Origin of the sequence: Enterobacter sp. PGRG2 (assembly GCF_030291195.1) — a bacterium.
GTDB lineage: Bacteria > Pseudomonadota > Gammaproteobacteria > Enterobacterales > Enterobacteriaceae > Enterobacter_D.
Genome location: NZ_CP127837.1, coordinates 1861065 through 1907116 on the forward strand (window position 1 = coordinate 1861065; position 46052 = coordinate 1907116).

The following is a 46052-nucleotide window of genomic DNA, read 5'->3' on the forward strand; positions in this document are numbered from 1 at the left end:
GGGCTGGTTACTCTGAAAACGTTTTTTCAGCATTTCATTAACAAAAGAGTACAACTATGCAAGAGGCAAACATCCGCGTGGCCATCGCGGGAGCCGGTGGCCGTATGGGTCGCCAGCTGATCCAGGCGGCACTGGCAATGGAAGGCGTGGCGCTCGGCGCGGCCCTTGAGCGTGAGGGATCGTCGCTGCTTGGCAGCGATGCGGGTGAACTGGCGGGCGCGGGCACAACCGGCGTTACCGTGCAGAGCGATCTTGAGGCTGTGAAAGACGATTTTGATGTCTTTATCGATTTTACCCGCCCGGAAGGCACGCTGGCGCATCTGGCCTTCTGCCGTGAGCACGGCAAGGGCATGGTAATTGGCACCACCGGCTTTGACGACGCGGGCAAAGCGGCCATCAGCGAGGCCGCGCAGGACATCGGCATAGTCTTTGCGGCGAACTTCAGCGTTGGCGTGAATGTGATGCTCAAGCTGCTGGAGAAAGCAGCCAAAGTGATGGGTGATTATACCGACATCGAAATTATCGAAGCGCATCACCGTCATAAAGTGGATGCGCCGTCAGGCACGGCGCTGGCGATGGGTGAAGCTATTGCGCAGGCGATGGATAAAGATTTGAAGGAGTGCGCGGTGTACAGCCGTGAAGGTTACACCGGCGAACGCGTGCCGGGCAGCATCGGTTTTGCCACCGTGCGCGCAGGCGACATCGTGGGTGAACACACGGCGATGTTTGCCGATATCGGCGAGCGCATTGAAATCACGCACAAAGCCTCCAGCCGTATGACCTTTGCCAATGGTGCGGTTCGCTCGGCATTGTGGCTGAAAGCGAAGCGAAGCGGTCTTTTTGATATGCGTGATGTGCTGGATCTTAACAATTTATAGCCTTTATTACCTCTCGTGATGTGGTTGTGGTAATCATAATTACTTGATTACATGGGGCAATATTTTATTGTCCCTTTATTTTTGCTTTTCATTAATATTTTTCTATTAAACCTCCGAAATTTTCAATCTTCTTCGGTTTATTTGTTTCTGTAATGTAAATTTTGACCATCTGGTCCGGTTTTGCAGGGTGCCAGACAAATATTCCAGTTTTCTAACCGCGCAAGCGTTTTCCTGCCTGATATAGCTGATCTTTTCACTGCCTTTGCCTTCTGTGGTTTGTCAGAGGCGCAAAAACATAAATAAAAATGGTCGATCGGGTAGACTTTTGTCTCACCTGTCTCTAGAATGCCGCCGTTTGCCGAAAATTCGCGGGTAAGCAAATTTGCATTGATTCACGGGCTCATTATGAATTAATATGCAAATAAAGTGAGTGAATATTCTCTGGAGGGTGTTTTGATTAAGTCAGCGCTATTGGTTCTGGAAGACGGAACCCAGTTTTACGGTCGGGCCATAGGGGCAACAGGTTCGGCGGTTGGGGAAGTCGTTTTCAATACTTCAATGACCGGTTATCAAGAAATCCTCACTGATCCTTCCTACTCCCGCCAAATCGTTACTCTTACTTATCCTCATATCGGTAATGTCGGCACCAATTCTGCTGACGAAGAATCCTCTCAGGTACATGCGCAAGGCCTCGTCATCCGCGATCTGCCGCTGATTGCCAGCAACTACCGCAATCAGGAAGATCTCTCCTCTTACCTGAAACGCCATAACATCGTGGCGATTGCCGATATCGATACCCGTAAGCTGACGCGCCTGCTGCGTGAGAAAGGGGCGCAAAACGGCTGCATCATCGCCGGTGATAACCCGGACGCGGCGCTGGCGCTGGAAAAAGCGAAAGCTTTCCCTGGCCTTAACGGTATGGACCTGGCGAAAGTCGTGTCCACTCAGGAGAGCTATAGCTGGACGCAGGGGAGCTGGACGCTTGAAGGCGAACTGCCCGAAGCCCGCGCCGAAAGCGAACTGCCGTTCCACGTGGTGGCCTACGACTACGGCGCGAAGCGCAACATTCTGCGCATGCTGGTGGATCGCGGCTGCCGTCTGACGGTTGTTCCGGCGCAAACCCCGGCAGAAGAGGTGCTGAAAATGAACCCGGACGGCATCTTCCTCTCCAACGGTCCCGGCGACCCGGCACCATGCGATTACGCCATCGAGGCGATTAAAACCTTCCTCGATACCGATATTCCGGTGTTCGGCATCTGTCTCGGCCATCAGCTGCTGGCGCTGGCCAGCGGTGCCAAAACCGTGAAGATGAAATTTGGTCACCACGGCGGCAACCACCCGGTGAAAGACGTGGAAAACAACGTGGTGATGATCACCGCCCAGAACCACGGTTTTGCGGTGGACGAGTCCACCATGCCGTCAACCCTGCGCGTGACCCACAAGTCGCTGTTCGACGGCACGCTACAGGGCATCCATCGTAACGATAAACCGGCGTTCAGCTTCCAGGGCCACCCGGAAGCCAGCCCCGGCCCGCACGATGCCGCGCCGCTGTTCGACCACTTTATTGAACTGATCAAGACTTACCGTTCTGTCGCCAAATAATCAGGAGCCATAAAAGCCATGCCAAAACGTACAGACATAAAAAGCATCCTGATCCTTGGCGCTGGCCCGATTGTTATCGGCCAGGCCTGTGAGTTCGACTATTCCGGCGCGCAGGCGTGTAAAGCGCTGCGTGAAGAGGGTTACCGCGTTATTCTGGTGAACTCTAACCCGGCCACCATCATGACCGACCCGGAAATGGCCGATGCCACCTATATTGAGCCTATCCACTGGGAAGTGGTGCGCAAAATCATCGAAAAAGAGCGTCCGGACGCGGTGCTGCCAACCATGGGCGGCCAGACGGCGCTGAACTGCGCGCTGGAGCTGGAACGTCAGGGCGTGCTGGAAGAATTCGGTGTGACCATGATTGGCGCGACCGCAGACGCCATTGATAAAGCCGAAGACCGTCGCCGTTTCGACATCGCCATGAAGAAAATCGGCCTCGACACCGCCCGCTCCGGCATTGCGCACAATATGGAAGAAGCGCTGGCGGTTGCCGCTGACGTGGGTTATCCGTGCATTATCCGTCCGTCCTTTACCATGGGCGGCACCGGCGGCGGTATCGCTTATAACCGCGAAGAGTTTGAAGAGATCTGCTCCCGCGGCCTCGACCTCTCGCCGACCAAAGAGCTGCTGATCGATGAGTCGCTGATTGGCTGGAAAGAGTACGAAATGGAAGTGGTGCGCGATAAAAACGACAACTGCATCATCGTCTGCTCTATCGAAAACTTCGACGCCATGGGCATCCACACCGGCGACTCCATCACCGTTGCACCAGCGCAGACCCTGACCGACAAAGAGTATCAGATCATGCGTAACGCCTCGATGGCGGTGCTGCGTGAAATCGGCGTCGAAACCGGCGGCTCTAACGTCCAGTTCTCGGTGAACCCGAAAAACGGTCGCCTGATCGTGATCGAAATGAACCCGCGCGTTTCCCGCTCTTCGGCGCTGGCCTCGAAAGCGACCGGTTTCCCGATTGCCAAAGTGGCGGCGAAACTGGCGGTAGGTTACACGCTGGACGAACTGATGAACGACATCACCGGTGGCCGTACTCCGGCCTCGTTTGAGCCGTCCATCGACTACGTGGTCACCAAGATCCCACGCTTTAACTTCGAAAAATTTGTCGGCGCAAACGACCGCCTGACCACGCAGATGAAATCCGTCGGCGAAGTGATGGCGATTGGCCGCACCCAGCAGGAATCGCTGCAAAAAGCGCTGCGCGGTCTGGAAGTGGGCGCGACCGGCTTTGACCCGAAAGTGAGCCTTGACGACCCGGAAGCGCTGACCAAAATCCGCCGCGAACTGAAAGACGCGGGCGCCGAGCGTATCTGGTATATCGCCGATGCCTTCCGCGCCGGGCTGTCCGTCGACGGCGTGTTCAACCTGACCAACATCGACCGCTGGTTCCTGGTGCAGATTGAAGAGCTGGTGCGTCTGGAAGAGAAAGTCGCGGAAGTGGGCATTAACGGCCTCGACGCGGATTTCCTGCGTACCCTGAAGCGTAAAGGCTTTGCCGATGCGCGTCTGGCAACCCTGGCGGGCGTGCGCGAATCCGAAGTGCGCAAACTGCGTGAGCAGTACAACCTGCACCCGGTTTACAAGCGCGTGGATACCTGTGCGGCGGAGTTCTCCACCGACACCGCGTACATGTACTCCACCTATGAAGAAGAGTGCGAATCGAACCCGAATCCGGATCGCGAAAAAATCATGGTGCTGGGCGGCGGGCCGAACCGTATCGGTCAGGGCATTGAGTTTGACTACTGCTGCGTACATGCCTCGCTGGCGCTGCGCGAAGATGGTTATGAAACCATTATGGTTAACTGTAACCCGGAAACCGTCTCCACCGATTACGACACCTCCGACCGTCTGTACTTTGAGCCGGTAACGCTGGAAGACGTGCTGGAAATCGTGCGTATCGAGAAGCCGAAAGGCGTGATCGTCCAGTACGGCGGCCAGACGCCGCTGAAACTGGCGCGTGCGCTTGAAGCCGCAGGCGTACCGGTTATCGGCACCAGCCCGGATGCCATCGACCGCGCCGAAGACCGCGAACGTTTCCAGCAGGCGGTGGATCGTCTGAAGCTGAAACAGCCAGCCAACGCCACGGTGACGGCCATCGAAATGGCGGTCGAGAAAGCGAAAGAGATTGGCTACCCGCTGGTGGTGCGCCCGTCCTATGTGCTTGGCGGCCGCGCGATGGAAATCGTTTATGACGAAGTGGATCTGCGTCGCTACTTTATGACTGCCGTCAGCGTCTCCAACGATGCGCCGGTACTGCTGGATCGCTTCCTGGATGATGCGGTGGAAGTGGACGTTGACGCCATCTGCGACGGCGAAATGGTGCTGATTGGCGGCATCATGGAGCACATCGAACAGGCTGGCGTGCACTCCGGCGACTCCGCCTGCTCCCTGCCGGCCTACACGCTGAGCCAGGAGATTCAGGACGTGATGCGCCAGCAGGTGCAGAAGCTGGCCTTCGAGTTGCAGGTGCGCGGCCTGATGAACGTGCAGTTTGCGGTGAAGGACAACGAAGTCTACCTGATTGAAGTGAACCCGCGTGCGGCGCGTACCGTGCCGTTCGTCTCCAAAGCCACCGGCGTGCCGCTGGCGAAAGTGGCAGCGCGCGTGATGGCAGGGAAATCGCTGGCCGAGCAGGGTGTGACCAAAGAGATCATCCCGCCGTACTACTCGGTGAAAGAAGTGGTGTTGCCGTTCAACAAGTTCCCGGGCGTTGACCCGCTGTTAGGGCCGGAAATGCGCTCTACCGGTGAAGTGATGGGCGTGGGTCGTACCTTTGCGGAAGCCTTTGCCAAAGCGCAGCTGGGCAGCAACTCGACCATGAAGAAAACCGGTCGCGCACTGCTGTCGGTGCGTGAAGGCGATAAAGAGCGCGTGGTGGATCTGGCGGCCAAACTGCTCAAGCAGGGCTTCGAGCTGGATGCCACCCACGGCACCGCGATTGTGCTGGGTGAAGCCGGAATCAACCCGCGTCTGGTGAACAAGGTGCATGAAGGCCGTCCGCACATTCAGGATCGTATCAAGAATGGCGAATACACCTACATCATCAACACCACCGCAGGCCGTCAGGCGATTGAAGATTCCAAACTCATTCGCCGCAGCGCGCTGCAATATAAAGTGCATTACGACACCACCCTGAACGGCGGCTTCGCCACCGCGATGGCGCTGAATGCCGATGCCACCGAGAAAGTGATTTCAGTACAGGAAATGCACGCGCAGATCGATAAGTAAATTGTCACCCCGTCACCCGGTAAACGCATGTTGCCGGGTGACGCTTCGCTTGTTTCTGCCTGTCTGTTTCACTGTTGTTATTTCGTAACCCATTCAGAGTGTTCTGTGTTTTCTCCCGCCCGCAGTTGTTTCATCTACAGTTAAATTATCCGGAACAAAAATTCACTGAAAACGCGGGGAGAACACCATGCGACATAAACTTTTACTGGCTTCACTTTTTGCAGCGACGACCATGATGACCGTTGCCGGTTGCTCATCAAATCAGGAAGTAAAAACCACCGACGGCAGCACCATCGTCACCGACGGTAAACCGGAAGTCGATAATGACACCGGCATGGTCTCCTATAAAAACGCCAAAACCGGTCAGACCGAGCAGATTAACCGTGACCAGCTGAAAGGCATGAGCGAGCTGGATAACTAATCTGCACCAGCCTGATAAAGACGCCCTGTTACCTGCCGGTAACGGGGCGTTGTTTTGTAAACGGCTTGTAAGTTTTCGCTGTAAGCGCAACCATTAACTGTCTACACTCAGGGCAAATATAAGCACGGTGCAGACAGGTTACTCATGATCCTTATTATTTATGCCCATCCCTATCCGCGGCATTCCCATGCGAATAAACGGATGATTGAGCAGGCAGAGACGCTCGACGGCGTGGAAATCCGCTCTTTATACGAACTTTACCCCGACTTTAATATCGATATCTCTGCCGAACAGGCGGCGGTGGAACGCGCCGATCTCATCGTCTGGCAGCATCCGATGCAGTGGTACAGCGTGCCGCCGCTGCTGAAACTGTGGATGGACAAAGTGCTCTCCCACGGCTGGGCTTACGGCGAGGGCGGTCAGGCGTTGCACGGTAAACAGCTGCTGTGGGCAGTGACCACCGGCGGCGGAAAACACCATTTCGAACTCGGTGCCCATCCGGGCTTTGATGTGCTCTCGCAGCCGCTCCAGTCGACGGCGATCTATTGTGGCCTGCAATGGCTGCCGCCTTTTGCCATGCACAATACCTTCGTTGATGACGACGAAACCCTTCAGGCGCAGGCGCGCCACTATAAACAACGTCTGACTGACTGGCAGGAGACACATCATGGATAGCCATACGCTCATTCAGGCGCTGATCTATCTGGGATCCGCCGCACTTATCGTGCCGGTTGCCGTGCGCCTCGGCCTCGGATCCGTTCTGGGTTATCTGATTGCAGGCTGCATCATCGGCCCGTGGGGTTTGAGGCTGGTGACGGATGCGCAGTCGATTTTACATTTCGCCGAAATCGGCGTGGTGCTGATGCTGTTCGTCATCGGCCTTGAGCTGGATCCGCAGCGGCTGTGGAAGCTGCGCGCCTCGGTATTTGGCGGCGGCGCGCTGCAAATGCTGGCCTGCGGTCTGCTGCTTGGCGCGTTTTGTATGGCGCTGGGCCTGCGCTGGCAGGTGGCGGTGCTGATCGGCCTGACGCTGGGGCTGTCTTCCACCGCCATTGCCATGCAGGCAATGAACGAGCGCAACCTGATGGTCTCGCAAATGGGCCGCAGCGCCTTTGCCGTGCTGCTGTTCCAGGATATTGCCGCCATTCCGCTGGTGGCGATGATCCCGCTGATGGCCGCCAGCGGTGAAGCCATGACGCTCAGCACCTTTTCACTTTCGGCGTTAAAAGTGGTGGGCGCGCTGGTGCTGGTGGTATTGATTGGCCGTTATGTGGCGCGACCGGCGCTGCGTTTTGTGGCGCGATCCGGCCTGCGGGAAGTGTTCAGCGCCGTGGCGCTGTTCCTGGTGTTTGGCTTCGGTCTGCTGCTGGAAGAAGCCGGTTTGTCGATGGCAATGGGCGCGTTTTTAGCCGGGGTATTGCTGGCAAGCTCCGAGTATCGTCATGCGCTGGAAAGCGACATCGAACCTTTCAAGGGACTGCTGTTAGGGCTGTTTTTCATCGGCGTCGGCATGTCCATCGATTTTGGTACGCTGGTGACGCATCCGCTGCGCATCGCCGTTCTGCTGCTGGGTTTCCTGGTGATCAAAACCCTGGTTCTGTGGCTGATTGCCCGTCCGCTGAAGGTGCCGGGAAAACAGCGCCGCTGGTTCGCCGTGCTGCTGGGGCAGGGGAGTGAGTTTGCCTTTGTGATCTTTGGCGCGGCGCAGACGGCGAACGTGCTGGATCCCGAGTGGGCGAAGGCGCTGACCCTGGCGGTGGCGCTGTCGATGGCCGCCACGCCGATCCTGCTGGTGCTGCTGACGCGTCTGGAAAATGCCGCTGTCGGCCAGCCGCGCGAGGCGGATGAAATTGATGAAGAACAGCCGCGGGTGATCGTCGCCGGGTTTGGACGCTTCGGGCAGATCGCCGGACGTTTGCTGCTCTCCAGCGGCGTGAAAATGGTGGTACTGGATCACGATCCTGACCATATCGAAACGCTGCGCAAGTTTGGCATGAAGGTATTTTACGGCGACGCCACGCGGGTGGATCTGCTGGAGTCCGCTGGCGCGGCGAAGGCGGAAGTCTTTATCAACGCCATTGACGATCCGAAAACCAACCTGCAACTGACGGAACTGGTGAAAGCGCATTTCCCGCACCTGACAATTATCGCCCGCGCCCGCGACGTTGATCACTTTATTCGTCTTCGCCAGGCCGGGGTCGAAAGGCCAGAGCGTGAAACCTTCGAAGGGGCGCTCAGACTCGGACGTATGGCGCTGGAAGGGCTGGGGCTGGGTCAGTATGAGGCGCGCGAGCGTGCCGATCTGTTCCGTCGTTATAATGCGCAGATGGTGGAAGAAATGGCGCAGGTCGACAATGACACCCAGTCGCGCGCGGCGGTGTATAAACGCACCAGCGCGATGCTGAGCGAGATCATCACTGAAGATCGCGCGCACCTGTCGCTTATTCAGCGCCACGGCTGGCAGGGCACGGAAGAGGGCAAACACACCGGCGATCCGCGGGATGAACCGGCAGTGAAGCCGTCAGCAGAATGAAAAATTTTATCATTCTTTACCCTGTCGCCAGTCGACGTGAGAATGCGCTTTACGTATAGTGGCGACAATTTTTTGCACCGGGATACATTCAATGATCAGTCTGATTGCGGCGTTAGCGGTAGATCGCGTTATCGGCATGGAAAACGCCATGCCGTGGAACTTGCCTGCCGATCTCGCCTGGTTTAAACGCAATACCTTAAATAAACCTGTGGTGATGGGCCGCCTGACCTGGGAGTCCATCGGACGCCCGCTGCCGGGACGTAAAAATATCGTCATCAGCAGCAATCCGGGGACTGACGATCGCGTGCAGTGGGTCTCTTCTGTGGATGAGGCGATTGCCGCCTGCGGCGACGCGGAAGAAATCATGGTGATCGGCGGCGGTCGGGTTTACGAGCAGTTCCTGCCGAAAGCGCAGCGCCTGTATCTGACCCATATTGATGCAGAAGTGGAAGGGGATACTCATTTCCCTGACTACGAGCCGGATGACTGGGAGTCGGTGTTCAGCGAGTTTCACGACGCCGATGCGCAGAATTCGCACAGCTACTGTTTTGAGATTTTAGACCGCCGGTAATGCTCTGTTCCGCCCACGCCTGACCGGTGTGGGCGGACATCCCTCAGAATGACGCCGCTTCGTTTTCGCCCAGATCCAGCTGGCGATTCGAATGCTGCGCAAACCAGGTTTTATCTTCCCAGCGCAGACAGGTCAGCACGCCGCCCCAGCAGCAGCCGGTATCCAGCGCATAAATGCCTTCCGGCGTACCTTTTCCTTCCAGCGACGCCCAGTGACCAAAGGCGATGCTGTACTCTTCCGCCACCGGCCCCGGAATCGCAAACCACGGCTTCAGCGGGGCAGGGGCATTCTCCGGCACGTCTTTACAGTACATATCCAGCTGCCCGTTCGGGAAGCAGAAGCGCATGCGGGTAAAGGCGTTGCTGATAAAGCGTAAACGCGCCAGCCCGGCCAGCTCCGGCGACCAGTTGTTCGGCATATCGCCATACATGGCGTCGAGGAATAACGGGTAAGTGTCGCTGGCCAGCACGGACTCGACGTCTCTGGCGCAGGCGATGGCGGTTTCCAGATCCCACTGCGGCGTAATACCTGCGTGGGCCATCACCAGCTTTTTCTCTTCATCCACCTGCAACAGCGGCTGACGGCGCAGCCAGTTGATCAGCTCGTCGGCGTCCGACGCTTCCAGCAGCGGCGTAATACGATCTTTCGGCTTGTTACGGCTGATACCCGCATACACGCCCAGCAGATGCAGATCGTGATTGCCGAGCACCATGCGCACGCTGTCGCCAAGCGATTTCACAAAGCGCAGCACCTCCAGCGACGCCGGACCCCGCGCCACCAGGTCGCCCGTTAGCCACAGCGTGTCCATCTGCGGATCAAACTGCACCTGCTTTAATAATGCGATCAATTCATCGTAGCAACCATGAACGTCGCCAATCAGATATGTAGACATGTGATTAATGGATAAGTGTAGGGACGGCGAGTCGGAAAACCGGAATGGCAATGCGGAAAGCATTCCCCTGGGCATCGATCATTTCATAATGACCCTGCATGGTGCCCAGCGGCGTTTCAAGCACTGCGCCGCTGGTATACTGATATTCGTCGCCGGCGTCGATATGCGGCTGCACGCCGACGATACCTTCGCCCTGGACTTCGGTTTCACGGCCGTTGCCGTTGGTGATAAGCCAGTAGCGCCCGAGCACCTGCACAGGCGTCCGCCCCAGATTTCGTATGGTTACGGTGTACGCAAAGACATAACGTTCAAGCTCCGGTGCTGACTGAGACTCAATATAAACGCTCTGTACCTGAACACATACGCGGGGCGAATTGCTCATGACTTAACTCTCCTTCGGCGGCGTATTATCAATAAGGTAATTCGCCAGCTGGCAGTATTGCGCCACAGAGATGTTCTCTGCGCGGGCGCCAGGATCAATACCCAGCGAGGCGAGAACCTCGACGCTGAACAAATTACCGAGGCTGTTACGAATCGTTTTACGACGCTGGTTGAATGCTTCGGTCGTGATACGACTCAGTACGCGAACCTCTTTTACCGGATACGGCGGCGTGGCGTGCGGTACCAGTCTGACGACCGCGGAATCCACTTTTGGCGCTGGCGTAAAGGCCGTCGGCGGCACTTCAAGTACCGGGATCACCTGGCAATAATATTGCGCCATCACGCTTAAACGACCATACGCTTTACTGTTTGGTCCTGCAACCAGGCGATTCACCACCTCTTTTTGCAGCATAAAATGCATGTCGGCAATGGCACCAGTATAGCTAAACAGGTGGAACATTAACGGCGTGGAGATGTTATACGGCAGGTTGCCAAACACGCGCAAAGGCTGGCCGAGGGTCGTGGACAGCTCTTCGAAATTCATTGTCATGGCATCCTGCTGATAAATCGTCAGCTTAGGGGCCAAAAACGGATGCGTTTGCAGGCGGGCCGCCAGATCGCGATCCAGCTCGATCACGGTCATTTTATCCATGCGCTCGCCAACCGGCTCGGTCAGCGCGCCAAGGCCCGGGCCGATTTCGACCATCGCCTGACCGGGTTTAGGGTTGATCGCCGAAACGATACTGTCGATCACAAACTGATCGTTGAGGAAGTTTTGCCCGAAGCGTTTGCGGGCAAGATGGCCCTGATGGACTCTCGTATTCATTGAGTATTAATAATCATTTTGATGGCGAGATTAAGCGCCGTAATAAAACTGCCGACATCGGCTTTCCCGTGGCCCGCCAGTTCAAGGGCAGTACCGTGGTCAACCGAGGTGCGAATAAAGGGCAGGCCGAGCGTAATATTTACCCCGCGGCCAAAGCCCTGGTATTTTAGCACAGGCAGGCCCTGATCGTGGTACATCGCCAGCACCGCATCGGCGTGATCGAGATATTTAGGCTGGAACAGCGTGTCGGCGGGTAACGGACCGCTGAGATTCATCCCCTGCGCGCGCAGTTCATTAAGCACCGGAATAATGGTGTCGATCTCTTCCGTTCCCATATGTCCGCCTTCACCGGCGTGCGGGTTCAGGCCGCAGACCAGCACGTGCGGTTCACCGATGCCAAATTTAGTGCGCAGATCGTGATGCAGGATGGTGATCACATCGCGCAGCAGGGCCGGGGTAATCGCGTCTGCTACGGCTTTAATGGGCAGATGCGTCGTCGCCAGCGCCACGCGTAGTTCTTCCGTCGCCAGCATCATCACCACTTTGCTGGCCTGCGCGCGTTCTTCAAAGAACTCGGTATGTCCGGTGAAGGGCACGCCGGCGTCGTTAATCACGCCTTTATGTACCGGCCCGGTCACCAGCGCGGCAAACTCACCGTTCAGGCAGCCGTCGCAGGCGCGCGCCAGGGTTTCCACCACATAGGCACCATTCGCCACTGACAGCTGTCCTGCCACCACGGACTCGCGCAGCGCCACGGGTAACAGCGTTAAGGTACCGGCGCGTTGCGGCTGCGGGGGATTTTCAGGTTGCCAGGGAAGCAGCGAAAGCGACAGACCGAGCTGGGCGGCCCGGTCTGTGAGAAGCGCTGCGTCGGCGCAGACCACCAGTTCCATCGGCCAGTCGCGCTGGGCGAGCTGGACGACGAGGTCGGGGCCAATCCCGGCGGGTTCGCCGGGAGTGATAACGACACGCTGAACGTTCATTAGTTGCTCAGGATTTTCACGTAAGCGCTGGCGCGTTGTTCCTGCATCCAGGCTGCGCCTTCTTCTGACATTTTACGGTTCATCAGCATGCGGTACGCGCGATCTTTCTGCGCCGCATCGGTCTTGTCGACGTTACGGGTGTCCAGCAGTTCAATCAGGTGCCAGCCGAAGGAAGAGTGAACCGGTCCGCTGATCTGGCCTTTGTTGAGCTTAGTCAGCGCATCGCGGAATGCCGGATCGAAAATGTCTGGCGCAGCCCAGCCCAGATCGCCGCCCTGATTCGCAGAGCCCGGATCCTGAGAGAACTCTTTCGCCGCATTAGCAAAGGTGGTTTTACCACTCTTGATGTCGGCTGCGATCTGCTCGATCTTCACACGCGCCTGGTCGTCGGTCATGATAGGCGACGGCTTAAGCAGGATGTGACGCGCGTGTACTTCGGTCACGGAAATGCTCTGGCTCTGACCACGCAGATCGTTCACTTTCAGAATATGGAAGCCCACGCCGGAACGTACCGGACCGATCACGTCGCCTTTCTTCGCCGTGCTCAGCGCCTGGGCAAAGATAGACGGCAGCTCCTGAATACGGCCCCAGCCCATTTCGCCGCCTTTCAGCGCCTGCTGGTCGGCAGAGTAAGTGATCGCCAGCTTACCGAAGTCATCACCGGCACGCGCCTGCTCAACAATAGAGCGCGCCTGGCTTTCCGCTTCGTTCACCTGATCGGAAGTTGGGTTTTCCGGCAGAGGAATGAGGATGTGGCTCAGGTTAAGCTCAGTGCTGGCATCGTTCTGATTGCCCACCTGCTGTGCCAGAGATTCCACCTCTTGCGGCAGAATAGTGACGCGGCGGCGCACTTCGCCGTTGCGCACTTCGGAGATCAGCATCTCTTTACGGATCTGGTTACGGTAGGTGCTGTAATTAACGCCATCGTAAGCCAGACGGCTGCGCATCTGATCCAGCGTCATGTTGTTCTGTTTGGCGATGTTGGCGATCGCCTGATCGAGCTGCTCGTCAGTGACCTTGACACCCATTTTAGTGCCCATCTGCAGGATGATCTGATCCATGATCAGCCGCTCAAGAATTTGGTGACGCAGCGTGTTGTCATCCGGCAATTGCTGGCCCGCCTGACCGGCGTTGAGTTTCACGGACTGCATCAAACCATCAACGTCACTTTCTAACACCACGCCATTATTGACGACGGCAGCGACTTTATCGACAACCTGCGGCGCAGCGAAACCGGTGTTCGCAACCATAGCGAGACCGAGCAGCAGCGTTTTCCAGTTCTTCATACTTTTTCCATTTCCATTAACCGCAATGCGGATTACGTTGCAAATCAACGACATTACAAAGTAGAACGATAAGGCAGAATGTTCGAACGCAGCATCTGCTGGGTACCCAGACCGTAGTTAGAACTCAGGCCGCGCAGTTCGATGTTAAAGCCGATAACTTTATCGTACTTACTCTGGTTACTTTGTGGATCCCAGCCGTTCAGCTTACGTTCATACCCAACGCGGATAGCGTAGCAGCAGGAGTTATATTGCAGACCGACCATCTGATCCGCCGGTTTGCTGGTGTTGGTATCAAAATAGTACGCGCCGACAATCGACCAGCGGTCGACGATCGGCCAGCTTGCCGCGCCGCCTACCTGCGAGATGCCATCTTTGTATTGATCAGAGGTGACATCATAATTTGGCAGCGCCGCCTGGATATACTCCGGGCTGGCGTAGCGATAGCTCAGCTGTACCATACGGTCTTCGTCACGACGATACTCTAATGTCGCGCTGCTGGTGGCTACGTTATCAAGGCGCGTATCGTACTGCACCCCGCCGCGCAGACCCCAGCGGTCAGACATGCGCCAGTAGGTATCGCCTGCCCAGACCAGCGAACCGGTGTTGTTATCTTTTTCCCAGTTAATATTGTCATCCCCGGTACGGGACTCTGAGAAATAGTAGATTTGACCAACAGAAACGTTAAAACGTTCAACCGATTCGTCATCATAAATGCGCGATGTGATACCGGTAGTCACCTGATTAGCAGAGGCGATACGGTCAAGACCGCCGTAAGTGCGATCGCGGAACAGGCCGCTGTAGTCAGACTGCAGCAGCGACGAGTCATAGTTTTTAATGCCGCTCTGGTCACGATAAGGCACGTACAGATACTGCGCGCGCGGCTCCAGCGTCTGGGTAAAGTTTTCCGCCCAGTTCATGTCGCGCTCGAAAACCATTTTGCCGTCAACTTTAAACTGCGGCAGCACACGACTTACTGAGCTTTCAAGGCCAGCTTTGGTGGCATTGTTATAGTCGTCAATATTCGTTTGCTGGTAATGGGTCGCCATGACCTTAGCTTCGGTGTTCAGGCTGCCCCACTCGTTTGAAAGTGGCAAATTAATGGTAGGCTCAAGATGTAAACGCGTAGCCTCCGGCATAATTTCATTCGCGTTAACAAAATGCACAGCCTGAGCATAGACGCGGGTATCAAAGGGACCAACGTCATTCTGGTAAAAGTTCATATCCAGCTGCGGCTCAGCGGAATAGGAGTCGCCACTCTGGGTATCAAACACCTGGAACTGCTTGGTCGACAGCGTGGCATTGAAGTTTTCAATACCGTAGCCCACGCTGAATATCTGCGTGGCGTAACCGTCGGTGCTGGAACCGTATTTGGTGGTAAAGTCGTTGAAATAGGTTGGGTCGCTGACTTTGGTATAGTTAACGTTAAAGCGCCATACTTCATCCAGCACGCCGCCATGCTGCCAGTAGAACAACCAGCGGTGACGATCGCTCTCGGTCGGGTTCTCATCCTGATAGACTTTATCAGACGGCAGATAGTCAAACTCCACCAGACCTGCGCCCGCCTGGGTCAGGTAACGGAATTCGTTTTCCCACTGAATATTGCCACGCTTGTGAATATAGTGCGGGGTAATGGTGGCATCGAAGTTCGGCGCGATGTTCCAGTAGTACGGCAGGTAGAACTCAAAATAGTTCGTGGTGCTGTATTTGGCGTTCGGGATCAGGAAACCTGAGCGGCGTTTGTCGCCAATCGGTAACTGCAAATAGGGGCTGTAGAACACCGGCACCGGCCCGAGCTTAAAGCGCGCGTTCCAGATTTCCGCCACCTGTTCTTCCCGGTCATGGATCACTTCCGAACCCACCACGCTCCAGGTATTCGACCCCGGCAGACAGGAGGTGAAGGTACCGTTATCCAGAATGGTATAGCGGTTTTCACCGCGCTGTTTCATCAGGTCGGCAGTACCACGACCCTGACGTCCTACCATCTGATAATCGCCTTCCCAGACGTTAGTATCTTTGGTATTCAGATTCGCCCAGGCTTTCGGACCTTTCAGAATGACCTGGTTATCGTCGTAATGTACGTTACCCAGTGCGTCGACGGTGCGCACGGGATCGGCCTGGCCTTCCGCCACCTGCTGATGCAGCTGCATCTCGTCGGCCTGCAAACGGCTGTTACCCTGCTGGACATCAACCTTGCCGGTAAACACGGCATCGTCCGGGTAATTGCCTTTCGCATGGTCCGCGTTAATGGTGACGGGCAGATTGTTAGTATCCCCTGTCACCAGAGGGCGGTTATAGCTTGGTACGCCCAGCATACACTGCGAGGCAAGATCGGCCGCCTGTCCGTACTGGCTGTACAGAGCAGAGGCAATCATGGTGGCCAGAAGGGTGGGAATACGTTTATTCATACGTTGTATTTGTTGTTCCGTCATCAGTGGCTTTACGGCTTGCAAACAGTCAGAGACTAACTTACTCACCTTCGCAGCGCTAGTGTTAATCCTGCCCGTGATCGAGCCTGCTAAAGAAGGCTGTGCCTGTGCACGGCATAGAATGACGGGTATGATAATGCAAATTTTAGCCGACGGCATGACGATTTGGGGAGTATATGCAGTATTGGGGAAAAGTGATTGGTGTCGCCATCGCCTTAATGATGGGCGGGGGCTTCTGGGGCGTGCTCCTCGGGCTATTGATCGGGCATATGTTTGACAAGGCACGCAGCCGTAAAATGGCGTGGTTTGCTAATCAGCGTGAACGTCAGTCGCTCTTTTTCGCCACCACCTTTGAGGTGATGGGCCATTTAACCAAATCCAAAGGCCATGTGACGCAGGCCGATATTCAGGTGGCAACCCTGTTTATGGATCGTATGAATCTGCATGGCGACTCGCGTGCCGCCGCGCAGCAGGCGTTTCGCGTCGGTAAGGCGGATAACTATCCGCTGCGCGAAAAAATGCGTCAGTTCCGCAGCATCTGTTTTGGACGCTTCGATCTGATACGGATGTTTCTGGAAATTCAGATCCAGGCCGCTTTTGCGGACGGCTCGCTGCATCCCAACGAGCGTGAAGTGCTGTATGTGATCGCCGAAGAGCTGGGCATCTCCCGTATGCAGTTCGACCAGTTCTTACGCATGATGCAGGGCGGGGCGCACTTCGGCGATGGCTATCAGCAGCAGTCCGGCGGCGAATGGCAACAGGCGCAGCGCGGACCGACGCTGGAAGACGCCTGCAATGTGCTGGGGGTGAAACCTGACGCCGACGCCACCACCGTCAAGCGCGCTTACCGTAAGCTGATGAGCGAGCACCATCCGGACAAGCTGGTCGCCAAAGGGCTGCCGCCGGAAATGATGGAGATGGCGAAGCAAAAAGCGCAGGAGATCCAGAAAGCCTACGAGCTGATTAAAGAAGCAAAAGGATTTAAATAAGCAGGCAGTCTTTCCCTTCTCCCTCTCCCGGGGGAGAGGGGCTATTCAGCCAGAAACAGCTCCAGCAGCGAATTGAGGAACAGCTTACCCTGTTCGGTGATCTGCCAGCAGGTTGCCGACTCGGTAAGATAGCCAAGGGCAATGGCCTTATCGATTTGCGGGCGGATCACCGCTTCATCAAGCCCGGTGTAGCGCGTAAACTCCGCGCGCGGCGCCGCTTCCAGCAGGCGGAAACGGTTCATAAAGAACTCGAAAGGTTTGTCCTCTGCCGCGACATCATGCTGCTTATCAAGGTAGGTCCCCTGCATATAGCCGCGCGGATGGCGTGTTTTGGCGGTACGCAAAATCCGCCCGTCCGGGAAGGTGACTTTACCGTGCGCGCCGCAGCCAATGCCCAGATAATCGCCGAAGCGCCAGTAGTTAAGGTTATGCTGGCACTGATAGCCTGGTTTCGCGTAGGCCGAGGTTTCATACTGCACATAGCCTGCGGCGGTCAGCAGCTTGTCGCCCTGCTCAAAAATATCCCACAGCGAATCATCATCCGGCAGCACCGGCGGACGCGAGCCAAACAGCGTGCCCGGCTCAATGGTCAGCTGATACCAGGAAAGATGCGGCGGGTTCAGGGCAATCGCCTGACGCAAATCATCCAGCGCTTCTTCCAGAGACTGATCCGGCAGACCGTGCATCAGATCGAGGTTAAAACTGCGCAGCCCCAGCCCGGCGGCGAGATGCGCCGCCCGTTTTGCTTCGTCCGGCCCGTGAATACGCCCCAGACGGCGCAGCTTCTCATCGCTGAAGCTTTGCACGCCAATGGAGATACGGTTAACGCCCGCCCGCTGATACTCAACGAAGCGATCCGCTTCCACCGTGCCGGGGTTGGCTTCCATGGTAATTTCAGCGTCAGCGGCGAGGTTAAGACGCGCCCGCACGCCGTCGAGCAGGGTTTGCATCGCCGGACCGGAAAGCAGGCTCGGCGTACCGCCACCGATAAAAATAGTCTTTACTTCACGTCCCTGGGCATAGGCGGCATCGGCATCCAGATCGCACAGCAGATGCGCCACATAGTCGTCATGGGGCACTTCGCCCTTTAACGCATGGGAGTTGAAATCGCAGTACGGGCATTTCTGCACGCACCAGGGAATATGAATATAAAGACTCAGGGGTGGCAAATTAGCCATTACGCAATGCTTCCAGTAACAGTTTCAGCGCCTGTCCACGATGGGAAATAGCGCTCTTTTCTTCGCGGGTCAGTTCCGCAGCGGTTTTGCCCAGCGAAGGGACAAAGAAAATCGGATCGTAGCCAAAGCCGCCGTTTCCGGCCTGCTCGCGGGTGATGACCCCCTGCCAGCTGCCGTGGCATACCCGCGGTGTCGGATCGTCAGCGTGGCGCATATACACCAGCACACAGTGGAACTGCGCCTGACGTTTATCGTCCGGCACGTCCTGTAATTCTTCGAGCAGTTTTTCGAGATTCTGCTGATCGCTGGCATCAACGCCGGAGAAACGCGCGGAGTAGATCCCCGGCGCGCCGCCCAGCACGTCGACCGCCAGACCGGAGTCATCGGCCAGCGCCGGTAAACCCGTTACTTTCGCCGCATGGCGTGCTTTGATGATCGCATTTTCGATAAAGGTCAGGCCGGTCTCTTCCACGGAATCGACGCCCAGTTCCGTTTGCGCCACCACGTCGAGGCCGAAATCATTCAACAGCGAGGCAAGCTCGCGCACTTTACCGGCGTTACCGGTAGCGAGGACAACTTTTTGCATAGCGGATCCTAATTCAGTAATGCCGCGACGTCAGTCGGGATAGTTTGCGGATGAATAATTTTAACCTGCTTATGGCGGCCCAGTTCGCCTTTTTCAATCACCACCTGGCTTTTGGCGACGCGGAACTGCTTAGCGAGATATTTTACCAGATGCGCATTGGCCTGGCCGTCCACCGGTGGGGCGGTGATGGCGACTTTTACTTCGTCGCCATGCAGCCCGACAATCGCATCCCGGCTGGCTTTCGGCTGAATATACAGCCGTAAAACCAGCCCGTCTTCACAGGCGCAGACTGCACTCACAGCGCCATCCACAGCCCTGGCAGCAGCATATCGCCGGTAGACTGCAACAACTCTGCAATACCCATATTGAGCACGTACAGCAGCAGCACGAGGATCATCGGCGAGAAATCAATACCGCCCATCGACGGCAGCAGGCGGCGGATTGGGCGTAACAGCGGATCGGTCAGCTGCATCAGCACGAACTCTACCGGGCTGCGGCCCTGGCTTACCCAGCTCATGATCGCCATCGCCAGCAGCACCCAGAAAATCAGCAGGCCAATGGTTTTAAGCAGGATCAGTACGGCGGCGATCCAGATGATCGGCTGGAAGGTCACCACCATAAACAGCACGATGGCTTTCAGCACGCACAGCAGAAACGCAACCAGCAGCGAGGCGCTGTCAATCGGCCCCATCGCCGGGATCACCCGACGCAGCGGCCCCACCACCGGCTGGGTCACTTTAACGATAAACTGCGACAGTGGATTGTAAAAATCCACGCGGGCACACTGCATCCAGATGCGCAGCAACAGGATCATCGTATAGAGTTCAATGACCGTCGAGAGCAGGAAAGTCAACGTCTTCATGGCGTTCCTCAGTTTTCCTTATTTTTTGTGTAATCGCGCGCACCAAAGATAGCGGTTCCGATGCGCACCATAGTGCTGCCTGCCGCAATGGCGGCGTCCATATCGTCCGACATTCCCAGCGAAAGGGTGTCGACGGTGGGATAACGCGCTTTGAGCGCGTCAAATGCTACAGCCATTTGCCGTGCCACCGCAAACTGCCTTTCATAATCTGACACAGGCGCAGGGATCGCCATCAGCCCGCGCAGGCGCACGCCGGGCAATTCCGCCACCTGCGCCGCCAGCGCATCCAGCTCGCTCAGGGCAATGCCGGACTTGCTCGCTTCGTCACTAATGTTTATCTGGATCAGGATGTTAAGCGGCGCGAGGGTCGCCGGACGTTGCTCGCTCAGACGGCTGGCGATACGCAGACGATCCACGGTATGACACCAGTCAAAATGCTCCGCCACCAGACGGCTTTTGTTGGACTGCAACGGGCCGATAAAGTGCCACTCCAGCCCGGCGACGCCCGTCTCCTGAAAGTGGCGGATCTTGTCGACGCCTTCCTGAACGTAATTTTCGCCAAACGCGCGCTGACCCGCAGCGACCGCATCTGCGACGGCGCTCGCAGGTTTTGTTTTGCTCACTGCAAGCAGCGTAACTTCTTCTGAAGCACGGCCGCAACGCGTTGCCGCCGCTGAGATTTTATCCCGAACCTGTGCCAGGTTATGCGCTATATCGTTCATGTTTCCAGGAGGCTTTATGGATATGGAAGAGATCGTGGCCCTTAGTGTAAAGCATAACGTCTCGGATCTACACCTGTGCAGTGACGGGCCGCCGCGCTGGCGACGACAGGGCAGGCTGGAGGCCGCGCCTTTTCCGCCGCCGGATCCCGACGCCCTGTTACAGGCCACGCTCGATGAGCAGCAGCGTGACGAGTGGCGCACCCGGCGTCAGGTGGATTTCGCCCTTTCGCTCAATCACCATCGCCTGCGTGCCAGCGCCTTTCGCCACCATCGCGGCATCTCGCTGGCGTTGCGCCTGTTGCCGGATCGTTGCCCGACGCTGGCAGCGCTGGAGACACCGCCGCTTCTGAACACGTTGCTGGCACGGGAAAATGGTCTGATCCTGGTGACCGGGGCGACCGGCAGCGGCAAATCCACCACGCTTGCGGCAATGGTCGACGCGCTTAATCACTCGCTGCATGGCCATATTCTGACGCTGGAGGATCCGGTGGAGTTTGTGCACCAGAGCGCGCAATGCCTGATCCAGCAGCGGGAAATTGGCCCGCACTGCGCCTCGTTTGCCGACGGCTTACGGGCGGCGCTGCGGGAAGATCCCGATGTGATTTTGCTCGGCGAGCTGCGCGATAGTGAAACCATCCGGCTGGCGCTGACGGCGGCGGAGACCGGCCATCTGGTGCTGGCAACCCTGCATACCCGTGGCGCGGCGCAGGCGATAGAGCGGCTGGTGGACACCTTTCCGGCGCAGGAAAAAGATCCGGTACGCAGCCAGCTGGCGGGCAGTTTACAGGCGGTACTGGCGCAAAAGCTGGAGGCTGACAGGCAGGGGGGCAGGGTGGCGCTGTTTGAACTGCTGGTGAACACCCCGGCGGTGGCGAATCTTATTCGCGAGGGGAAAACCCACCAGTTGCCCGGCATGATGCAGACCGGGCAGCAGGCAGGCATGCTGACCTTTGCCCAAAGCCACCAGCAGCGGGTGGCGCAGGGCAGGCTTTAAAGATCAGCGCACGTTCAGGGAGTAAACGGCGGGCAGCGCCCCGGCGGTGGCGACGATCTCCAGACGGATGCGCGTGGCGGTTTGCGGCGTCTCAAAATGGTGTTCACAGACGGAGCGGTGATTGTTGCGCACCTCGGCAAGCAACCGCTCATCGGCCCACAGACGATAATGGGTGATGCAGTGCGGCGTCACGGCCTGATGATGGCCCATCTGTACCGTCTCCATAGCGTTATCAAAGTCATGATCCTGCACCAGCGTCAGATGCCGGAAAGTATGCGGCGCGGGCCACTGCCAGGTCACCTGGGGCGCAGGATCCTGCGCGTCGGGCACCCAGCCGTTGCTGTACTGTTCCGGGCGCAGCCGCCCGTTAAGCAGGTTATCCGGGCTGAAACAGCGCAGCGGCGGATCCAGTCGCAGGGCGGGCATCACCTGATGTGGACGGCGGCGCGGTAGCCAGAAGTCGAACTCATCGACACCGTAATCGCCGTCGGCGACCTGGCGGGTTTGCTTCGCGACGCGGGCATTCAGGCTGTTAAAGACCGTCATTATGCCCGGCAGTGCCGTGTCGGTGAGCGCGATCTCCACGTCATCCTGCGCGTCAAAGGCGACGAAAACATACTGATCGCGATCGCTCTGCCAGCGGAAGGCGCAGCAATGCTCGCCTTCACCAGCGACATGCAGCACGCACTGGTCATAATGCAGTTCCGGCGTAAAGTTGCCGGAGCGGGCGCTGCCCATCAGCGTTACGTTCACCGTCCGGCGCTGACCGGCGCGCAGGGTAAAGGTGAGTTCCGGCAGCGACGCCCCGGCTTTGATCGGCAGCAGCAGCGCCATGCTGGCGGAGAGCGACTGCCAGGCGCCGTTGGACGGCAGCTGGCTGAGCGGGTATTCACTGCTGGCGCTCACGCTGGCGCCTGCCGCCGGGTCGATCAACTGCTGGCGCGGGATATAACAGCCGGTGGCCTGCAAATGCTGCTGGAGCGCGCCAATGTTTTCACGATCAGCGAGCTGGCGCGGAGTAAATCCCTGCTGGTGGCACAGCGCGGCGGCGCGGCCCACCACTTCGCCCAGCAAGCCGCAGGTGCACATCACCCGCGCACTGCCAAAGGCGACGTGGGTGGCGGAGATCAGGCGCCCGGTTAAGAACAGGTTATCCAGCGAGCGACTGTAAAGGCTGCGATAAGGAATGGTATAGGTGCCTTTACTGTGAAATTGTCGGCAGCCGTCGTGAGTGCTGTACACCCCGTCAGCCGGATGCAAATCAATCGACCAGCCGCCGTAGGCCACGGCGTCGTAGTGGTCACGCTGCTCAATAATGTCATGCTGGCACAGCAGATGGTCGCCCACAAACCGGCGGCTCTCGCGCTTGCCGGGGATCGCGCCCACCCATTCAATGGTCATGTTGGCCGCTTCCGGGAACTGGCCGGAGTTTTTAATATGATCCCAGACGCCCCAGACGATTTTCCACAGTTCCCATTTGATGGCTTCGCTTTCGTGCACGGTGTCGAGCCGTCCGCCCCATTCCAGCCACCACAGATCGCAGCCGTTCAGCGTCGAGGTCAGCCGCTTATAGCGCGGGATAGCGGTAATATCAGGCAGCGCGAAAGATGGCGGAACAAACTGCACCGGGCCGTCAGTTTGTTTGGTATAGAAATAGATCGAGTGTCCGAGTTTATGGCCAAAGTTGTCGCCGGGGGCCATTTTTTCACCCAGCTCCGCCATCTCTTCCGCGCCTTCGCGGTACTCCGCGCCCGCCAGATAGCCGAGCACGCCATCACCGGTGGCATCGCAAAACTGGCTGGCGGCGACCTCATAAAAGGTCTCGTTGATCGGGTTAAAGGCTTTGACCTGATGAATACACTGCTGATACGCCTCCACTTCAAACACCGCAGTATTAAGCAGCGGCGTCAGCCCCGGCTGGCTTTTCGCCAGATCCAGCAGCACCAGGTCGAACATCACCGGGTTGCCCTCTTTGTTGCACCAGAGGTTTTCTTCGAGGATCTCGCCCATGATGCCGCCTTCCCGCGACCAGCGGTTATTGTTGCCCATATGCGAGGTCGCGCCGTTAGCCCACAGCCGTACTTCGCTGGAGGCATTACCTCCCAGCACCGGCCTGTCCTGGATCAGCACCACCTGCAAGCCGTCGCGCGCGGCGGCCAGCGCCGCGCAGAGTCCGGCAAGCCCGCCGCCGGCCACCAGCAGGTCGGTTTTCAGCTGCACCGTAGGGAAGGTTCTCGCATCGCGCTGGGGAAAGATTTTCATTATCTTGTTTCCTTCTGTACTGGCGGTAAAATCGACGTTCAGAACGCAAAAATGGAATGGGGGCCGCTCATGTCGTCTCAACCGAATCAAAGCCTGATTGACGGCATTCGCTGTCTGCAATACCTCGTCTCCAGCGGCCGGGCCATCGGTTGTCGCGAACTGGCGCGTCTGATGGGTATCAATACCACCCGCGTTAACCGTCTGCTGATGACCATGGCGTCCATTGGCCTGACGATGCAGGACGAACAGCGGCGTTATCTCCCCGGTCCCGGCATCCACGCGCTGGCGGCGCAGGCCATCCGTGGTTCAGCGCTCTTTTCCCAGGCGCTGCCGTTGCTGGAGCGCCATGCCCCGAAAGACATCGTGGTGGCGCTGGGCGTGCTCTGGGAGGATCAGGTGATTTATATCTATCACTCCAGTCCCGACAGACAGGGCAGCCAGGCGCTGGCGGGTTTTCATATGCTGCCCGCCTGGCAATCGGTCATCGGCATGTCGCTGCTGGCGGCGGAAAGCGACGAGGCGCTGATTGCGCGTTTTTCCCCGGAACAGTGGCAGCAGCTCGGTCCCCATGTGGCGCAACAGCGCGCGCACGGACGCGTGATCTGGCATCACGATGACGGCGAAGTCTCAATGGCCCGCCCGCTCGGTTTTCACTCGGCGGCGCTGGCGTTTGCCGGGATGTGGCAGCCTGACGACAAACAAGTTACCGCCCGGCTGGACGCGCTAAACCAGCTCTGTATCCAGCTAACGCAAAAAGAGTGAGCGCCAAATCGGGCTACACTGTTTCTTTTATAGATACACTATCGGAAATGCAAAAAGCAGGGCCGTAAAGTGTGAGGACGATCGAGGGAATCGTCCCCGACAGCGCTCATGCGTGACGGGGAAGGGGGGATCAAAGATGTTGTTCGAAATAGCTTTCGAGGATGATCACCGCCGAAGCAGAATCGACGTTGCCTTTGGTGAGCGAGCGAAAGCCGCCGTGTTCAAACAGCCCTGAACGGGCTTCCACGGTGCTCAGACGCTCATCGTGTAACTGGATCTTCACGCCGAAACGGCCGTGGATCTTATTGGCAAAGTTGCGCGCGCGGGCGGTCAGCGGCTGTTCGGTGCCGTCCATATTTAACGGCAGGCCCACCACCACTGCATCCGGCTGCCACTCTTTGAGCAGCTTTTCAATCAGCTTCCAGTCCGGCGTGCCGTCCTGCGCTTTGATGGCAGTCAGTGGCCGGGCGGTGCCGGTGATACGCTGGCCGATGGCCACGCCGATGCTTTTGGTACCGAAATCAAACGCCAGTAAAGTGCCGCTCATCAGGCATGCCCCGCCACGCCAGGCATGGTTGAAATATCAATGCCGATAAGTTTTGCCGCCTCGCGCCAGCGGTCGGCAATCGGCGTTTTAAAGAGGATATTCTGATCGGCCGGGGCGGTCAGCCAGGCGTTGTCGAGGATCTCCTGCTCCAGCTGGCCTTTCTCCCAGGAGGCGTAGCCCAGCGCCACCAGCACGTCCGTCGGCTGGTCATCGGTGCCTAAGGTTTCCAGCACGTCCCGGGAGGTGGTGATCACCGTGTTATCGGAAATGCGGATGCTGGAGGCGAATTTGGCGGGCGGCGTATGCAGAATAAAGCCGCGATCTTCCGCCAGCGGGCCGCCGAGGAATACTGGTTTATCCAGGCGGATCGCCGGGTTGCGCGATTCAGGCTGAATTTTAAGTTTCTCAAGCACACCCTCAACCTTGAGGTTTTCCAGCGGCTTATTGATGATGATCCCCATCGCACCTTCATCGTTGTACTCGCAAATGTAGACAACAGCACGACGGAAGATGGGATCCTGGAGAGCAGGCATGGCAATCAGAAAGTGATGCTGTAAATTCATTGTCAAGGTTCTGTTTCCGGTTCAAAAAAGCAGCAAGCGTCCAGTATGCGGGGAAAGCAGCGTGCTGTCACTAGTCAGACACTGGCGGGTTCCCTCCCGCCGGATCGTCAGAGCGGATTACTGACCAAGACGCTTTTCGATGGCGTCCATCAGCATCCCGGTGATGGAGATCGGGAAGACGGCTTCGATTTCACGAATGCAGGTCGGGCTGGTGACGTTGATTTCGGTCAGACGGTCACCAATGATGTCGAGACCAACAAAAATCAGCCCTTTGGCTTTCAGCGTCGGGGCGACGCGGCGGGCGATATCCCAGTCGCTGTCGCTGAGCGGACGCGGTTCGCCACGGCCACCGGCGGCCAGATTGCCACGGGTTTCGCCGCCCTGCGGAATACGCGCCAGGCAGTAAGGCACAGGTTCGCCATCCACTACCAGCACGCGCTTGTCGCCGTCTTTGATGGCGGGCAGATAGTTTTGCGCCATGCAGTAGCGGCTGCCCAGCTCAGTCAGGGTTTCAGCGATCACCGGCAGGTTAGGATCGCCCTCTTTCACGCGAAAAATCGAAGTGCCGCCCATGCCATCCAGCGGTTTTAAAATGATGTCGTGATGCTTTTCCCAGAACGCTTTCAGCTGCGCCTTGTTGCGGGTGACCAGGGTTTCCGGGGTCAGATCGGCAAACCAGGCGGTGAACAGCTTCTCGTTACAGTCGCGCAGGCTCTGCGGCTTATTGACGATCAGCGTGCCTTTCTCTTCGGCGCGTTCAAGGATATAAGTGGCGTAAATAAATTCGGTGTCGAACGGCGGATCTTTACGCATCAGCACGACGTTAAGCGAGGCGAGGTCAATATCCTGCTCGCTGCCGAATTCGTACCATTTATCGTAGTTTTGCTCGACGGAGAGCAGACGCGTGCGGGCGCGGGCTTCACCGTTAGTCAGGTAAAGATCGGCCATTTCCATATAGTGCAGCTCGTAGCCGCGACGTTGCGCTTCCAGCAGCATAGCGAAGCTGGAATCTTTCTTGATGTTAATGTCTGCGATGGGATCCATCACGATGCCGAGCTTAATCATTCTTTTTCTCCGTTACCCCAAATCGCCGAAGCGTACTTGCAGTGCAGTAATTGCGGTGAGCGCGGTCGTTTCAGTGCGCAAAACACGTGGACCCAACAGAATATCAGTAAACTGATAGCGTGCGGTCATGGCGATTTCATCGGCAGATAAACCGCCTTCCGGGCCGATCAGCAGGCGAATACGGCTCACCGGCAACGGCAGTGTGTTGATGCTGGCGCTGGCGCGCGGATGCAAATTCAGCTTGATGCCGTCGTCAGGCTCGGCGCACCAGGCTTCCAGATCCATCGCCGGACGGATTTCCGGGACCACATTGCGACCACACTGTTCACAGGCAGCGATGGCGATTTTCTGCCACTGCTGGATCTTCTTGTTCAGGCGTTCAGCATCCAGTTTAACGCCGCAGCGCTCAGAAAAAAGTGGCGTAATGAGGCTTACCCCCAGTTCGATCGATTTCTGGATGGTGAATTCCATTTTTTCGCCGCGGGACATCACCTGGCCCAGATGAATATGCAGCGGCGATTCACGATCGTCGGTTTCCCCGGACAGAACGCTGACCTCGACGCTTTTTTTATCCGCGCGGAGGATTTCGGCGTCAAAAACCTGATTGCTGCCGTCAAACAACTGCACCTGCTGACCAGCGGTCATACGCAGTACGCGCCCCACATGGTTGGCGGCGTCATCGTTCAGCGCCACCTGCTGACCGACAGTTAAAGATCCCGGGTGATAAATGCGGGGTTTACGCATGCTAGTACTTCCGTTTAATCGCTCAATAATACGCGCCAGTTTAAGTTAGCTCTTTTGTGCCTGACAAGCGCGCAGCACGTAAGGGTTGTGATGCCCCTGCACGGCGGCGATACGGCGGTCGCGCTCACACTCCCAGCTGGTCACCGGATAGAGTTTATCCCACGCGGTGAAAAGCTGCGTCTGCTGACGGGACAAAGAGAGCTGATACTGGTCACGCATGTAGAAATACGTACGCGCGATAGCGCCTCTGGCGCGGGCAGGCGGCTCCGCCAGCTTCGCTTTGAAATCGACTTTCATCGGGCACTGACCGTACTGGCCTTCGCCGCCGTTCCACTGGCTGTACATGAAGTTGCCGCGATCGCCGTTCACTTCGCCGACGGAAGGTTGCAGGTTATGCATATCGCTTTCCATCTGGCGATAGACCGGATCTTTGCTGCAATTTTTGCGGCCGCCGTCCTGCCAGCACTGGCGCTGATGGCCGAACTGCCAGGCGGGCACCACATGCTCCCATTCGATACGGCTGGCGCGGTTTTCGTTTTTACGCACTTTATAGCCGCAGGACGCCAGATCGACGACGCCTTTTTTACCCTGCCAGGTAATTTTGCAGCCGCAGTAAAAATCGCCGGGCGCATCGGCGTTCACTTTGACGCTGGCCGCTTTCGCCTGCGAGAAATTGTTGATACTCCCGGCAATACCGGGAAAGGAAAGGCTGCCAGCCAGTAAAAGGGCAGCAAAAGCAAGTTTGCGGGACATAGCCTGCTCCATATCTGAGTGTGTCCGCACCCTAGCGAAAGCGGTTGTCAGATGCAATCAGTCAGAGCATAAAAGTTCCGAAAATCAGGCCTCCGCCACCAGCGGCTCGCCGCAGTGCACGCAGCGATACACGGCTTCGCCGCGCAGGATCTTGTTGTGGCGGCGCACCGTCAGCTGATGCTGCTGGCAGGGGCAACGGTAAGGGAAGGTATTGCGGCGTACGGACGCCAGCTCAAATTGATGAGTGCGGCGCGCCGGAACGCCAAGCACGCTTTCCATCATCCATTTCCACTCTTTACCGTGCGGCGGCACGCGTCCAAAGTGCTTCCACACCAGCAGATGCGCCAGTTCATGGGGTACCACCTCATCAATAAAAGCCTGCTGATTTTCCATCAGCAGCACGGCATTCAGGCGGATCTCATAGCTTTCCAGCCACGCAGTACCGGCGGCGGTTCCCCGTTGCTGATACACCAGCGCAGGCTCCGGATAGGCGCGGTTGAGTTTCTGATTCGCGAGGGCGAGGTTGTCGCGCAGGCTGCGCATAACGGCCTGTTGGATGGCGATGGGGAGGCGGGTGGTTTTCATAACGGCAGAGAATAGTGCGGTGAAAAAAGAAGTGCAAGAAGGGCGTTGCCGGGTGGCAACGCCCTGAGGCGAACAATCAGTCGTGAGAGCCAATCTCGCGGAGTTTGCGGCCTTTCATCAGGTTACGCTCGATATGCTCCAGCGACACATGCTTGGTTTCCGGCACCAGCCAGAGGGTCAGCACGATGAAGAACAGGTTCAGGCCCGCGTATACCCAGAAGGTGTTGGCGTTGCCCAGCGTGTTGAGCATGGTCAGGAAGGTCGCACCGACGATCATGTTGGCGATCCAGTTGGTGGCGGTAGAGCAGGTGATACCGAAATCGCGGCCTTTCAACGGCTGGATCTCAGAACACAGTACCCAGATCAGCGGGCCAGCACTCATCGCAAAACCAACGATGAACATCAGCAGCATACCGACAGCCACATACTGTTCGGTCGGGGTATCAATACCCACATGCATCATGGTACCCAGTACGCCCATGCCGACCGCCATCACCAGGAAGCCCAGCGTCAGCGTCGGTTTACGGCCCCAGCGATCCACCAGACCGATGGCGATAAAGGTCGCCAGCACGTTGGTCACACCCACAATAACGGTGCCCCACATCTGCTCGGTAGTGTTGGAGTAACCCGCCAGTTCAAAGATTTTCGGCGCGTAATACATGATCACGTTCATACCGGTGAACTGTTGCATCACCTGTAACAGAATGCCGAGGAATACGGCGCGGCGGAAGTTGCTGTTCTCTTTAAACAGCGCCCAGCCGCTCTGCTTAACCTGCAGGCTTTCACGGATCTCATCCAGTTCGTTTTTCGCTTCGGCGCTGGTGTCGCGCAGACGCAGCAGCACRCGCTCGGCATCATGGAAGCGGCGTTTAGCGGCGTACCAGCGCGGGCTGTCCGGCAGGAAAAACACGCCAATCAGCAGCAGAATAGCCGGGATGATGATCACGCCCAGCATCCAGCGCCATGCGCCGCTGTAGCTGAACGCGGTGTCAGAAAGATAGGCACCGAGAATACCTATGGTGATCATCAGCTGGTACATGGAAATCATGCTGCCGCGAATTTTTTCCGGCGCGATTTCAGACAGATACAGCGGGGCGGTATAAGAGGCCACGCCGACCGCAAGGCCGAGCAGCACACGCGAGAGGATCAGTACTTCGACGTTTGGCGCGGCGGCTGAGAACAGCGAACCGATCACAAACAGCACCGCACCGATCATCAGGCTCTTTTTACGCCCGAGACGGAAAGACAGCCAGCCGCTACCCACAGCGCCCACGGCGGCACCGAACATCATGGAACTCACCACCCATTCCTGCGTGTGCGGGCTAATTTTAAACTCATCGGTAATGAAGGGCAGGGCCCCTGCGATCACACCAATATCAAGGCCAAACAGCAGTCCGGCCAGTGCGGCGAGGAAACAGACAAAAAACGTCATTGCCTTGTTAGAACGCCCCTTTTTTTTATTATCAGGCATATCGCCTCCGGTTAAGTCACACATTTATCGACGTAAAGGTTAGGTGAGCAAGCTATTGTTTTGTGTGATGTAAATCACGCTAGTGTAATCGGTTACACCCCGCCTGCAAGACTCATTGTTAAATTAATTAAATTTATCAATAGATTATTATAGTTTTGCAAATCTCATGTGAAAGTACATTCAGATTAAACCGAAGCATGATGTAACAGGAGGTTAAAAATGGCTGAAAAAGCGCAACAGGGCAGGGGATGGCAGGTCAACGGTGATGTAATCGCTTTCAGAAAAAGATGAAATGGGGCACATAAAGTATAGACCGCTCGGCAGGCGGATGGGCCAGGAAAAAGCGTAAAAAAGCAAAAGGCCAGCACAGGGCTGGCCTTTATTACGCGACTGTCAGCAGATTATTTCAGGCCGGCAGCGTCACGCAGCACGGCGGCTTTGTCGGTTTTTTCCCATGGGAAATGTTCACGACCAAAGTGACCGTATGCCGCGGTTTCTTTGTAGATCGGGTGCAGCAGATCCAGCATCTGGATCAGGCCGTACGGACGCAGATCGAAGAACTCGCGCACCAGCAGGGTCAGCTGTTCGGTAGCGATTTTCTCGGTGCCGAAGGTTTCCACCATGATGGAAGTCGGTTCAGCCACGCCAATCGCGTAGGAGACCTGGATTTCACAGCGATCCGCCAGACCCGCCGCCACGATGTTTTTCGCAACGTAACGCGCCGCGTAGGCCGCAGAGCGGTCCACTTTCGATGGATCTTTACCGGAGAAAGCGCCGCCGCCGTGACGCGCCATGCCGCCGTAGGTATCAACGATGATCTTACGACCGGTCAGGCCGCAGTCGCCCATCGGGCCGCCGATAACGAAACGGCCGGTCGGGTTGATGAAGAATTTAGTGGATTCGTTCAGCCACTCCTGTGGCAGAACCGGCTTGATGATCTCTTCCATCACGCCTTCCTGCAGGGCTTTCTGATCGATATCTTCAGCATGCTGCGTGGAAAGCACCACGGCATCGATACCGACAATTTTGCCGTTGTCGTACTGGAAGGTCACCTGGCTTTTCGCGTCAGGACGCAGCCACGGCAGGGTGCCGTTTTTACGCACTTCTGCCTGACGCTGCACCAGACGGTGAGCGTAGGTGATTGGCGCTGGCATCAGCACGTCGGTTTCGTTGGTCGCGTAACCAAACATCAGGCCCTGGTCGCCAGCGCCCTGTTCCAGCGGATCGGCACGGTCAACGCCCTGGTTGATGTCCGGAGACTGTTTACCAATCGCGCTCAGCACGGCGCAGGAGTTGGCGTCAAACCCCATATCAGAATGGACATAACCGATGTCACGCACGGTTTTACGGGTGATTTCTTCGATGTCGACCCATGCACTGGTGGTGATTTCGCCACCCACCAGAACCATCCCGGTTTTCACATAAGTTTCGCAGGCGACGCGCGCTTTCGGATCCTGTTCGAGGATCGCGTCCAGTACGGCATCGGAAATCTGGTCAGCGATTTTATCAGGATGTCCTTCTGAGACAGACTCTGATGTAAAAAGGTGTTTTGCCATGTTCTAAGTCACCCTGGGGTAATGGTATAAGCTCAAACTCTGTGCCGGGGCCGTCGATGCGGCATGCAGGTTAATGACACAGGAAGTCTAAGTGTTAATCTGTATAGATGGATTAACATCTGGACGGCTATTTTAGGTCAATTCTTGAGCCCATTTCCAGCCTTTTTTGAGATTCGTCGCATTCTTGATGGCAGCCCAACGGCGAATTTTACTTATATGCCTGCAAAGCCTGCTTTTTTATTTTGCTTTTTGCCCCCTTTGACGGTATAAAACGCCGCACGCGGCTTATCCCTTGCGGCGCTTTGCGCCAGGGTATAAAAAAGCGCACGACAACGTTTCGTGTCGCCACTTCCAGCCGGGTTGAGCAGTTAAATTCGCTTGGGCTTATCGCTGACCAGACCCCGGTTGGCGTGGAGGTGATACCAGATAATGAACCGTTGTTTACCGCTAGATCTGCCATGCCGTCCGGCCGGGCATCTGACTCCCGCTACCTGCATATCTTCATTGCAATCCTGCCGATGTTTAACCCATCTCGGCGCTTCTCAGGACTCCAGAGCCGGTAAGGCCCTGTAATACCTGAACAAGGGCGCTCCTGTTGATCAGGGGTTTTCTCGTGGTTTCGCTGAACCGTCATAATCTGGTTCGGATACGTGTTTTAAAATGATATGAACAAGAAACCGGTCGCGCAGTCGGCGTACCAGCATAGTCTGCTGGCCACTCTGTCTGTTTATGGGTTGTTATCGCTGTGTTACGCTGCGATAGTAGTCAACTGTTTTATATCCACGGTCTTTCGTGCGGCAAGGGTAATTCCGACTTGCGGTAAGCCGAATTTCACAGGGTATACACTTTCAACTATGTTTGAGGTTCGCTATGTCTGACGACATGTCTTCGCCATCCCCTTCGTCAGCAGGCGAACAGGGTGTACTACGTTCCATGCAGGAGGTAGCCATGAGCTCCCAGGAAGCCAGCAAAATGCTGCGCACCTATAATATTGCCTGGTGGGGCAATAACTACTACGACGTCAACGAACTGGGTCATATCAGCGTTTGCCCGGATCCTGACGTACCGCAAGCGCGCGTTGATCTTGCTGAACTGGTAAAAGCGCGTGAAGCGCAGGGGCAGCGTCTGCCTGCACTGTTCTGCTTCCCGCAGATCCTGCAGCACCGTCTGCGTTCAATCAACGCCGCCTTTAAACGTGCGCGCGAATCCTATGGCTACAATGGCGACTACTTCCTGGTCTACCCGATTAAGGTTAACCAGCATCGTCGCGTTATTGAGTCCCTGATCCACTCCGGTGAACCCCTGGGTCTGGAAGCCGGTTCCAAAGCGGAACTGATGGCGGTGCTGGCCCATGCCGGCATGACCCGCAGCGTGATCGTCTGTAACGGTTATAAAGACCGTGAATACATCCGCCTGGCGCTGATCGGCGAAAAGATGGGCCACAAGGTCTATCTGGTGATCGAGAAGATGTCCGAGATCGCCATCGTGCTGGACGAAGCCGAACGTCTGAACGTCATCCCGCGCCTTGGCGTGCGTGCGCGTCTGGCATCGCAGGGCTCCGGTAAATGGCAGTCCTCCGGCGGTGAAAAATCCAAATTCGGCCTGGCTGCCACCCAGGTGCTGCAACTGGTGGAAATTCTGCGTGAACGCGGTCGTCTGGACAGCATCCAGCTGCTGCACTTCCACCTCGGCTCGCAGATGGCGAACATTCGCGATATCGCCAACGGCGTGCGTGAATCCGCCCGTTTCTACGTTGAGCTGCACAAGCTGGGCGTGAACATCCAGTGCTTCGACGTGGGCGGCGGCCTGGGCGTGGACTATGAAGGCACGCGCTCGCAGTCCGACTGCTCCGTTAACTACGGCCTGAACGAATACGCCAACAACATTATCTGGGCGATTGGCGATGCCTGCGAAGAGCACGGCCTGCCGCATCCGACGGTGATCACCGAGTCTGGCCGCGCCGTGACCGCGCACCATACCGTGCTGGTGTCCAACATCATCGGCGTGGAGCGTAACGAATACACCGAGCCGACCGCGCCGTCCGAAGACGCGCCGCGCGCGCTGCAAAGTATGTGGGAAACCTGGGGCGAAATGCACCAGCCGGGTACCCGTCGCTCCCTGCGCGAATGGCTGCACGACAGCCAGATGGATCTGCACGACATTCACGTCGGCTACTCCTCCGGTGCTTACTCCTTACAGGATCGCGCCTGGGCGGAACAGCTCTACCTGAGCATGTGCCACGAAGTGCAGAAGCAGCTGGATCCGAGCAATCGCGCCCATCGCCCGATTATCGATGAGCTGCAGGAACGTATGGCGGATAAAATTTACGTCAACTTCTCGCTGTTCCAGTCGATGCCGGATGCCTGGGGTATCGATCAGCTGTTCCCGGTGATGCCGCTGGAAGGGCTGAACCAGGTGCCGGAGCGTCGTGCGGTGCTGCTGGATATTACCTGTGACTCGGATGGCGCTATCGATCACTATGTGGATGGCGATGGTATTGCCACCACCATGCCGATGCCGCAGTACGATCCGGAAAACCCGCCGCCGCTGGGCTTCTTTATGGTGGGCGCGTATCAGGAAATTCTCGGCAACATGCATAACCTGTTCGGTGACACCGAAGCGGTGGACGTGTTTGTCTTCCCGGATGGCAGCGTGGAAGTCGAGCTGTCTGACGAAGGCGATACCGTGGCCGATATGCTGGAATACGTGCAGCTGGATCCAAAAACGCTGTTAACGCATTTCCGCGATCAGGTGAAACAAACCGATCTGGATACGGATCTGCAACAGCAGTTCCTCGAAGAATTTGAAGCCGGACTGTACGGGTATACCTACCTGGAAGACGAGTAATCGACTCCCGCTTCGCCCCTAATCCCTTTCTCGTCGGGTTTAACGACGCGGAGGGGATTTTTTTTATATCGACTTTACGAAAGAGGTCACAGACATGAGCACCTTAGGTCATCAGTACGATAACTCTCTGGTATCTAACGCCTTTGGTTTTTTACGCCTTCCGATGAATTTCCAGCCGTATGACAGTGATGCTGACTGGGTGATCACCGGTGTACCTTTTGATATGGCGACCTCCGGCCGTGCCGGTAGCCGTCATGGGCCGGGCGCAATCCGTCAGGTGTCCACCAACCTCGCCTGGGAACACAACCGCTTCCCGTGGAACTTCGACATGCGCGAGCGCCTGAACGTTGTCGACTGTGGCGATCTGGTGTACGCCTTCGGCGATGCGCGTGAAATGAGCGAAAAATTACAGGCCCACGCGGAAAAACTGCTGGCGGCCGGTAAGCGTATGCTCTCCTTCGGCGGCGACCACTTCGTCACGCTGCCGCTGCTGCGCGCCCACGCGAAACACTTCGGCAAAATGGCGCTGGTGCATTTCGATGCCCACACCGACACCTACGCGAACGGCTGCGAGTTCGACCACGGCACCATGTTCTACACCGCGCCGAAAGAAGGCCTGATCGATCCGCACCACTCCGTGCAGATTGGTATCCGTACCGAGTTCGACAAAGACAACGGCTTTACCGTGCTGGATGCCTGCCAGGTAAACGATCGCAGCGTGGACGACATTCTCGCCCAGGTGAAGCAGATTGTGGGCGACATGCCGGTTTATCTGAGCTTTGATATCGACTGTCTGGATCCGGCGTTCGCACCGGGCACCGGCACGCCGGTCATTGGCGGGCTGACCTCCGATCGCGCCATTAAACTGGTGCGCGGCCTGAAAGATCTGAATATCGTGGGTATGGACGTGGTGGAAGTAGCACCGGCTTACGATCAGTCTGAGATCACGGCGCTGGCCGCCGCGACGCTGGCACTGGAGATGTTGTACATCCAGGCCGCCAAAAAAGGCGAGTAATCGGGCTATTTTACTCGCCATTATGGGCCAGGGCAGTGCTCGCCATCCTCACGTACTACGTGTACGCTCCGGTGGCTGCGCGCTGGCCTGACCCAGACTGGCTTCGCCAATTACGCCCGAACAGATTTATTTGATGCCGTCTGCCGCCATGCGATCGCGAATATGCTGCGCACGCGCTTCGGAAGCCGGATGGTCGTCAAACATTGAGCTTTGACGGCCTGCTTCCAGTTTAGAGAGCTTCTCAAAGCTGGTCGCCAGACCGGCCGGGCTGATGCCGCGTTTGCGCAACAGATCGTAAGAGTAGTCATCCGCTTCGGATTCCTGGCGTTGAGAGAACTGGGAATTGACCAGTTTTTCACCCAGATCGCCAAGCTGCGACTGCGACAGACTACCCACTACGCCACCGGCAGACGCCGCCGCCACGCGCACCGCGTTGGTACCCAGCGCCACCTGCATGCCGCGCTTCACATGACCAAGCGCCACGTGACCCATTTCATGGCCGATCACCGCTTCCACTTCGTTATCGTTCATCATATCCATCAGGCCGCTGTATACGCGGATGCAGCCGTTCGCCATCGCAAAGGCGTTCACATCTTTCGTCTCATAGACCTTGTAGTTCACGGCCTGGCCGTTGATGTTGTCGCCCAGCGCGTTGGCGATTTTCGCCAGACGCTGGCTGTAAGCGCTGCTGGCCGGGGAGATCGTCGCTTTGCTGTCCATCTCTTTACAGGCTTCATCGCTTAATGCAATCACCTGCTGATCGCTTAATGAGTAGGCCTGGAACGCTTCCGCGCCGGAGCTCATCAGGCCGTTAGAATCCATGTTCTGGCAGCCGGTCAACGCCGTTGCCACACCCAGAGCAAGCAATGCTGTGCGAATCTTCATGTCTTATCTTCCGCAATGATTAATGCATGTTTTGATAGTCGCCGCGCCTGAACGAAGCGGGCAGTTGCGCTGAGTATAAAGAATAGAACCGGAGGGCGGCGAGCGTTTGCGCAACTTGCGAGCGTGATCCAGAGATTTCTGAAGCGGCAAAAGGATGCTCCATGTACATGAGTTGCCGCTTGGGTTACATTGTTGTCACTTTTTTCCGGCGTAGCCCATTCCGCGCTGTAGTCAAGTCGCCAGGGCATGGCCTTTAACAGTCCGATCTGGAGTCAAAATGTCCTCACGTAAAGAGCTTGCCAACGCTATTCGTGCGCTGAGCATGGACGCAGTACAGAAAGCCAAGTCCGGTCACCCGGGCGCCCCGATGGGCATGGCAGACATCGCCGAAGTCCTGTGGCGCGATTTCCTGAACCATAATCCGCAGAACCCGGCCTGGGCCGATCGTGACCGCTTCGTGCTGTCCAACGGCCACGGCTCCATGCTGATTTACAGCCTGCTGCACCTCACCGGCTACGATCTGCCGATTGAAGAGCTGAAAAACTTCCGCCAGCTGCACTCCAAGACCCCGGGTCACCCGGAAGTGGGCTACACCGCCGGTGTGGAAACCACCACCGGCCCGCTGGGTCAGGGTATTGCTAACGCAGTGGGTATGGCTATCGCTGAGAAAACCCTCGCGGCGCAGTTTAACCGTCCGGGCCACGACATCGTCGACCACTTCACCTACGCCTTCATGGGCGATGGCTGCATGATGGAAGGCATCTCCCACGAAGTGTGCTCCCTTGCCGGTACCCTCGGCCTCGGCAAACTGGTGGCGTTCTATGATGACAACGGCATCTCTATCGACGGCCACGTAGAAGGCTGGTTCACCGACGACACCGCAGCACGTTTTGAAGCCTACGGCTGGCACGTGGTGCGTGGTGTGGACGGTCACGATGCTGACGCGATCAAACGCGCCATCGAAGAAGCTAAATCCGTAACCGACAAACCATCCCTGCTGATGTGCAAAACCATCATTGGTTTCGGTTCCCCGAACAAAGCCGGTACTCACGACTCCCACGGCGCGCCGCTGGGCGACGCGGAAGTGGCGCTGACCCGCGAACAGCTGGGCTGGAAACATGCTGCTTTTGAAATCCCGTCTGACATTTATGCGCAGTGGGATGCGAAAGAAATGGGCGCGGCGAAAGAAAACGCCTGGAACGAGAAGTTCGCGGCCTACGCGAAAGCCTTCCCGCAGGAAGCGGCAGAGTTCACCCGCCGTATGAAAGGTGAAATGCCGGAAGATTTCGCCGCGAAAGCGAATGAATTCATTGCCAAACTGCAGGCAAACCCGGCGAAAATCGCCAGCCGTAAAGCGTCCCAGAATGCGATTGAAGCCTTCGGCCCGTGGCTGCCGGAATTCCTCGGCGGTTCTGCTGACCTGGCGCCAAGCAACCTGACCATCTGGTCCGGCTCGAAAGCGATTAACGAAGACGCCGCAGGTAACTACATCCATTACGGCGTGCGCGAATTCGGTATGACCGCCATTGCCAACGGTATCGCCCTGCACGGCGGTTTCGTGCCGTACACCTCCACCTTCCTGATGTTTGTGGAATACGCCCGTAACGCGGTGCGTATGGCAGCGCTGATGAAACAGCGTCAGGTGATGGTTTACACCCACGACTCCATCGGTCTGGGCGAAGACGGCCCGACGCACCAGCCGGTCGAGCAAATCGCTTCCCTGCGCGTCACCCCGAACATGAGCACCTGGCGTCCGTGCGATCAGGTTGAATCCGCGGTGGCGTGGAAATATGGCGTTGAGCGTCACGATGGCCCGACCGCGCTGATCCTCTCCCGTCAGAACCTGGCGCAACAGGATCGTACCGAGCAGCAGCTGGCAGACATCGCCCGTGGTGGTTATGTGCTGAAAGACAGCGACGGCCAGCCGCAGGTGATTTTCATTGCCACCGGTTCCGAAGTGGAGCTGGCTGTAGGCGCATGGGAAAAACTGACTGCCGAAGGCATCAAAGCCCGCGTGGTCTCCATGCCGTCTACCGATGCGTTCGACAAACAGGATGCCGCTTACCGCGAATCCGTGCTGCCGAAAGCTGTSTCTGCGCGCGTGGCAGTAGAAGCGGGTATCGCCGACTATTGGTACAAATACGTGGGCCTGAACGGCGCTATCGTCGGCATGACCACCTTCGGTGAATCTGCCCCGGCAGAGCAGCTGTTTGAAGCGTTCGGCTTCACGGTCGACAATGTGGTAAGCCAGGCAAAAGCACTGCTGTAATCGTTGTTGTTAAGAAACGGGTCGCTCAGGCGGCCCGTTTTTTTCTATCCGCTTCATCACTTCCAGTAAATTATCAATCGATCGTCCCTGATTAATAAAGATCGCCATATTAAACAGCAAATCAATAAGCCAGGTTTGCGATGCTTTGATCATAGACGCATCGCTTTCATAGCGATTCTGCGACCCTCCAGTTAATAACGTGACATCAGCAAAGGACGTTAAAGGTGAATGCAAATAGCGGGTGATTGCCAGCGTGCTAGCGCCATTCTGCTTTGCGTTCTGAAAAGCATCGACCAGATCGCGCGTTTCTCCGGTATGGCTGATGCCTATTACCAGATCCTGCTTGCCCACCAGCGCAGAATTCAGCAGCATCGTATGGTTATCCGTATGCGCGTCAATTCGCATGCCGATGCGCATAAAGCGATACTTTGCCTCCAGCGCGCTGATGCCCGACATGCCGATACCGTACACATTGATCTGGCTGGCACCGAGCAGCAAAGTCGCCGCCTGCTCCAGGGTAGCGTTGCTTTGCAGCGCCAGGGTTTCGTCCAGCGATGCCTGATTAAGCTGATGCAGCCGACGCGCCACGTCCAGTAATGAGGGCTGTTCGGCGGGACTGTCGCTTTGAGGCAGCGGTTGTAGCGACTGGAGCTGTTCTGCGGTCAGTTCTCTTTTCAGCGCCGCAAAACCTGCCAGGCCAATCTTGCGGCAAAAGCGCACGATCGTCGCTTCGCCCAGCTGCGTTGCGCTGGCAAGGCTCGCGATATTGCGCATGATCACCTGCTGCTGATGGGCCAGAATATAATCCGCCAGCCGCTGCTCGGTGCGGGTGAGTTGGTTGTGATGCATTTTAATTAACGCACTGATCGACATAAACATCCTTTAATCACGGCTGGGCGATGATGGGGGTTTTAAAGAGACGGTAAAAGCCAGGCCGCTCATCCGTTTGAAGGGCGCGCGAACCTCGTCGATGACGAGCTGCTGGCCAGAAAAACTGTTGTGCAGCGTCTGCTGCCAGCATTGTTTAACGCGCGTGGCAATGGTTGCCAGAATAGCCGCTTCGTGTTTGCCGAACTGCGCATAGCTGGCGCCCAGCGCAGGCAGCACGGTTTCCTGTACCGCAAATCGCACTTCGCTCTGATAAGCCCAGTCCGACACCAGACGTTCCAGCATAAAATTGCGTGCCTGCTGCGGGCGGTCGCCGCGACAGGCGAAGGCGAGGGCGGCCAGTACGGTGCCCAGCGTATTACAGGCAGTGTTCCAGCCTGCATAGGCGCTGAGGCGATCCAGCAGGCGATGGTGATCCAGCATTTCAATTAACTCCCGCTCGCCGCCGTTGCTGAAAGCGACATCGGCAATGCCGACCGGTTTGCCACCAATCCATGAAGCCAGCGTGTCGCAAAAGGCGGTAAGGCTGCGGTTACGGTAATAAGAGAGCGCTTTATTGTTCTGCTGCATCCAGCCCTCCTGCATCACCTCGCCGCAGCCGTTGATGCCCAGCAGCGCGTCCGCATTTGCCGGATCATCACAAAGGGCAATACCGCAGGCGCGGCTGTGGGAGAGCAGGCTCTCTTCAAAAGGTCGATCTTCATACTCAGGCACAAATTGCCGAAAAGCCTGATTCGACCAGCAGACCGCAAATTTCAGCCGCGTTGGTTGCCGTGTAAGCCAGGCCCGGGTCAGTAAGGTACAACCTGATTCGTCGGTGCCGGGGTGCAGCCAGACGCGATCCTGCAGGCGATTCGCGGCGATAGCCCGGTAAAGCTGGCGCTGATCCATGGCGGTATAGCCAAAGGGCGAGGCGTCATCCTGTGGGATCAGCAGACACGCCAGCACACCATCAGTAACCAGCTCCAACGCGGCCTGCGTGACGGCGATATTGTGCTGCCGACGCTGTTCGAAATCCGTTCTTGCTGCGCTGTCCAGCTCTGCCGCCAGACGCTGATACTCCAGCTGTTCTTCCGCCGTCAGCAGACCCTGTGCGTCGCGGTCGCGGTAAATGCCGTACTGCCAGATGGCCCGGCCACAGTGCGCATAATAATCCGGCTCTTCTTCGGCGGAATCATAGGCGGGGGTACGCAGGATCAGCGAGGAGGCGGAGATTTCTACTGCCGGATAACGCTGATGGAGCTGACGCAGCCAGTCAAGGCGCGCGTGCAGCGCCTCTGGCGTTAAATGATGCGTACGCGCAGGCAGCAGGCCGCCGTAAATCAGCATATCCAGCGACAGGATCAGCGCATCGGCACCAGCCATATGCGCCTCGATAAACGCGGTGAGCGCGGCAAAGTGGGCGGGTGTTTTGCGGAAACCGAGCAAATCACGCGGCGGCATCACTAGCGTCAGCTGGCTATCCATCGCCGCCAGCGACTGTAGAAAATCGTAGTTATAGGGGCGGGCATCCAGCGGCAGACAGACAATTTTCATCCGTTATGCTCCTTGTTCCGCTTGTTTCTGGCGATTCAGCGCCAGCACGAAAGGCAGATAGATCAACACCGAAAGTATCAGCAACAGCAGGGCCAGCAGCGCGGCGCGCCAGTCCCCGCCCGTGGCGAGAAATGCGGAGAGCACTGGCGGCGTGGTCCAGGGGATCAGCACGGTGGTTTTATCGATCAGCTCAAGCGCGGTGGCGAACCAGGCGATGCCGACGCTCAGGAGCGGCGTCAGAATAAAGGGCACCAGCAGCAGCGGATTAAAGATAATCGGGATGCCAAAAATCATCGGCTCATTGATGTTGAACAACGACGGCACGCCGGAAAGCCGGGTGATGGTCCGGTGATCTTCCCGGCGCGAGGCGATGAGCATGGCGATAACCAATCCGATGGTCTGCCCGCCGCCGCCCATATATCCGAAAGCGTCAATAAAAGGTTTGGTGACAATGTGTGGCGGAACAGCGCCCTGCTGAAGCGCGGCGGCGTTTTCCTGGATCGCCACCAGCAGCGTTGGCTCGGTGATCGGCATCATGATCGATACGCCATGGATGCCGAAAAACCACAGCATATTCATGCTGAACAGCAGGCCGAGCACGCCATGCAGACTTTGTAATGCGTTTTGCAGCGGCGCCTGCACAACCTCGTTCACCAGATGGTGCAGGTTAGTGCCGAAACATACTTCAATTAACACTGCCAGCAGGCCAAACAGGGTGAGCAGCAACAACATGGGAAGAATAACGTTAAAAGAGCTGGCTACAGCGGGTGGAACGCTGTCAGGCATGCGGATCGCCAGATAGCGACTGCGCTGCGCCAGCGTCAACAGTTCGCTGCTTATCAGGGCGATGATAATGCCGACAAACAGGCCGCTGGCGGCGGTTTCGCTGGCGGCGATAAGGCCGGGAACCCGAACGATTTGATCCGCCATCTGCAACGTCTGCTCAAGGGGGAAAAAGATCACCAGACAGGCCAGCGCGAAGACCGCATGAATAGCTCCCGCCTGTTCACGCGCGAGCGCCATGCGCCACGCTATCATCGCTGTTGCGAGTAGCGTCAGAATATTGAGCGTGCCATTGTAAATGCGTATACCAATTTCTCTGGCGGGAACAAGCCAGTCGGCTTTTATACCGAGCAGTCCCATCAGCCCGGCTTTTTCATTCAGTACCACATTATTGATGAGTACAAAAAACGAGGCGGCTATGATCAGCGGCATCAGAAAAATAAATCCTTCCCTGATCGCCGTGAGATGGCGCTGCGCCGCCATTCTGCCTGCCCAGTAAGCCAGCCTGTCGAGTGCCGCGCTGGCGTTAAATCCCTTTATCATTTTTCCTCCTGAGTGTTTGGCTCCACAAGTGCGGCGGCGGCATTATGGAAAAGGGCGCGGAAGAAAAGCATGAAGGCGATCACGCAATGAATTTTTAACTCCAGTTTTTTAAATAAAATGGAGTTAATTCTTCACTTATGAATAAAAAATGTTGCGTCGTGGCTCATGGCAGAGTTACGGTGCGGCGATCCCCAGTAAGGCCGAGGCGGGCGACTGCCCGCTCACCAGCGCCTGCGTGCTGCCGTCCCAGGCAATGCGCCCGTCGGCGATCACCAGCGAGCGCGGGGCGATGCGCAGCGCATCTTCCACACTGTGCGACACCATCAGCAGCGTCAGGTTCTGGCGCTGACACACCTCGTTAACCAGCGCCAGCATCTCCTGACGCAGCGCCGGATCCAGGGCGGAAAACGGCTCATCAAGCAGCAATACCGGCTGTTCGCGCACCAGACAGCGCGCCAGCGCCACGCGCTGACGTTGCCCGCCGGAGAGCTGATCTGGCAGACGATCGAGCAGCGATCCCAGCCCCATCTGCGCGGCAATGGCCGTGAGAGAGGCGCGCTGGGCGTCGTTAAGTTTTAAGCCGGGATGCAGTCCGAGACCAATGTTCTGCCGCACCGTCAGGTGAGTGAACAGATTGTTTTCCTGGAACAGCATCGACACCGGGCGGCGCGACGGCGGCGTGCGGGTGTGATCCTCGTTTTCCAGCACAATAGTGCCGCTGTCCGGCTGTAAAAATCCGGCGATGAGATTGAGCAGCGTGCTTTTCCCCGCGCCGCTCGGCCCGAGGATCGCCACCTGTTCACCCCGCTCGATATTCAGCGTAAAGCGCATGGGCAGGTGATGGTAAAGCCAGGTGGTATCAGTCAGTTTTAGCATGGCGACCCGGTAGTTTTTCAATCACGGTGAACAGGATAAAGCACAGCGCCAGCAGCAGCAGCGCCGTCACCGCCCCGTCCTGGCTGCGATAAGCGCCGATTTGCTGATAAAGGTAGAACGGCAGCGTGCGGAAATCGTCATTGCCGAACAGCGCCACGACGCCAAAATCGCCAATCGACAGCACACAGGCAAACGCCAGCGCCTGCGCCAGCGGACGTTTCAGCGCGCGCAGCTCCACCACCCGCAGACGTTGCAGCCCCGCCATGCCCAGAGACTGGCACAGCAGCCTGTAACGGGCGGCGACATCGCGCATCGGGTTGTCCAGCACTTTCAGCGCATAGGGGATGGCCATCAGCGCGTTAGTAAAAATCACGATGCCGTCAGCGGAGTCCGGCAGGCCGGTGGCGTTGTTAAGCAGTAAAAAGAAGCCAGTCGCCAGCACGATGCCGGGCATCGCGAGGATCAACATACCGGACAGCTCCAGCGCCTGCCCGGCGAAGGGCTGCTGGCGGGCGCGCAGTTCGCGGCTGCTCCACAGCAGCATCATGGTCAGGATCACACACAGCACCCCGGCGCACAGTGCGATGCGCAGCGAGGTCCAGGTCGCCTGCCACAGCACCGGCTGCGCCAGCACATCCAACAGGCTACGATTCAGCCCTTCCACCATCACGGCAATCAGCGGCGGCAGCAACAGCAACAGGGCGAGCACGATCAGCGTGCCATCGGCGAGGCGGCGCAACAGGCTGTCCTGCGGATCGCGCCAGCCGGTGATGTGATTTGAACCGACGGCAATGGCTTTGCTCAGCCGCTGGCTTAACAGCACCAGCCCGAGACAGCAGATCATCTGCACCAGCGCCAGCAGCGCCGCGCGGCCTGGTTCAAAGTCGTAACTCAGCGCCTGATAAATCGCCAGCTCAATGGTGGTGGCCTGTGGTCCACCGCCCAGCGACAGCACGGTGGCAAAGCTGGCGAAGCAGAGCATAAAGATCAGCGCCGCCACCGGCGGAATTTGCCGCCGCAGCCAGGGCCATTCAACAAAGCGGAAAAACGCCCAGCCGCGCATCCCGAGCTGGGCGGCAAGCTGGCGCTGCTCGCCGGGGATCTGCTCCAGTGCCTGTAACAGCAGGCGAGTCGCCATCGGCAGGTTAAAGAAGACGTGGGCCAGCAGGATCCCCTGCAGGCCGTAAGGCGAAAACGTCCAGTGCGATCCGAAAATCTGCGCCAGCCAGCCCTGACGACCATAGACGCTGAGAATGCCGAACACCGCCACCAGCACCGGCAAAATCAGCGTCATGGCGCACAGGCGTAACAGCATTTGCCGCCCAGGAAAGCGGCGGCGGTACAGGGCACGGGACAGGGAAATTGCCGGGGCTACCGACAGCAGGGCAGACAAAAACGCCTGCCAGAACGAGAAGCGCACCACGTGCCACAGGTAGCTGTCCTGCAACAGCGCGGCAACGTCCGTTACTGGCGCATTCATCCACAGCGCAAAAAAAGCCGCCAGCGCCACCGCCACCATCAGCGTGGCTGCGGCGGCACCGGGCAGCAGCCAGCCGGGAATTAACGGCTGACGGCGCGTTGCCATGCACTGATCCAGTCGGCACGCTTCGCGGCAACATCCTGCGGGGAGTATTCCAGCGTGGTGGCCGGTTTCACCAGCTGGTCAAAGCCCGCGGGCAGCGCCACGCTGGTCACCGGATACATCCAGTTGCCGGTAGCGATGGTGTTCTGGAACGCCGGCGTCACCATAAATTTCAGGAACTTCTCCGCCAGTTCCGGCTGCTTGCTGGCAGCGGTGCGGGCGGCAACTTCCACCTGCAAATAGTGCCCTTCGCTGAAGCCCGCCGCGGCGTAGTTGTCTTTCTTCTCTTCAATGGCGTGATACGCCGGGGAGGTGGTGTAGCTCAGCACCAGGTCGCTTTCGCCTTTCAGGAACAGGCCGTAAGCCTCGCTCCAGCCTTTGGTGACGGTGACGGTTTTCGCGGCGAGTTTTTGCCAGGCGTCCGGCGTCTTATCGCCATAGACTTTTTGCATCCACAGCAGCAGGCCGAGGCCCGGCGTGCTGGTGCGCGGATCCTGGTAGATCACACGCCATTTCTGGTCGCTTTCAACCAGTTCTTTCAGGCTTTTCGGCGGGTTTTTCAGTTTATTTTTGTCATAGACGAAGGCGAAATAGCCGTAATCAAACGGTACGAAGGTATCGTTTTTCCAGCCGCCCGGCACGTTCACTGCATCATTCGGGATGCCGCTTTTGGCGAACAGTTTAGTTTGCGTGGCCGCTTCCAGCAGGTTGTTATCCAGCCCCAGCACCACGTCGGCTTTGCTGTTTTTGCCTTCCATGCGCAGACGGTTGAGCAGCGAGACGCCATCTTCCAGCGCCACCAGCTTCAGCTCGCAGTTACAGTCCGCTTCAAAGGCCTTTTTGACTTTCGGGCCTGGACCCCAGTCAGCGGCAAAGGAGTCGTAGGTGTAAACGGTAAGAACGGGTTTGGCAAAGGCGGGCGCGGCAATCAGCAGCAGGAACGGCAGACATTTTTTTAACACTTTGCACCTCAATAAAAGAGAGTGGCAAAGGACTTGAGCGGTAGCCTCAAATCCCTTCGCCGGCGTTATCCGGATCAGGTTCGACGGGTATTTTCTCAGCACACGCGTTCCGCGCAGCACCCCGTTGAGCACGGCGCTAGTGTAATGATTTTGTTGCCGGGCAGCAATGAGGGATGGTTGGGGGC

General features: G+C 57.4%; 41 protein-coding genes and 1 riboswitch. Of the genes, 14 read left to right on the forward strand and 27 right to left on the reverse strand.

Translation table 11 applies throughout. The annotated features are described in order from the left end of the window. The first annotated feature begins 56 nt into the window (after positions 1-56). The 7 genes from dapB (at position 57) to folA (ending at position 9248) form a co-directional block, all read left to right on the forward strand. Entirely contained in the window at positions 57-878 is an 822-nt protein-coding gene (gene dapB, locus QRD42_RS08060; RefSeq protein WP_321988584.1) for a 4-hydroxy-tetrahydrodipicolinate reductase, read from the forward strand. A gap of 453 nt (positions 879-1331) precedes the next feature. Beyond that, positions 1332-2480, forward strand: a complete 1149-nt coding sequence (gene carA, locus QRD42_RS08065; protein WP_321988585.1) for a glutamine-hydrolyzing carbamoyl-phosphate synthase small subunit — start codon at positions 1332-1334, stop codon at positions 2478-2480. A gap of 18 nt (positions 2481-2498) precedes the next feature. After that, positions 2499-5723 (forward strand): carbamoyl-phosphate synthase large subunit, encoded by a 3225-nt coding sequence (gene carB, locus QRD42_RS08070; RefSeq protein WP_321988586.1) that lies wholly within the window; start codon positions 2499-2501, stop codon positions 5721-5723. A gap of 187 nt (positions 5724-5910) precedes the next feature. Then, positions 5911-6144, forward strand: a complete 234-nt coding sequence (locus QRD42_RS08075; protein ID WP_072570501.1) for a YgdI/YgdR family lipoprotein — start codon at positions 5911-5913, stop codon at positions 6142-6144. Between the two features lie 144 nt (positions 6145-6288). Continuing rightward, positions 6289-6819 carry a glutathione-regulated potassium-efflux system oxidoreductase KefF gene (gene kefF, locus QRD42_RS08080; RefSeq protein WP_321988587.1) on the forward strand — a complete coding sequence of 177 codons (531 nt, stop codon included), beginning with the start codon at positions 6289-6291 and terminating at the stop codon, positions 6817-6819. Further along, positions 6812-8677, forward strand: a complete 1866-nt coding sequence (kefC, locus tag QRD42_RS08085; protein ID WP_321988588.1) for a glutathione-regulated potassium-efflux system protein KefC — start codon at positions 6812-6814, stop codon at positions 8675-8677. The genes kefF and kefC overlap by 8 nt, the downstream gene beginning before the upstream one ends. Positions 8678-8768: 91 nt before the next feature. Then, a complete protein-coding gene (folA, locus tag QRD42_RS08090; protein WP_072570504.1) occupies positions 8769-9248 on the forward strand; it encodes a type 3 dihydrofolate reductase in 480 nt (159 codons plus the stop codon). 43 nt (positions 9249-9291) lie between these two features. Here the strand turns inward: folA and apaH are convergent, their stop codons facing one another. Genes apaH through lptD form a run of 6 tightly spaced genes read right to left on the reverse strand, consistent with a single transcriptional unit; the run spans position 9292 to position 16021 of the window. Further along, positions 9292-10140 carry a bis(5'-nucleosyl)-tetraphosphatase (symmetrical) ApaH gene (gene apaH, locus QRD42_RS08095; protein WP_321988589.1) on the reverse strand — a complete coding sequence of 283 codons (849 nt, stop codon included), beginning with the start codon at positions 10138-10140 and terminating at the stop codon, positions 9292-9294. A gap of 4 nt (positions 10141-10144) precedes the next feature. Further along, positions 10145-10522, reverse strand: coding sequence for a Co2+/Mg2+ efflux protein ApaG (gene apaG, locus QRD42_RS08100; RefSeq protein WP_072570508.1), 378 nt, complete (start codon positions 10520-10522; stop codon positions 10145-10147). Positions 10523-10525: 3 nt separating this feature from the next. Further along, the gene (gene rsmA, locus QRD42_RS08105) at positions 10526-11347 is read right to left on the reverse strand and encodes a 16S rRNA (adenine(1518)-N(6)/adenine(1519)-N(6))-dimethyltransferase RsmA (protein WP_072570510.1); all 822 of its coding nucleotides are present in this window, start codon (positions 11345-11347) and stop codon (positions 10526-10528) included. Beyond that, a complete protein-coding gene (pdxA, locus tag QRD42_RS08110; RefSeq protein WP_321988590.1) occupies positions 11344-12330 on the reverse strand; it encodes a 4-hydroxythreonine-4-phosphate dehydrogenase PdxA in 987 nt (328 codons plus the stop codon). Before pdxA ends, rsmA begins: the two co-directional genes overlap by 4 nt. After that, complete coding sequence (gene surA / locus QRD42_RS08115; protein ID WP_072570513.1) at positions 12330-13616, reverse strand: peptidylprolyl isomerase SurA; 1287 nt, start codon at positions 13614-13616, stop codon at positions 12330-12332. The genes pdxA and surA overlap by 1 nt, the downstream gene beginning before the upstream one ends. Before the next feature lie 53 nt (positions 13617-13669). Further along, positions 13670-16021: an LPS assembly protein LptD gene (gene lptD, locus QRD42_RS08120; RefSeq protein WP_321988591.1), complete on the reverse strand. Its 2352-nt coding sequence runs from the start codon at positions 16019-16021 to the stop codon at positions 13670-13672. 197 nt (positions 16022-16218) lie between these two features. On the opposite strand from lptD, the gene djlA reads away from it, so the two are divergent. Then, complete coding sequence (djlA, locus tag QRD42_RS08125; protein WP_072570516.1) at positions 16219-17031, forward strand: co-chaperone DjlA; 813 nt, start codon at positions 16219-16221, stop codon at positions 17029-17031. A 41-nt stretch (positions 17032-17072) separates the two neighbouring features. On the opposite strand, the gene hemW is transcribed toward djlA, so the two are convergent. Genes hemW through QRD42_RS08150 form a run of 5 tightly spaced genes read right to left on the reverse strand, consistent with a single transcriptional unit; the run spans position 17073 to position 20379 of the window. Beyond that, positions 17073-18209 carry a radical SAM family heme chaperone HemW gene (gene hemW / locus QRD42_RS08130; RefSeq protein ID WP_321988592.1) on the reverse strand — a complete coding sequence of 379 codons (1137 nt, stop codon included), beginning with the start codon at positions 18207-18209 and terminating at the stop codon, positions 17073-17075. Then, a complete protein-coding gene (locus QRD42_RS08135) occupies positions 18202-18795 on the reverse strand; it encodes an XTP/dITP diphosphatase (RefSeq protein ID WP_321988593.1) in 594 nt (197 codons plus the stop codon). The genes hemW and QRD42_RS08135 overlap by 8 nt, the downstream gene beginning before the upstream one ends. Before the next feature lie 8 nt (positions 18796-18803). Beyond that, complete coding sequence (gene yggU, locus QRD42_RS08140; RefSeq protein ID WP_072570521.1) at positions 18804-19094, reverse strand: DUF167 family protein YggU; 291 nt, start codon at positions 19092-19094, stop codon at positions 18804-18806. Then, on the reverse strand, positions 19091-19657 hold the full coding sequence (locus QRD42_RS08145) for a YggT family protein (RefSeq protein ID WP_072570523.1): 567 nt from the start codon (positions 19655-19657) through the stop codon (positions 19091-19093). Before QRD42_RS08145 ends, yggU begins: the two co-directional genes overlap by 4 nt. An 8-nt stretch (positions 19658-19665) precedes the next feature. Beyond that, positions 19666-20379, reverse strand: coding sequence for a YggS family pyridoxal phosphate-dependent enzyme (locus QRD42_RS08150; RefSeq protein ID WP_321988594.1), 714 nt, complete (start codon positions 20377-20379; stop codon positions 19666-19668). Positions 20380-20395: 16 nt separating this feature from the next. On the opposite strand from QRD42_RS08150, the gene QRD42_RS08155 reads away from it, so the two are divergent. Beyond that, positions 20396-21373, forward strand: a complete 978-nt coding sequence (locus tag QRD42_RS08155; protein ID WP_321988595.1) for a type IV pilus twitching motility protein PilT — start codon at positions 20396-20398, stop codon at positions 21371-21373. A 3-nt stretch (positions 21374-21376) separates the two neighbouring features. On the opposite strand, the gene QRD42_RS08160 is transcribed toward QRD42_RS08155, so the two are convergent. Beyond that, positions 21377-23635, reverse strand: coding sequence for an FAD-dependent oxidoreductase (locus tag QRD42_RS08160; protein WP_321988596.1), 2259 nt, complete (start codon positions 23633-23635; stop codon positions 21377-21379). 69 nt (positions 23636-23704) lie between these two features. Between QRD42_RS08160 and QRD42_RS08165 the strand changes: the two genes are divergently transcribed. Next, complete coding sequence (locus QRD42_RS08165; protein WP_321988597.1) at positions 23705-24397, forward strand: IclR family transcriptional regulator; 693 nt, start codon at positions 23705-23707, stop codon at positions 24395-24397. 130 nt (positions 24398-24527) lie between these two features. Here the strand turns inward: QRD42_RS08165 and ruvX are convergent, their stop codons facing one another. The 8 genes from ruvX to metK form a co-directional block, all read right to left on the reverse strand. Next, positions 24528-24944, reverse strand: coding sequence for a Holliday junction resolvase RuvX (gene ruvX / locus QRD42_RS08170; RefSeq protein ID WP_072570530.1), 417 nt, complete (start codon positions 24942-24944; stop codon positions 24528-24530). After that, a complete protein-coding gene (locus tag QRD42_RS08175; protein ID WP_072570532.1) occupies positions 24944-25507 on the reverse strand; it encodes a YqgE/AlgH family protein in 564 nt (187 codons plus the stop codon). The genes ruvX and QRD42_RS08175 overlap by 1 nt, the downstream gene beginning before the upstream one ends. Positions 25508-25624: 117 nt before the next feature. Next, on the reverse strand, positions 25625-26572 hold the full coding sequence (gene gshB, locus QRD42_RS08180) for a glutathione synthase (protein WP_072570533.1): 948 nt from the start codon (positions 26570-26572) through the stop codon (positions 25625-25627). Between the two features lie 12 nt (positions 26573-26584). Next, entirely contained in the window at positions 26585-27316 is a 732-nt protein-coding gene (rsmE, locus tag QRD42_RS08185; RefSeq protein WP_072570535.1) for a 16S rRNA (uracil(1498)-N(3))-methyltransferase, read from the reverse strand. Between the two features lie 45 nt (positions 27317-27361). Continuing rightward, positions 27362-28069: a deoxyribonuclease I gene (endA, locus tag QRD42_RS08190; RefSeq protein WP_321988598.1), complete on the reverse strand. Its 708-nt coding sequence runs from the start codon at positions 28067-28069 to the stop codon at positions 27362-27364. 84 nt (positions 28070-28153) lie between these two features. Further along, complete coding sequence (locus QRD42_RS08195) at positions 28154-28654, reverse strand: SprT family zinc-dependent metalloprotease (RefSeq protein ID WP_318376916.1); 501 nt, start codon at positions 28652-28654, stop codon at positions 28154-28156. Positions 28655-28730: 76 nt separating this feature from the next. Then, positions 28731-30125 carry a sugar porter family MFS transporter gene (locus QRD42_RS08200; RefSeq protein WP_321988599.1) on the reverse strand — a complete coding sequence of 465 codons (1395 nt, stop codon included), beginning with the start codon at positions 30123-30125 and terminating at the stop codon, positions 28731-28733. 401 nt (positions 30126-30526) lie between these two features. Then, positions 30527-31681 carry a methionine adenosyltransferase gene (gene metK / locus QRD42_RS08205; protein ID WP_072570542.1) on the reverse strand — a complete coding sequence of 385 codons (1155 nt, stop codon included), beginning with the start codon at positions 31679-31681 and terminating at the stop codon, positions 30527-30529. Positions 31682-32346: 665 nt separating this feature from the next. Here metK and yqgB point away from each other — a divergent pair. The 3 genes from yqgB to speB all read left to right on the forward strand — a co-directional run bounded on the left by yqgB (position 32347) and on the right by speB (position 35543). Then, the gene (gene yqgB / locus QRD42_RS19600) at positions 32347-32559 is read left to right on the forward strand and encodes an acid stress response protein YqgB (protein ID WP_415877735.1); all 213 of its coding nucleotides are present in this window, start codon (positions 32347-32349) and stop codon (positions 32557-32559) included. Beyond that, the gene (speA, locus tag QRD42_RS08215) at positions 32552-34528 is read left to right on the forward strand and encodes a biosynthetic arginine decarboxylase (RefSeq protein ID WP_072570546.1); all 1977 of its coding nucleotides are present in this window, start codon (positions 32552-32554) and stop codon (positions 34526-34528) included. Before yqgB ends, speA begins: the two co-directional genes overlap by 8 nt. Before the next feature lie 94 nt (positions 34529-34622). Then, on the forward strand, positions 34623-35543 hold the full coding sequence (gene speB / locus QRD42_RS08220; RefSeq protein ID WP_072570548.1) for an agmatinase: 921 nt from the start codon (positions 34623-34625) through the stop codon (positions 35541-35543). A gap of 126 nt (positions 35544-35669) precedes the next feature. Here speB and QRD42_RS08225 read toward each other — a convergent pair whose 3' ends face one another. After that, the gene (locus QRD42_RS08225; protein ID WP_072570549.1) at positions 35670-36428 is read right to left on the reverse strand and encodes a M48 family metallopeptidase; all 759 of its coding nucleotides are present in this window, start codon (positions 36426-36428) and stop codon (positions 35670-35672) included. 277 nt (positions 36429-36705) lie between these two features. Between QRD42_RS08225 and tkt the strand changes: the two genes are divergently transcribed. Then, positions 36706-38697: a transketolase gene (tkt, locus tag QRD42_RS08230; RefSeq protein WP_321988600.1), complete on the forward strand. Its 1992-nt coding sequence runs from the start codon at positions 36706-36708 to the stop codon at positions 38695-38697. Between the two features lie 9 nt (positions 38698-38706). Here tkt and QRD42_RS08235 read toward each other — a convergent pair whose 3' ends face one another. From QRD42_RS08235 to thiB, 6 genes are all read right to left on the reverse strand, one after another. Continuing rightward, positions 38707-39570, reverse strand: a complete 864-nt coding sequence (locus QRD42_RS08235) for a MurR/RpiR family transcriptional regulator (protein ID WP_158684883.1) — start codon at positions 39568-39570, stop codon at positions 38707-38709. A gap of 9 nt (positions 39571-39579) precedes the next feature. Then, positions 39580-41121 carry a DUF4127 family protein gene (locus QRD42_RS08240; RefSeq protein WP_321988601.1) on the reverse strand — a complete coding sequence of 514 codons (1542 nt, stop codon included), beginning with the start codon at positions 41119-41121 and terminating at the stop codon, positions 39580-39582. Positions 41122-41124: 3 nt separating this feature from the next. Beyond that, on the reverse strand, positions 41125-42447 hold the full coding sequence (locus QRD42_RS08245; protein WP_321988602.1) for a PTS sugar transporter subunit IIC: 1323 nt from the start codon (positions 42445-42447) through the stop codon (positions 41125-41127). A 174-nt stretch (positions 42448-42621) separates the two neighbouring features. Continuing rightward, positions 42622-43323, reverse strand: a complete 702-nt coding sequence (thiQ, locus tag QRD42_RS08250; protein ID WP_321988603.1) for a thiamine ABC transporter ATP-binding protein ThiQ — start codon at positions 43321-43323, stop codon at positions 42622-42624. Further along, the gene (gene thiP / locus QRD42_RS08255) at positions 43307-44908 is read right to left on the reverse strand and encodes a thiamine/thiamine pyrophosphate ABC transporter permease ThiP (protein ID WP_321988604.1); all 1602 of its coding nucleotides are present in this window, start codon (positions 44906-44908) and stop codon (positions 43307-43309) included. The genes thiQ and thiP overlap by 17 nt, the downstream gene beginning before the upstream one ends. Continuing rightward, complete coding sequence (gene thiB, locus QRD42_RS08260) at positions 44884-45867, reverse strand: thiamine ABC transporter substrate binding subunit (protein ID WP_318363851.1); 984 nt, start codon at positions 45865-45867, stop codon at positions 44884-44886. The genes thiP and thiB overlap by 25 nt, the downstream gene beginning before the upstream one ends. A 33-nt stretch (positions 45868-45900) precedes the next feature. Next, a riboswitch (TPP riboswitch) is annotated at positions 45901-46001 on the reverse strand. Positions 46002-46052 lie beyond the last annotated feature (51 nt).

Excerpts from the sequence above, each read along its gene's own strand:
- dapB (WP_321988584.1), top strand. The coding sequence starts at position 57 with ATGCAAGAGGCAAACATCCGCGTGGCCATCGCGGGAGCCGGTGGCCGT.
- carB (WP_321988586.1), top strand. The coding sequence starts at position 2,499 with ATGCCAAAACGTACAGACATAAAAAGCATCCTGATCCTTGGCGCTGGC.
- QRD42_RS08075 (WP_072570501.1), top strand. The coding sequence starts at position 5,911 with ATGCGACATAAACTTTTACTGGCTTCACTTTTTGCAGCGACGACCATG.
- kefF (WP_321988587.1), top strand. The coding sequence starts at position 6,289 with ATGATCCTTATTATTTATGCCCATCCCTATCCGCGGCATTCCCATGCG.
- kefC (WP_321988588.1), top strand. The coding sequence starts at position 6,812 with ATGGATAGCCATACGCTCATTCAGGCGCTGATCTATCTGGGATCCGCC.
- folA (WP_072570504.1), top strand. The coding sequence starts at position 8,769 with ATGATCAGTCTGATTGCGGCGTTAGCGGTAGATCGCGTTATCGGCATG.
- apaH (WP_321988589.1), bottom strand. The coding sequence starts at position 10,140 with ATGTCTACATATCTGATTGGCGACGTTCATGGTTGCTACGATGAATTG.
- apaG (WP_072570508.1), bottom strand. The coding sequence starts at position 10,522 with ATGAGCAATTCGCCCCGCGTATGTGTTCAGGTACAGAGCGTTTATATT.
- rsmA (WP_072570510.1), bottom strand. The coding sequence starts at position 11,347 with ATGAATACGAGAGTCCATCAGGGCCATCTTGCCCGCAAACGCTTCGGG.
- pdxA (WP_321988590.1), bottom strand. The coding sequence starts at position 12,330 with ATGAACGTTCAGCGTGTCGTTATCACTCCCGGCGAACCCGCCGGGATT.
- surA (WP_072570513.1), bottom strand. The coding sequence starts at position 13,616 with ATGAAGAACTGGAAAACGCTGCTGCTCGGTCTCGCTATGGTTGCGAAC.
- lptD (WP_321988591.1), bottom strand. The coding sequence starts at position 16,021 with ATGAATAAACGTATTCCCACCCTTCTGGCCACCATGATTGCCTCTGCT.
- djlA (WP_072570516.1), top strand. The coding sequence starts at position 16,219 with ATGCAGTATTGGGGAAAAGTGATTGGTGTCGCCATCGCCTTAATGATG.
- hemW (WP_321988592.1), bottom strand. The coding sequence starts at position 18,209 with ATGGCTAATTTGCCACCCCTGAGTCTTTATATTCATATTCCCTGGTGC.
- QRD42_RS08135 (WP_321988593.1), bottom strand. The coding sequence starts at position 18,795 with ATGCAAAAAGTTGTCCTCGCTACCGGTAACGCCGGTAAAGTGCGCGAG.
- QRD42_RS08145 (WP_072570523.1), bottom strand. The coding sequence starts at position 19,657 with ATGAAGACGTTGACTTTCCTGCTCTCGACGGTCATTGAACTCTATACG.
- QRD42_RS08150 (WP_321988594.1), bottom strand. The coding sequence starts at position 20,379 with ATGAACGATATAGCGCATAACCTGGCACAGGTTCGGGATAAAATCTCA.
- QRD42_RS08155 (WP_321988595.1), top strand. The coding sequence starts at position 20,396 with ATGGATATGGAAGAGATCGTGGCCCTTAGTGTAAAGCATAACGTCTCG.
- QRD42_RS08160 (WP_321988596.1), bottom strand. The coding sequence starts at position 23,635 with ATGAAAATCTTTCCCCAGCGCGATGCGAGAACCTTCCCTACGGTGCAG.
- QRD42_RS08165 (WP_321988597.1), top strand. The coding sequence starts at position 23,705 with ATGTCGTCTCAACCGAATCAAAGCCTGATTGACGGCATTCGCTGTCTG.
- ruvX (WP_072570530.1), bottom strand. The coding sequence starts at position 24,944 with ATGAGCGGCACTTTACTGGCGTTTGATTTCGGTACCAAAAGCATCGGC.
- QRD42_RS08175 (WP_072570532.1), bottom strand. The coding sequence starts at position 25,507 with ATGAATTTACAGCATCACTTTCTGATTGCCATGCCTGCTCTCCAGGAT.
- gshB (WP_072570533.1), bottom strand. The coding sequence starts at position 26,572 with ATGATTAAGCTCGGCATCGTGATGGATCCCATCGCAGACATTAACATC.
- rsmE (WP_072570535.1), bottom strand. The coding sequence starts at position 27,316 with ATGCGTAAACCCCGCATTTATCACCCGGGATCTTTAACTGTCGGTCAG.
- endA (WP_321988598.1), bottom strand. The coding sequence starts at position 28,069 with ATGTCCCGCAAACTTGCTTTTGCTGCCCTTTTACTGGCTGGCAGCCTT.
- QRD42_RS08195 (WP_318376916.1), bottom strand. The coding sequence starts at position 28,654 with ATGAAAACCACCCGCCTCCCCATCGCCATCCAACAGGCCGTTATGCGC.
- metK (WP_072570542.1), bottom strand. The coding sequence starts at position 31,681 with ATGGCAAAACACCTTTTTACATCAGAGTCTGTCTCAGAAGGACATCCT.
- yqgB (WP_415877735.1), top strand. The coding sequence starts at position 32,347 with ATGAACAAGAAACCGGTCGCGCAGTCGGCGTACCAGCATAGTCTGCTG.
- speA (WP_072570546.1), top strand. The coding sequence starts at position 32,552 with ATGTCTGACGACATGTCTTCGCCATCCCCTTCGTCAGCAGGCGAACAG.
- speB (WP_072570548.1), top strand. The coding sequence starts at position 34,623 with ATGAGCACCTTAGGTCATCAGTACGATAACTCTCTGGTATCTAACGCC.
- QRD42_RS08225 (WP_072570549.1), bottom strand. The coding sequence starts at position 36,428 with ATGAAGATTCGCACAGCATTGCTTGCTCTGGGTGTGGCAACGGCGTTG.
- QRD42_RS08235 (WP_158684883.1), bottom strand. The coding sequence starts at position 39,570 with ATGTCGATCAGTGCGTTAATTAAAATGCATCACAACCAACTCACCCGC.
- QRD42_RS08240 (WP_321988601.1), bottom strand. The coding sequence starts at position 41,121 with ATGAAAATTGTCTGTCTGCCGCTGGATGCCCGCCCCTATAACTACGAT.
- QRD42_RS08245 (WP_321988602.1), bottom strand. The coding sequence starts at position 42,447 with ATGATAAAGGGATTTAACGCCAGCGCGGCACTCGACAGGCTGGCTTAC.
- thiQ (WP_321988603.1), bottom strand. The coding sequence starts at position 43,323 with ATGCTAAAACTGACTGATACCACCTGGCTTTACCATCACCTGCCCATG.
- thiP (WP_321988604.1), bottom strand. The coding sequence starts at position 44,908 with ATGGCAACGCGCCGTCAGCCGTTAATTCCCGGCTGGCTGCTGCCCGGT.